The organism is Clostridium hydrogeniformans DSM 21757, from assembly GCF_000686705.1.
GTDB lineage: Bacteria > Bacillota > Clostridia > Clostridiales > Clostridiaceae > Clostridium_Z > Clostridium_Z hydrogeniformans.
This window is the reverse complement of the sequence record NZ_JMLJ01000015.1, coordinates 57,672-115,342: the sequence shown is the minus strand read 5'-3', so window position 1 is coordinate 115,342 and position 57,671 is coordinate 57,672. Positions and strand designations below refer to the sequence as shown.

The 57,671-nt window shown below is 29.7% G+C and carries 69 protein-coding genes, 1 tRNA gene and 1 CRISPR repeat array (2 of these 71 cut by a window edge); of the genes, 52 read left to right on the top strand and 18 right to left on the bottom strand.

The annotated features are described in order from the left end of the window. Together BR69_RS0110170 and pepT are read left to right on the top strand one after the other, a co-directional pair. Window positions 1-148, top strand: partial view of a DUF1189 family protein gene (locus BR69_RS0110170; RefSeq protein WP_027633098.1) — the 3' portion only. 644 nt of this gene lie to the left of the window's left edge; 148 of the gene's 792 nt are visible here — the last part of the coding sequence; its start codon lies beyond the left edge, outside the window; its stop codon occupies window positions 146-148. Between the two features lie 13 nt (window positions 149-161). Then, entirely contained in the window at window positions 162-1,388 is a 1,227-nt protein-coding gene (gene pepT, locus BR69_RS0110165; RefSeq protein ID WP_027633097.1) for a peptidase T, read from the top strand. 305 nt (window positions 1,389-1,693) lie between these two features. Here pepT and BR69_RS0110160 read toward each other — a convergent pair whose 3' ends face one another. Genes BR69_RS0110160 through BR69_RS0110150 form a run of 3 tightly spaced genes read right to left on the bottom strand, consistent with a single transcriptional unit; the run spans window position 1,694 to window position 4,147 of the window. Beyond that, window positions 1,694-2,674 (bottom strand): hypothetical protein, encoded by a 981-nt coding sequence (locus BR69_RS0110160; protein WP_027633096.1) that lies wholly within the window; start codon window positions 2,672-2,674, stop codon window positions 1,694-1,696. An 11-nt stretch (window positions 2,675-2,685) separates the two neighbouring features. Further along, window positions 2,686-3,552, bottom strand: coding sequence for an ABC transporter ATP-binding protein (locus tag BR69_RS0110155; protein WP_027633095.1), 867 nt, complete (start codon window positions 3,550-3,552; stop codon window positions 2,686-2,688). A 19-nt stretch (window positions 3,553-3,571) separates the two neighbouring features. After that, on the bottom strand, window positions 3,572-4,147 hold the full coding sequence (locus BR69_RS0110150; RefSeq protein WP_027633094.1) for a hypothetical protein: 576 nt from the start codon (window positions 4,145-4,147) through the stop codon (window positions 3,572-3,574). A gap of 582 nt (window positions 4,148-4,729) precedes the next feature. Between BR69_RS0110150 and BR69_RS0110145 the strand changes: the two genes are divergently transcribed. Beyond that, a complete protein-coding gene (locus BR69_RS0110145; protein WP_027633093.1) occupies window positions 4,730-5,908 on the top strand; it encodes an exonuclease SbcCD subunit D in 1,179 nt (392 codons plus the stop codon). Window positions 5,909-5,911: 3 nt separating this feature from the next. After that, window positions 5,912-9,043 (top strand): AAA family ATPase, encoded by a 3,132-nt coding sequence (locus tag BR69_RS0110140; RefSeq protein ID WP_027633092.1) that lies wholly within the window; start codon window positions 5,912-5,914, stop codon window positions 9,041-9,043. A 332-nt stretch (window positions 9,044-9,375) separates the two neighbouring features. Here the strand turns inward: BR69_RS0110140 and rbr are convergent, their stop codons facing one another. From rbr to BR69_RS0110125, 3 genes are all read right to left on the bottom strand, one after another. Further along, window positions 9,376-9,966 (bottom strand): rubrerythrin, encoded by a 591-nt coding sequence (gene rbr, locus BR69_RS0110135; protein ID WP_027633091.1) that lies wholly within the window; start codon window positions 9,964-9,966, stop codon window positions 9,376-9,378. A 123-nt stretch (window positions 9,967-10,089) separates the two neighbouring features. Then, a complete protein-coding gene (locus tag BR69_RS0110130) occupies window positions 10,090-10,962 on the bottom strand; it encodes a DegV family protein (RefSeq protein ID WP_027633090.1) in 873 nt (290 codons plus the stop codon). A 21-nt stretch (window positions 10,963-10,983) separates the two neighbouring features. Next, window positions 10,984-11,523: a TDE2712 family protein gene (locus tag BR69_RS0110125; RefSeq protein WP_027633089.1), complete on the bottom strand. Its 540-nt coding sequence runs from the start codon at window positions 11,521-11,523 to the stop codon at window positions 10,984-10,986. Between the two features lie 359 nt (window positions 11,524-11,882). Between BR69_RS0110125 and BR69_RS0110120 the strand changes: the two genes are divergently transcribed. Further along, window positions 11,883-12,782: a sensor histidine kinase gene (locus tag BR69_RS0110120; protein WP_051623570.1), complete on the top strand. Its 900-nt coding sequence runs from the start codon at window positions 11,883-11,885 to the stop codon at window positions 12,780-12,782. Window positions 12,783-13,031: 249 nt separating this feature from the next. After that, a tRNA-Arg gene (locus BR69_RS0110115) sits at window positions 13,032-13,108 on the top strand. 103 nt (window positions 13,109-13,211) lie between these two features. Here the strand turns inward: BR69_RS0110115 and BR69_RS0110110 are convergent. From BR69_RS0110110 to BR69_RS21825, 3 genes are read right to left on the bottom strand one after another with little or no spacing between them, the layout of a single operon-like run. Then, the gene (locus BR69_RS0110110; RefSeq protein WP_027633087.1) at window positions 13,212-14,381 is read right to left on the bottom strand and encodes a tyrosine-type recombinase/integrase; all 1,170 of its coding nucleotides are present in this window, start codon (window positions 14,379-14,381) and stop codon (window positions 13,212-13,214) included. Between the two features lie 18 nt (window positions 14,382-14,399). Continuing rightward, window positions 14,400-14,864, bottom strand: a complete 465-nt coding sequence (locus BR69_RS0110105) for an ImmA/IrrE family metallo-endopeptidase (protein ID WP_150112260.1) — start codon at window positions 14,862-14,864, stop codon at window positions 14,400-14,402. 27 nt (window positions 14,865-14,891) lie between these two features. Further along, window positions 14,892-15,305 (bottom strand): helix-turn-helix domain-containing protein, encoded by a 414-nt coding sequence (locus BR69_RS21825; RefSeq protein ID WP_051623569.1) that lies wholly within the window; start codon window positions 15,303-15,305, stop codon window positions 14,892-14,894. 246 nt (window positions 15,306-15,551) lie between these two features. Between BR69_RS21825 and BR69_RS0110095 the strand changes: the two genes are divergently transcribed. From BR69_RS0110095 to BR69_RS0109870, 43 genes are all read left to right on the top strand, one after another. Next, entirely contained in the window at window positions 15,552-15,764 is a 213-nt protein-coding gene (locus tag BR69_RS0110095) for a helix-turn-helix domain-containing protein (RefSeq protein WP_027633085.1), read from the top strand. A gap of 11 nt (window positions 15,765-15,775) precedes the next feature. Beyond that, window positions 15,776-16,027 (top strand): excisionase family DNA-binding protein, encoded by a 252-nt coding sequence (locus BR69_RS0110090; RefSeq protein ID WP_034849681.1) that lies wholly within the window; start codon window positions 15,776-15,778, stop codon window positions 16,025-16,027. Window positions 16,028-16,051: 24 nt separating this feature from the next. Further along, window positions 16,052-17,032, top strand: coding sequence for a ParB N-terminal domain-containing protein (locus tag BR69_RS0110085; RefSeq protein WP_027633083.1), 981 nt, complete (start codon window positions 16,052-16,054; stop codon window positions 17,030-17,032). Continuing rightward, window positions 17,033-17,440 carry a hypothetical protein gene (locus BR69_RS0110080; protein WP_027633082.1) on the top strand — a complete coding sequence of 136 codons (408 nt, stop codon included), beginning with the start codon at window positions 17,033-17,035 and terminating at the stop codon, window positions 17,438-17,440. A gap of 182 nt (window positions 17,441-17,622) precedes the next feature. Beyond that, a complete protein-coding gene (locus BR69_RS21820) occupies window positions 17,623-17,790 on the top strand; it encodes a hypothetical protein (RefSeq protein WP_160169947.1) in 168 nt (55 codons plus the stop codon). Window positions 17,791-17,802: 12 nt separating this feature from the next. Continuing rightward, window positions 17,803-17,937, top strand: coding sequence for a hypothetical protein (locus BR69_RS22300; RefSeq protein WP_278246092.1), 135 nt, complete (start codon window positions 17,803-17,805; stop codon window positions 17,935-17,937). A gap of 11 nt (window positions 17,938-17,948) precedes the next feature. Next, window positions 17,949-18,101: a DUF6906 family protein gene (locus tag BR69_RS21970; RefSeq protein WP_162832173.1), complete on the top strand. Its 153-nt coding sequence runs from the start codon at window positions 17,949-17,951 to the stop codon at window positions 18,099-18,101. Window positions 18,102-18,103: 2 nt separating this feature from the next. Beyond that, window positions 18,104-18,337 carry a hypothetical protein gene (locus tag BR69_RS0110055; RefSeq protein ID WP_027633081.1) on the top strand — a complete coding sequence of 78 codons (234 nt, stop codon included), beginning with the start codon at window positions 18,104-18,106 and terminating at the stop codon, window positions 18,335-18,337. Window positions 18,338-18,349: 12 nt separating this feature from the next. Then, complete coding sequence (locus tag BR69_RS20350) at window positions 18,350-18,916, top strand: ERF family protein (RefSeq protein WP_051623568.1); 567 nt, start codon at window positions 18,350-18,352, stop codon at window positions 18,914-18,916. 10 nt (window positions 18,917-18,926) lie between these two features. Continuing rightward, entirely contained in the window at window positions 18,927-19,139 is a 213-nt protein-coding gene (locus BR69_RS0110045) for a hypothetical protein (protein ID WP_027633080.1), read from the top strand. A gap of 12 nt (window positions 19,140-19,151) precedes the next feature. Beyond that, on the top strand, window positions 19,152-20,018 hold the full coding sequence (locus tag BR69_RS0110040; RefSeq protein ID WP_027633079.1) for a hypothetical protein: 867 nt from the start codon (window positions 19,152-19,154) through the stop codon (window positions 20,016-20,018). 2 nt (window positions 20,019-20,020) lie between these two features. Beyond that, the gene (locus tag BR69_RS0110035) at window positions 20,021-20,215 is read left to right on the top strand and encodes a hypothetical protein (RefSeq protein ID WP_027633078.1); all 195 of its coding nucleotides are present in this window, start codon (window positions 20,021-20,023) and stop codon (window positions 20,213-20,215) included. A 25-nt stretch (window positions 20,216-20,240) separates the two neighbouring features. Continuing rightward, complete coding sequence (locus BR69_RS0110030; protein WP_027633077.1) at window positions 20,241-20,486, top strand: sporulation transcriptional regulator SpoIIID; 246 nt, start codon at window positions 20,241-20,243, stop codon at window positions 20,484-20,486. 77 nt (window positions 20,487-20,563) lie between these two features. Beyond that, complete coding sequence (locus BR69_RS21815) at window positions 20,564-20,713, top strand: hypothetical protein (protein ID WP_160169946.1); 150 nt, start codon at window positions 20,564-20,566, stop codon at window positions 20,711-20,713. Between the two features lie 110 nt (window positions 20,714-20,823). Beyond that, complete coding sequence (locus BR69_RS0110015; RefSeq protein WP_027633076.1) at window positions 20,824-21,237, top strand: DUF1064 domain-containing protein; 414 nt, start codon at window positions 20,824-20,826, stop codon at window positions 21,235-21,237. Then, entirely contained in the window at window positions 21,228-21,857 is a 630-nt protein-coding gene (locus BR69_RS0110010; RefSeq protein WP_027633075.1) for a putative metallopeptidase, read from the top strand. Before BR69_RS0110015 ends, BR69_RS0110010 begins: the two co-directional genes overlap by 10 nt. Window positions 21,858-21,916: 59 nt before the next feature. After that, window positions 21,917-22,186 carry a hypothetical protein gene (locus tag BR69_RS20345; protein ID WP_034849678.1) on the top strand — a complete coding sequence of 90 codons (270 nt, stop codon included), beginning with the start codon at window positions 21,917-21,919 and terminating at the stop codon, window positions 22,184-22,186. Next, window positions 22,186-22,587, top strand: coding sequence for a single-stranded DNA-binding protein (locus BR69_RS0110000; protein WP_027633074.1), 402 nt, complete (start codon window positions 22,186-22,188; stop codon window positions 22,585-22,587). Before BR69_RS20345 ends, BR69_RS0110000 begins: the two co-directional genes overlap by 1 nt. 754 nt (window positions 22,588-23,341) lie before the next feature. After that, window positions 23,342-23,806, top strand: coding sequence for a DUF722 domain-containing protein (locus BR69_RS0109990; RefSeq protein WP_027633073.1), 465 nt, complete (start codon window positions 23,342-23,344; stop codon window positions 23,804-23,806). Between the two features lie 179 nt (window positions 23,807-23,985). Continuing rightward, window positions 23,986-24,579 carry a ParB/Srx family N-terminal domain-containing protein gene (locus BR69_RS0109985; protein WP_027633072.1) on the top strand — a complete coding sequence of 198 codons (594 nt, stop codon included), beginning with the start codon at window positions 23,986-23,988 and terminating at the stop codon, window positions 24,577-24,579. Further along, the gene (locus BR69_RS20340) at window positions 24,572-25,585 is read left to right on the top strand and encodes a radical SAM protein (RefSeq protein WP_242840682.1); all 1,014 of its coding nucleotides are present in this window, start codon (window positions 24,572-24,574) and stop codon (window positions 25,583-25,585) included. Before BR69_RS0109985 ends, BR69_RS20340 begins: the two co-directional genes overlap by 8 nt. Before the next feature lie 6 nt (window positions 25,586-25,591). Beyond that, window positions 25,592-26,068 (top strand): helix-turn-helix domain-containing protein, encoded by a 477-nt coding sequence (locus BR69_RS0109975; RefSeq protein ID WP_051623567.1) that lies wholly within the window; start codon window positions 25,592-25,594, stop codon window positions 26,066-26,068. Beyond that, entirely contained in the window at window positions 26,058-27,293 is a 1,236-nt protein-coding gene (locus tag BR69_RS0109970) for a PBSX family phage terminase large subunit (protein ID WP_027633070.1), read from the top strand. The genes BR69_RS0109975 and BR69_RS0109970 overlap by 11 nt, the downstream gene beginning before the upstream one ends. A gap of 3 nt (window positions 27,294-27,296) precedes the next feature. Continuing rightward, a complete protein-coding gene (locus tag BR69_RS0109965) occupies window positions 27,297-28,766 on the top strand; it encodes a phage portal protein (protein ID WP_242840681.1) in 1,470 nt (489 codons plus the stop codon). After that, window positions 28,759-29,679 carry a phage minor head protein gene (locus BR69_RS0109960; protein ID WP_027633068.1) on the top strand — a complete coding sequence of 307 codons (921 nt, stop codon included), beginning with the start codon at window positions 28,759-28,761 and terminating at the stop codon, window positions 29,677-29,679. The genes BR69_RS0109965 and BR69_RS0109960 overlap by 8 nt, the downstream gene beginning before the upstream one ends. A gap of 48 nt (window positions 29,680-29,727) precedes the next feature. Continuing rightward, entirely contained in the window at window positions 29,728-30,012 is a 285-nt protein-coding gene (locus BR69_RS20335) for a hypothetical protein (RefSeq protein WP_051623566.1), read from the top strand. Window positions 30,013-30,056: 44 nt separating this feature from the next. Further along, window positions 30,057-30,260 (top strand): hypothetical protein, encoded by a 204-nt coding sequence (locus BR69_RS0109950; protein WP_027633067.1) that lies wholly within the window; start codon window positions 30,057-30,059, stop codon window positions 30,258-30,260. Between the two features lie 131 nt (window positions 30,261-30,391). Next, on the top strand, window positions 30,392-31,009 hold the full coding sequence (locus BR69_RS0109945; RefSeq protein ID WP_027633066.1) for a phage scaffolding protein: 618 nt from the start codon (window positions 30,392-30,394) through the stop codon (window positions 31,007-31,009). Window positions 31,010-31,025: 16 nt separating this feature from the next. Continuing rightward, window positions 31,026-31,868 (top strand): phage major capsid protein, encoded by an 843-nt coding sequence (locus tag BR69_RS0109940; RefSeq protein ID WP_027633065.1) that lies wholly within the window; start codon window positions 31,026-31,028, stop codon window positions 31,866-31,868. A 45-nt stretch (window positions 31,869-31,913) separates the two neighbouring features. Next, window positions 31,914-32,468 (top strand): hypothetical protein, encoded by a 555-nt coding sequence (locus BR69_RS0109935; protein ID WP_027633064.1) that lies wholly within the window; start codon window positions 31,914-31,916, stop codon window positions 32,466-32,468. Next, window positions 32,468-32,797 carry a phage head completion protein gene (locus tag BR69_RS0109930; RefSeq protein WP_027633063.1) on the top strand — a complete coding sequence of 110 codons (330 nt, stop codon included), beginning with the start codon at window positions 32,468-32,470 and terminating at the stop codon, window positions 32,795-32,797. Before BR69_RS0109935 ends, BR69_RS0109930 begins: the two co-directional genes overlap by 1 nt. Beyond that, window positions 32,790-33,197: an HK97-gp10 family putative phage morphogenesis protein gene (locus tag BR69_RS0109925; RefSeq protein WP_034849674.1), complete on the top strand. Its 408-nt coding sequence runs from the start codon at window positions 32,790-32,792 to the stop codon at window positions 33,195-33,197. The genes BR69_RS0109930 and BR69_RS0109925 overlap by 8 nt, the downstream gene beginning before the upstream one ends. A gap of 4 nt (window positions 33,198-33,201) precedes the next feature. Beyond that, complete coding sequence (locus tag BR69_RS0109920) at window positions 33,202-33,567, top strand: hypothetical protein (RefSeq protein ID WP_027633061.1); 366 nt, start codon at window positions 33,202-33,204, stop codon at window positions 33,565-33,567. A 4-nt stretch (window positions 33,568-33,571) separates the two neighbouring features. After that, window positions 33,572-34,201: a hypothetical protein gene (locus tag BR69_RS0109915; RefSeq protein ID WP_027633060.1), complete on the top strand. Its 630-nt coding sequence runs from the start codon at window positions 33,572-33,574 to the stop codon at window positions 34,199-34,201. 57 nt (window positions 34,202-34,258) lie between these two features. Next, window positions 34,259-34,633 carry a hypothetical protein gene (locus BR69_RS0109910; protein WP_027633059.1) on the top strand — a complete coding sequence of 125 codons (375 nt, stop codon included), beginning with the start codon at window positions 34,259-34,261 and terminating at the stop codon, window positions 34,631-34,633. Between the two features lie 65 nt (window positions 34,634-34,698). Beyond that, window positions 34,699-34,926 (top strand): hypothetical protein, encoded by a 228-nt coding sequence (locus BR69_RS0109905; protein WP_027633058.1) that lies wholly within the window; start codon window positions 34,699-34,701, stop codon window positions 34,924-34,926. 12 nt (window positions 34,927-34,938) lie between these two features. Continuing rightward, complete coding sequence (locus tag BR69_RS0109900) at window positions 34,939-37,608, top strand: phage tail tape measure protein (protein ID WP_027633057.1); 2,670 nt, start codon at window positions 34,939-34,941, stop codon at window positions 37,606-37,608. Window positions 37,609-37,615: 7 nt separating this feature from the next. Continuing rightward, window positions 37,616-38,320, top strand: coding sequence for a phage distal tail protein (locus BR69_RS0109895; RefSeq protein WP_027633056.1), 705 nt, complete (start codon window positions 37,616-37,618; stop codon window positions 38,318-38,320). Window positions 38,321-38,331: 11 nt separating this feature from the next. Continuing rightward, window positions 38,332-43,515, top strand: a complete 5,184-nt coding sequence (locus tag BR69_RS21165) for a phage tail spike protein (protein ID WP_051623565.1) — start codon at window positions 38,332-38,334, stop codon at window positions 43,513-43,515. Window positions 43,516-43,578: 63 nt separating this feature from the next. Then, window positions 43,579-43,827 (top strand): hypothetical protein, encoded by a 249-nt coding sequence (locus BR69_RS0109885; protein ID WP_027633055.1) that lies wholly within the window; start codon window positions 43,579-43,581, stop codon window positions 43,825-43,827. Window positions 43,828-43,838: 11 nt separating this feature from the next. Continuing rightward, complete coding sequence (locus tag BR69_RS0109880) at window positions 43,839-44,039, top strand: BhlA/UviB family holin-like peptide (protein ID WP_027633054.1); 201 nt, start codon at window positions 43,839-43,841, stop codon at window positions 44,037-44,039. A gap of 9 nt (window positions 44,040-44,048) precedes the next feature. Beyond that, on the top strand, window positions 44,049-44,243 hold the full coding sequence (locus BR69_RS0109875) for a hypothetical protein (RefSeq protein ID WP_034849671.1): 195 nt from the start codon (window positions 44,049-44,051) through the stop codon (window positions 44,241-44,243). Between the two features lie 5 nt (window positions 44,244-44,248). Beyond that, window positions 44,249-45,019, top strand: a complete 771-nt coding sequence (locus BR69_RS0109870) for a peptidoglycan recognition protein family protein (RefSeq protein WP_027633052.1) — start codon at window positions 44,249-44,251, stop codon at window positions 45,017-45,019. 508 nt (window positions 45,020-45,527) lie between these two features. Continuing rightward, a CRISPR array of direct repeats spans window positions 45,528-46,214; the repeat unit is 30 nt; unit sequence GTTGAACATTAACATGAGATGTATTTAAAT. Between the two features lie 284 nt (window positions 46,215-46,498). Here BR69_RS0109870 and BR69_RS0109865 read toward each other — a convergent pair. Beyond that, window positions 46,499-46,909: a type II toxin-antitoxin system HicB family antitoxin gene (locus tag BR69_RS0109865; RefSeq protein ID WP_341349679.1), complete on the bottom strand. Its 411-nt coding sequence runs from the start codon at window positions 46,907-46,909 to the stop codon at window positions 46,499-46,501. Window positions 46,910-46,951: 42 nt separating this feature from the next. Beyond that, entirely contained in the window at window positions 46,952-47,134 is a 183-nt protein-coding gene (locus BR69_RS0109860) for a type II toxin-antitoxin system HicA family toxin (RefSeq protein WP_027633050.1), read from the bottom strand. Window positions 47,135-47,947: 813 nt separating this feature from the next. Here BR69_RS0109860 and BR69_RS0109855 point away from each other — a divergent pair. Then, entirely contained in the window at window positions 47,948-49,468 is a 1,521-nt protein-coding gene (locus BR69_RS0109855) for an NlpC/P60 family protein (protein WP_027633049.1), read from the top strand. 540 nt (window positions 49,469-50,008) lie between these two features. On the opposite strand, the gene BR69_RS0109850 is transcribed toward BR69_RS0109855, so the two are convergent. The 5 genes from BR69_RS0109850 to BR69_RS0109830 form a co-directional block, all read right to left on the bottom strand. Next, window positions 50,009-50,794 (bottom strand): ABC transporter permease, encoded by a 786-nt coding sequence (locus BR69_RS0109850; protein WP_027633048.1) that lies wholly within the window; start codon window positions 50,792-50,794, stop codon window positions 50,009-50,011. 10 nt (window positions 50,795-50,804) lie between these two features. After that, entirely contained in the window at window positions 50,805-51,599 is a 795-nt protein-coding gene (locus BR69_RS0109845) for an ABC transporter permease (protein ID WP_027633047.1), read from the bottom strand. Continuing rightward, window positions 51,583-52,503: an ATP-binding cassette domain-containing protein gene (locus BR69_RS20325; RefSeq protein WP_051623564.1), complete on the bottom strand. Its 921-nt coding sequence runs from the start codon at window positions 52,501-52,503 to the stop codon at window positions 51,583-51,585. Before BR69_RS20325 ends, BR69_RS0109845 begins: the two co-directional genes overlap by 17 nt. A gap of 223 nt (window positions 52,504-52,726) precedes the next feature. Continuing rightward, window positions 52,727-52,987 carry a spore coat protein gene (locus BR69_RS0109835; protein ID WP_027633046.1) on the bottom strand — a complete coding sequence of 87 codons (261 nt, stop codon included), beginning with the start codon at window positions 52,985-52,987 and terminating at the stop codon, window positions 52,727-52,729. A gap of 11 nt (window positions 52,988-52,998) precedes the next feature. After that, a complete protein-coding gene (locus BR69_RS0109830) occupies window positions 52,999-53,184 on the bottom strand; it encodes a hypothetical protein (RefSeq protein WP_027633045.1) in 186 nt (61 codons plus the stop codon). 302 nt (window positions 53,185-53,486) lie between these two features. On the opposite strand from BR69_RS0109830, the gene BR69_RS0109825 reads away from it, so the two are divergent. Together BR69_RS0109825 and BR69_RS0109820 are read left to right on the top strand one after the other, a co-directional pair. Further along, a complete protein-coding gene (locus tag BR69_RS0109825) occupies window positions 53,487-54,158 on the top strand; it encodes a manganese catalase family protein (RefSeq protein ID WP_027633044.1) in 672 nt (223 codons plus the stop codon). A gap of 114 nt (window positions 54,159-54,272) precedes the next feature. Then, window positions 54,273-54,554 (top strand): hypothetical protein, encoded by a 282-nt coding sequence (locus BR69_RS0109820; RefSeq protein ID WP_027633043.1) that lies wholly within the window; start codon window positions 54,273-54,275, stop codon window positions 54,552-54,554. 77 nt (window positions 54,555-54,631) lie between these two features. Here the strand turns inward: BR69_RS0109820 and BR69_RS0109815 are convergent, their stop codons facing one another. Further along, entirely contained in the window at window positions 54,632-56,188 is a 1,557-nt protein-coding gene (locus BR69_RS0109815; protein ID WP_027633042.1) for a response regulator transcription factor, read from the bottom strand. Window positions 56,189-56,213: 25 nt separating this feature from the next. Next, on the bottom strand, window positions 56,214-57,671 hold the 3' portion of the coding sequence (locus tag BR69_RS0109810; RefSeq protein WP_027633041.1) for a sensor histidine kinase. The gene runs 240 nt beyond the window's last position; only the last 1,458 of its 1,698 coding nucleotides appear in the window; its start codon lies beyond the right edge, outside the window; it ends in the stop codon at window positions 56,214-56,216.

Here is a 57,671-nt window from a genome sequence, read left to right as displayed (position 1 = left end):
AATGACTACTATAATATTAGCAAAGTCATTATTAGCACTAGTAGGAATTGGAGTACCTTTTGTGGTATCATTTTTAGTAGTAAGTATTTATTTATTTATGGCTATAAAAGCTATAAAGGAAGAAGAAATACAAGATTTAATTTCCTAAGGGGGGATTTTATATGTCAAAAGTAGTAGAAAAGTTTTTAAAGTATGTAAAGTACAACACTCAATCCAGTACAGAAACAGGAACAACTCCAAGCACTAAGGGACAATTAATCCTTGGAGAGGAGTTAGTTAAGGAACTAAAAGAAATGGGAATGAAGGATGTATCCTTAGATGATAATGGATATGTTATGGCTACCCTACCAAGCAACAGTGATAATAAGGTTCAAACCATAGGATTTATATCTCATATGGATACGGCACCAGACTACTCTGGAGCTAATGTAAATCCTAAATTTGTAGAAAATTATGATGGAGGAGATATAGTATTAAATAAGGAAAAAAACATAGTTCTATCTCCAAAGTATTTCCCAGATCTTAATCATTATGTGGGAAAAACCTTAATAACTACAGATGGAAACAGTCTTTTAGGGGCTGATGATAAGGCTGGAGTAGCTGAAATAATGACAGCTATGGAGTACTTAATAAATAACCCAGAAATAAAGCATGGAGAGATAAAAATATGCTTTACTCCAGATGAGGAAATAGGAGAAGGAGCAGATCACTTTGACGTTAAAAAGTTTGGAGCAGAAGTTGCTTATACCATGGATGGAGGAATGATTGGAGAACTTGAATATGAGAACTTTAATGCAGCTGGGGTAGAAGTTATATTCAATGGTACTAATGTTCATCCAGGAAGTGCTAAGAATAAAATGGTAAACTCAATGCTTATAGCATCAGAATTTATAGGAAAAGCTCCTAAGAATGAAACTCCAGAAATGACAGAAGGGTATGAAGGATTCTACTTATTATGTGATATTAAGGGAGCTGTTGAAAAATCAGAACTTTCATATATAATCAGAGACTTTGATAAGGATAGCTTTGAAAATAGAAAAGCTAATATGAAAAAGTGGGCAGATGAAATAAACAAGGCTTATGGAGAAGGAGCTTGTGAGATTTCAATAAAGGATCAATATTACAACATGAAGGAAAAAGTTGAGCCAGTAAAGTATGTTGTTGATATAGCCTTTGAAGCTATGAAGGAAGTAGGAATAGAACCAATAGTAAGACCTATAAGAGGTGGTACTGATGGAGCAAGACTTTCTTACATGGGATTACCTTGCCCTAATATATTCACTGGTGGAGAGAACTTCCATGGTAAGTATGAGTATGTGCCAGTAGAGTCTATGGAAAAGGCAGTAGAAGTTATAGTTAAGATAGCTGAGATTTACGAAGGCAGATAACATATAGAATAGTTAATAATTCCAATATCATTAATGACAAAGGTTTAGTATTATAAATTAATGAGGAAGAGTATTTTACACTTAAGTATAATACTCTTCCTCATATTACTTAAGTGTTGATTTACAACACTAGTATAGAACTCCTATGTTAAAAATTAAGTTATCCATAGATTTAAGATAGGATATAACAAAGTAAAAGTTATAAGTATAAGTTAAGAGTTCAGTTAGTGCTCCTATAGATAAAAATTATATAAAACATAAAAGCACATCTAAATATTTAATATGTTGGATGTGCTTTTTTATACTTAAATTAAGGAATACTTTTTCTCTAAGAAATTAAGTCCTACATAAGAAGAGAAAAAGAAAAATATTAAAGATATTATATCAGTATAAATGGATAACCTATTAATTAAGGTTAAGTTAAGACCTAGGGCTATTGAAAAACTTAAAATTAAATTGAGAAATATTAAAAACTCCTTAGAATAAAAGTATCCATTAAGCTTTTCAATTTTTAGCCTGCTGTAGAGCTTTTTTACACATAAAAAAATTATAGTTAATCCTAGAATAAGAGATATAAGCATAAGCTGCCATGTAGTACGACCGGTGGCTAAGTCTATTATACTAAAATTATTTTTTAAATATGAATATGTATTAAGTACTTTTTCGTTATTGTAACTAAATATTTTACTAGAAACCATAGAGCAACATATTACAAATACTGCGATAAGACCGAGTTCTAATATTATAGCCATTATCCCATTATTAACATAAAAGTTTATAACTAGGCAAAAAGCCAGTATTAATAAGGAGATTGTGAAATCATAGCAAAATGTTCTAATTGTTATATATATAAGATTTATATTTATATAATCAAAGATATATTTATATTTAATGTAACACAAAATATAAGTGTAGTTTAATATAAGAACATTGATTAATAAGATAATAAACAATATTAAAACCTTAGTAAATATAATAGAAGTTTTACTAAAGGGCTGGTGACCTAAAAATAAATATTCTTTATTTTTATTAATACCTAAAAGTATAAAGGAAAAAAGAAGTAATGAAATAAACATAACCCATAAGTGATTAGAAACCATTTCATTTTTTAATCCATAAAATTGGCCATCAGAATAGCCATCAGTTATTCCAGTAAGCTTATAAATAAAAAATTTATTATAAGTATTAAAACCAAGATATGAAACTACCAACATATCTAAACAAATAAGAAAAAATATCTCTTTGATTTTACTTATAAAAAGAGCTTTATTAAATAAATTTTTCATGATTTTCTCCTTTAACTATACAAAGAATATATAAATATTTCCTCTAGGTTAAGATCTAGTTCTTCTATAAATAAAGGCTTTAGTATTAGGAGTTTTTCTTTTAATAATTCATAATCCTTACAAATAAACGTAGCAACGCGTCCTTCTTTTTCTACATGTAGAATACTATCGTAATTAAAATTATCTATTACAGATACATCATCAAAGGCTACTTGGAGCTTTTTATATTTATTTTTAAGAAGATCTAAGGAATACACACCTTTAATTTTCCCTTTATCCATTATTATTACATCATCACAGATTCTCTCTAAATCTTGAAGATGATGAGAGGATATTAAAATTGAGGAATTCTTATTATTTTTATATTCTAAAAGTAGGTTTAAAAAATCTCGTTTTGATATGGGATCAAGTCCTGATGTAGGCTCGTCCAGGATTAAGTAATCAGCATTAATACTTAGGGATATCATTATTGATAACTTCATTTTCATACCTTTAGAAAGATCATTAAATTTTTTGGTTAAGTCTATTTTAAATATATTATTATAATAATTAAATCTATCCATATGAAAGTTTTTATAGATCATTTTATAATAGGATAATATGTCTTTAATAGAGGTCATAAAGGGATAATAGCTCTCATCACAAACAAAGCCTATGTTTTCTTTTATCTTATAATCATCATTTAAGTTTTTACCATCATAACATATAGAGCCACACTCGCTATGATATATGCCAGTTAAGCACCTTATTAAGGTGGTCTTACCAGCACCATTAGGCCCCACTAAGGCTGTAATTTTATTTTTTTTAATATCAAAAGATATATTATTTAATACTAAATTATTGTCTATAAATTTAGATAATCTAGTTACTTTTATCATCTAATACCTTCCTTTTATTTTATAAGTCTAGGGAAAGAGAGTCAGTTAAAACAATGTTATCTATAACCCAAGAGTCATTTTCTTGTATTAAAAAAACAGTAGATATTAACCTTCTTTTTTCCACCTTTTCATAAGACGGTTCTTTATACATAGGTTCACCTATATATTCTACCTTAATAGCTTTTATATCATCAATGTTTACACCTATTCCCATATTATTTAAGCGATATTTATGGCTAATTGCAGTTTCCTTAAATTCATCTTTTATAATTAAATTTTCTACTTTTACAGAAAAATCATCAATACGATAAAAACCTTGTGCTTCATGATCTATAAAGAATTTACCCTGACGTCTTTTAGAAAATGCCATAAGTAGTTCCTTGCTTGGTTTCTCACAAGTAAACAAATAAGAAGGATAGGTTTTATTTTCTTTAACAGTATAATGCCAATTATTAAACAAATATTTTATAGTATCCTCAGGAGTATCAAATGAAATATCCCTAGTAGGTAAAGTTGTTCTATTATTAAGAGCAAAGTAAAATGCACAGGAAGCTGATAGTAAAATCACGCTTAAAAAAACAATAAATTTTTTCATATAATCCTCCTAATTTCCAATGGAATATTTAACTTCCATTTAAAGTTATAACACAACCAAATATTTACTGTCAATTCATTTACACATATGTAAGAATATCTTAATTAATAAGGGAAATGATTCTAATAGGTCCTTATATGACAAGAAATTTATTCAAGATAAACACTTTATTAAAAGTTTTAACATTATAACTTCATGGGTTGATTAATGATAGATATTAGGAAGTGGATAAATTCTATTTTTGTAGAAATTAATTTAAGGGAATCCATATATTAATTAGTTTTTATATTAGATGTAGATTAACTTATAGATGGGTAAAATTTAATTATCTGATAGATATGCATTAATATAATTAATCTGTAAGATTATATGGATAAAACAAAACTTTTCTTAGGATTAAATAATACTTATAATGTTATAATTAATATATAGAAGGAATCTTCCTTCAGATGGTGCTCTTTCTACCATTTGAAGGTTAGATAATTTAATCTAGGGTTGTATCAACTGTTATCCCAAACCTTTAGAGGATGGGGTGTTAAAGTTTATAGCCATGAGATAAATAATTATTGAGAGGTGAAATCATTGAAGTTTATTCATACAAGTGATTGGCACATAGGAAAAATAGTTAATGAGTTCCACATGACAGAAGACCAGGAAATTGCTTTAAATGAGCTTTTTAATATTATAGAAGAAGAAAAACCCAATGCTCTTGTTATAGCTGGAGACCTATATGATAGATCAGTGGCACCAGTAGAAGCTATAGAGCTTTTAAACAAGGTTTTAAATAAAATAATAATAGATTTAAATACTCCTGTAATTGCTATTGCAGGTAATCATGATAGTGGAGAAAGACTTGAATTTGCAAAAGCTTTAGTGAGAAATAAGGGACTTTATATAGAAGGGATATTTAATGGGGAGATAAATAAAGTTACATTAGAGGATGAATATGGTCCAGTAAACTTTTATTTAATTCCTTATGTAGATCCACCTGTAGTTAGGGAGATTTATGGATATGAGACTATAAAGGATCATGATAAGGCTATGAAGGCTATGATAGAAAGAATAAAAGAAAAGATGAATAAAAGTGAAAGAAATGTAGTTATAGCTCATGGATATGTTACTTATATGACCGATAAGGTAGAAGAAAAGGGAGGACTTAGTACTAGTGATTCTGAAAGACCATTATCAATAGGAGGATCTGAACTTATAAATGCAGGGTACTTTGAGGATTTTAATTATACAGCTTTAGGGCATCTTCATGGTCCACAAAGGGTTGGAAGTGAGAAGATAAGATATGCAGGCTCTTTACTTAAGTATTCTTTTTCAGAGGTGAAACAAAGAAAGGGAGTAACCATAGTTAATATGGATAAGTATGGAGATATTGATATAGAACTTAGGAATATACCTATGAGAAGAGACTTTAGAATAATAAAAGGAGAACTTAATAGTCTAATAGATCCATCGGTATATAGGGAAGGTAATAGAGAAGATTATATAAAGGTGATCCTAACAGATGAAGGGGAAGTACTAGAGCCTATGGCAAAACTTAGAGCTATATATCCTAATATAATGGAACTTTCTAGAGAAGTAACAAAAGGTAATGAAGAAACTAAGGTTTCAAAAGAAAGAAACTATAAGAACAAATCAAAGATGGATTTATTTAAAGACTTTTATATGGATATTACAGGTAGAGAATGTGATGATAAAAGACAACAGGTTATGGAAAAAATTATTGAAGAAGTAGAAAAGGGTGGTGAGTAACCTATGAAACCATTAAAGCTAACTGTTAGTGCTTTTGGTCCTTATGCTGGTAAGGAAACTATAGACTTTTCAAAACTTCAGAATAAAAATATATTCCTAATAACAGGACCCACAGGAGCTGGAAAGACTACTATATTTGATGCTATAACTTTCGCATTATATGGAGAAGCTAGTGGAAGTGAAAGAGAAGGGACATCCTTAAGAAGTGATTTTGCCAAAGCTGATATTTTAACAGAAATAGAATTTTGGTTTACTTTAAGGGGGAAGGAATATTACATAAAAAGAGTTCCACTTCAATTAAAGAAGAAGGTTAGAGGTGAAGGTTTTACAGAACAAAAATCCGATGCAGAACTTAAACTTCCAGAGGGGAAAGTCATAACTGGAGTTAAGGATGTTAATGAAAAAATAGATAGTATATTAGGGATAAACAAGGCACAGTTTAAGCAGATTGTAATGATCCCCCAAGGAGAGTTTAGAAAGCTTTTAACATCAGATAGTCTTGAGAGGGAAAAGATATTTAGAAAAATATTTGGAACCTATATATTTGACACTATTCAAAGAAAAATAGGGGAAGATGCATCTGTTTTAAGAAATGATATAAAGCTTGTTCAAGAAAGAAGGGACACAAAGCTTAAAAGCTTAAACTGCAAAGAAGAATATGAAGGCTTATATAACATGATAAATGAGGATCATCTTAATGTAGCAGAGATAATAGAGGCAGCAGAGAATATTATAAAGAGTGATAAGGAAATTCAAACGGGGCTAAGAGACGAAATAACTAAAATTAGATCAGCTATAGAGGAAGATAAGATAGCCATAATAAATGGGGAAGCCATAAATAAAAAGCTAGAGGATTTAAATAAATTAAAACTTGAAAAAGATAATTATGAAAGTCAAAAGAAGGATTATATAGATAAGGAAGAGGTTTTAAAAAGTGGAAGGAAGGCCTTAGAAATAAAGCCTTTGGAGGAGTATTATAAGGAAAGAAACTTAAGTTTTAATAGGGTACAGGAAGAATTAAAGGTTTCTATAGAAAAAGAGAATACTTTAAAGGAAAGATTTTTAAAGGCAGAAGAAGAATTTAAAAAAGAGAAAATTAGAGAAGAAGAGAAGAAAAATTTAGAGCTTAGTATAAATAATATGGAGAAGCTTCATAAGAGGCTACAAGGTCATGAAGAGACTAAAGGTAATATTACTAGAATAACTAAGGAACTTGAGGAGTCTACTAATAAAATAACTAATTATAAGAGTAGTTTAAGGATAAGTAAAGATGAGATAAAAAATCTTCAAAGTAAAATTGAGGATATATCTAAAAAGGAAAAAGAAAAAATTATATTAGAGTTAAAATGTGAAGAGGCAAAGAAAAAAAGAGATAGGCTACTTAAGCTTTATAAAGAAGTAGAGAAGTCATTAAAAAACCATAAAGAATTTACACTTATTAAAGAAAAGTTTAATCATAAAGAAAAAGAGTATAAAGAAATTAAGGCTAACTATGAGGCATTAGAAGAATCCTTTAGAAAGAGTCAGGCTGGAATATTAGCATCGAAACTAATTCAAGGTGAACCTTGTTCTGTATGTGGATCTACTAATCATCCAAATCCTGCAAAGCTTATAGAAGGAAATGTAACAGAGAATAGATTAGAAGAAGAAAGAAAAAGATTTGATGAGAGTAAGGAAGAATATGATAGTATTTTAAACAACCTTACGGAGAGAAATGCCTTTATGTCATCCTCATTAGAGGAAGTTATAATTCCTATGGCAGAAGAAGTGTTTAAGGATTTTAATTATGTAGATTTAACAAGCCTTAAGGACAAAATAGTAGCCTCGGGAGGAGAGGAAAGAGAGAATATAGATAGGTTAACCAAGGATATAGATAATCTCCTAGAGGAAATAAATAAATTAGATTCAATAAAAGAACTTAAAAATAATAAAGAAAAGTATATAGAAGATACTGAGAAGGAAGTAGAAGTAGAGGAAGTATTAAATAAAGAAAAATTAATAGAGCTTCAAGGATTAAAGGAGAATCTAAGAGTTTTAGAAGAAGAATTTAATGGAGAAATAAAGTCATTAAATGATATAGAAGAAGAACTTTTAATAATAAAGTCAAAAATAGAAAGGTTAAAGGAAGATTATTTAAAAGCAGAGAATGACTTTAACACTTCAAGTAATAATTATTTTGGAGCTAAGGGAGATAGAGAGGCTAAAGAGAAAAATTTAGAATTGGTTAAAGAAGAAAGAGAAGCAGCATTAGGTAGATTTAAAGAGAGAACAATTTCTATAGGATTTAAATCTTATGAAGAATATAAAAGCTGCATATTAGGAGAAGATGAGATAAGTAGATTAGATAAAGAGATACAAACCTTTTATAATAACCTTAAAATTTCCGAGGAAATGTATAAAAATATTCTAGAGGAAACTAAGGATTTATCAGCAGTTGATCTTACATCTACAAGAGAAAATCTTAAGGAAAATGAGAGTATAGAAAAAGATTTATTAAATAAGGATAAAGTTATTTATTCAAGAATAGAGAATAATAAATCCCTATTAAAAGATGCAAAAGACTTAAATGAAAAGATAAAATCAAAGGAAGAACAATATAATATAATCGGAGATCTTGCAAATATATCTAAGGGAAATAATAGTGAAAGAATAAGCTTTGAGAGATATGTTTTAGCATCATATTTTGATGACATAATAGAAGCTTCTAACATAAGACTTAGAAAAATGACCAATGGAAGGTTTGAACTCCTTAGAAAGAAGGATAGGGGAAAAGGAAATAGCCAACAAGGTCTTGAACTAGAAGTATTTGATAACTATACAGGAAAGGCAAGGCATGTAAAAACCCTATCAGGAGGAGAGAGCTTTAAGGCATCCTTATCAATGGCACTAGGCCTTGCAGATGTGGTTCAGAGTTATGCTGGTGGAATACAGATTGACACCATGTTTGTAGATGAGGGATTTGGAACCTTAGATCCAGAATCTTTAGATAATGCTATACAGTGTTTAATAGGACTTCAAAGTGGAGGAAGGCTTGTAGGTATAATATCTCACGTTCCAGAACTTAAAGAGAGGATAGAGGCAAAACTTGAGATAATACCGGCTAAGGAAGGTAGTAGTACCAAGTTTAATATATAGAATAAATCTTCCTTCTGATGGGGTTCTTTCCACCATCTGAAGTTTAGATGAGTTAATCTAGGGGCGTAGCACAACTGGTATCCACATTTTTTAGAGGCTGGGAGTGTTACAGTCTGCAGTCATCAGATAAAAACATCATATAGTAAAAGCACTATGATTTTAAACTAATTCATAGTGCTTTTGCATGGTTACAAAAAATATTAAGTATTTTTCTAAGTTATATCATAAAGTATATACCTTTAATTATATAACTTAAGGTTCATTGAACCATAAATTCTGCTGAAGTTTTTAGTATAGATAAATTTATAGTTCAATGTATATTAACATAAAGATTATGATTTGGTGTCATACATGATTTCAAAATAACCTTGAGGATATTTACAAGCAGGGCAAATTCTTGGAGCTGATTTTCCTTCATGAATATATCCGCAATTTCTACATTTCCAATATTGGTCAGTATCCATTTCGTATAGTCTGTTAGTTTGCATTCTATTATGCAAATCTAAATATCTTTGTTCATGATGTTTTTCAACCTCTATAATCTTCTTGAAGGCAACTTCAACTTCAGGGAAGCCTTCTTCTTTTGCTGTTTTAGCAAAGTCAGGATAAGCAGTTCCCCATTCTTCTTTTTCTCCTTCTGCTGCATATTTTAGGTTATCAGCAGTAGAGGATAAACCTACAGGATAATCAGCATCAACATCAATTTGAGCTTTTTTTCCTAATCCTTCAATTAATAAATTAAAAAATACCTCTGCGTGAGCTCTTTCATTATCAGCAGTTTCTGCAAATACATGGGCAATATGATGATGTCCTTCTTTCTTTGCTAAATCACTATAAAAAGAATATCTGTTTCTAGCCTGAGATTCCCCTGCAAAGGCTTTAGCTAAATTTCCAGCGGTTTTAGTACCAACTAAGCTTTTCAAACCAATCACTCCGTTCTGATTTATTTTTACTTAGTTAGCTTTCCACTAAAATCTAAAGTTATACAATTATTTACTTGTTAAAGTTATAATTCATATATATTTATATTTTAATATAAGTTAGAGTTATAGAGTTCTTTCTTTACCTAAGAAAAACAAAGTGAGGATATCAGGACCACCATGAGATCCAATGCAAGGACCTACTGAGCTAATTATAACGTCTTTAATCTTAAACTCATCACATAAAAGTTTCTTAAGATGCTCTGCATCATTTAAACAGTCACCATGACTTATAAATACGACTTGTTCCTCAGGATTTATAACATTAGTTCTAAAGTAATCAACTAAGGTCTTTATTGATTTCTTTCTGCCTTTTACTTTGTTTATAGATATAAGCTTTCCTTCAGAGTTAACATAAAGAATAGGCTTTATATCAAGAATAGTTCCAATTATAGCAGATGTAGAGGAGACCCTACCCCCTCTTTTTAGGTGGTTTAGATCATTTACTGTAAAGTAATGATTTGTTTTAATTAAGTTATCATTAACCCATGAAATTATCTCTTCCTTGGAAGCTCCATTTCTTCTCATTTCATTAGCATAATAAACTAAAAGTCCAACACCAGATGAGGCACATTTTGAGTCTATTATTGTTATATCAGCCTTAGGATATTTTTCAAGAACAGCTTCTTTAGCTATTAAAGAACTATTATAAGTTCCACTTAAAGCAGAGGAGAATGCTATATAGATTATTGCTTTGTCTTCTTTTACATGTTTTGTAAACTCTTCTTCAAACCTAAAAGCATTTACTTGAGATGTAGTTGGAAGCTCTCCATTTCTTACAGCATCATAAAAATCTTTATAATTTATGGTTTGACCAAAGTCGTCTACATAGTCTTTACCCTTAAAATGATACACAAGACCTAAGGCTGGTATATTATTTTCATTTAAGTACTCTATTGGCAAATCACAACTAGAGTCAGTTAATATTACTAAATTCATAGTTCACTCTCCTTACATAAATTAGTTATTTAAAAGTTCAATTAATTTCTCTTTAATATACTCTTCTAGTATATTATCTCCTATAAATGTGTTATGGTCAAAGTCACTTGGTTTTACCCTGAAAAAGTTTATTATAAGACAGTTATCTTTTATCATATAATCATTAACATGTAAAGGCGCAAATATAACCTCTATTTCCTCATACCTTGAATTTGGTACGATTTCATTTAACTCTTTTACTAAATAATTTAGGTTTAAAGTTTTTATTGGAGTAACCATGGACATAGTGTATTCAAAGTCCTCCATAACCCACATATTATAATTCCAAAATCTTTTTTCCTTTAAAGTAGCATTTGATAAAAGCTCTCTATTCTTTATAGCGCTTAAGACCAAACGTACAGATTCTGATGTAAATTCATCATCATAGCATAGCTTTAACCCCTTCATATCAGCTAAGTCATAGAAGAATGATTCAGGAACATTATCTTTTTCAGCTACAGCCTGCCAGAAGTAAAGCATAGCTTCTATAGTTTCTAAGTTGATTTTTAAATTAGTTATCATATAAATTCTCCCCCTAAATTAACATAAACTTACATAATAATAATATTCAACATATAAAAAATAAAAACCTTTAATTTAAGGATTAGATTTAAAATAAAAATAATTTTATTAAAAGGGAGTCTTTATTTTAGATAACTTTAGGTAAGTTATACTATGGGATTTATTATTATATCATTAAACTTAATGCATATAGAAGACTAAAGAAAATATAAAAAGTTTTGTAATATTTTAAAATATAAAATCATAGTTATTAGTATAGTGAAAAATGTTGTATTAAACCAAGAGAGAATATGGTAGATTTTTGTAGAAATATAATATTAGGATTCACTAAATAAGTCATTTATATTAAGGAGAATACTATGAGTTTTTTAGATTTTAATGATGAATTACAAACTATAGAGATATTAGAAAAGGAAAATAAAAAATTAAATAATAAAATATTTAAGTTAAGCTCTGAATTAGAAAGGTTATCTATAGATAATAAGATAAAGGATGAGTTTATCTCTAATATATATCATGAAATAAGAACTCCTCTTAATATAATCTTGTCAGCAGTACAGCTCTATGAGAGTAAAATAAGTGATGAAAACTTTATAAGTGAAGATAATAGCTATAAATATTTAAAAACTATTAAAAATAGCTGTTACCATATGTTGAAAATTGCTAATAATATAATAGATACAAATAAATTAGAAAGCGGATACTTTGGATTAAAGATAAAAAATTATAATATAGTATCAATAATTGAGGATGTAACCCTACTTACTAGGGAGTATGCTAAAGCTAAGGGGATAGAGGTTATATTTGATACAGAGGATGAAGAAATAATATTAGCTTGTGATATAGATAAAATTGAGAGAATAATTATGAATTTACTTTCTAATGCCATTAAGTTTACTCATGAAGGCGGTATTATTAAAGTAACCATATATAAAGAGAAGGATAGTATAGTAGTATCAGTAAAGGATAGTGGAGTAGGAATAGATAAAGAAAAACAAAAGTTTTTATTTAATAGATATTATAAGGCTCATGATAAAAATAAAATTATAGCCAAAGGTAGCGGAATAGGACTATCATTAGTAAAGTTATTAGTAGAACAGCATAGTGGAAAGATAAAAGTAGATAGTGAAGAAGGTAAAGGAACTGAGTTTAAAATATACTTCCCTAATGCTAACTTAGAAGAAAAAACTAATTATAATATAATTAGAGAAGATAAAATAAGGGAAGAGTTACAGGTGGAGCTATCGGATATAATGTAGTAATAAGGTACATTAATAAATGTTTATTAAAAAAGGCATGAAAATAATATAACTATATTAAGAATAAAATATGTAACAGCATATTAGTAAGATAGGGTAGATAACTACGAGCCAGTAGGTCGGGGGTTCAGATATTCTATAGAGTAATATGAACTTAAAAATATAAGTTAAGTGTAAGTTTTATTACAATAATAAACATTGATTTTAAAAAGGAACTATGATAATATAATTATGTTAAAAATAAAATATGCGGCAGTAGCTCAGTTGGATAGAGTAGCTGGCTACGAACCAGTTGGTCGGGGGTTCGAATCCTCTCTGCCGTACCATGAAACCTTGCAATGTTAATAGTTGCAGGGTTTTTATTTTTAGTTTTGGATGAAATAGAAATGCTTTTTCCCACACTTTTCCCACATAGATAAAGAATAGAATCTACATAAAAAGGTCATTTAATTTATCAACAGCATTAGATTTTTCTTTTGGTATAACATGAGTATATATATTAGCAGTTAAATTTATATCACTATGACCTAGTAAAACTTGAACAGTTTTTAATGGAACATTTCTCTGAAAAAGTTTAGTAGCATATGTGTGCCTTAAATTATGAAATTTTCTATATTTAACATCTGCCTTTTCAAGTATTCTTTTATAAGACCTAGTTAAGTTTCTTTCATCTATGTGGTTACCAATTTCAGTAGTAAACACATAATCATTAGATATGTAACTATCTCCACTTTTTAGTTTATCTAATTTTTGTATCCTTTGTTGCTCTTTTAATATTGGGATTAAGTTAGATGGGATAGGCACACTTCTATATGAATGTTTTGTTTTAGGAGCGTGGGTTAATGTTTCAACAGTTCTTGATCCATCCTCGTTTATTATAGTGACTCTCTTTAAGGTTTCTTTTACAACCAATTCACAATTATTTATATCTACATTTCTCCATTTTAAAGCTAATAGTTCACCACGTCGTAAACCAGTTCCTAAGTCTAATAATATAAGAGCTTTCAATCTATTTTTTTCTAATGCCTTTTTTATAGATTTTATTTCATCATCAGTAAAAGGTATTATTTCTTCTTTTATAACTGTAGATTCACCAGGAATCACTATATTTTTTCCAGCACATAGATTTTTAATCATATACCCTTCATTTACTGCATAATTAAAAAATGTTTTTAGAAGTTTATTTAAGTTTTTTATTACGTTACTGCTTTTACCAATAGAGTATAAGTTGTTATAATATCTTTGAAGATTTATAGATTTTAAGTTATTTAGTTTTAAAGAATAAATTTCACTATCTTTTATATAGTTTCTATATATACCTTCATATCGTTCAAATGTTGATGGTTTTATGTTGCTAGAAACTCTAACAACTTCAAACAACCATGTATATATAAGCTTTCCTAAAGTAACATCTTTAAAATTTGAATTAAGTCCATTTTTTATACCATCTATATACTCATCTCGTTTAAGTTCAGCCTCCTTCTTACTTTTACCATAAAACTCTTTTCTTATAAGTTTCCCAGAGGAATCCCTTCCAATGGAAGCTGTTACCCTATAATATTTTTGACCATTTTTTTCGTAATTAGTTTTCGTAGCCATAAGTACCTCCTTAATGTTTTAAAAATTTTTTAGTATACCAAAATGAGGTTCAAAAAATATTACGTAATTGTCTATTTGATAGTGTGTGCCATATTTTTCACGATAGTGATTTATAGCTTCTTCAAGAAATGATTCTGTTACATTTAAATATTCAGCTAGATTATGCTTACCAACTACACCGTGATTATAAGCATTTATTAAGTCAATAACTCCGACAAGTTTTTCATATCCCCAATTACGAGCTAATTTTTCTTGTTTAATATTATTTATACAATCAGTATCTAATATATTTCCATAGGTTGTATGATGATGTCCAAGTTCTTCAGCTAAAACACATTTTTTTTCAGTTGAAGAACTTATTTTTTTATCTATAAAAATAGTATTTTCTAAATAAAAGCCATGACTTCCCCCCTTAAAGCTAGTTTCGCAAATGTCTATATCACATTCGCTAACTTCATTTAATAAAATTTCGTAACTTATCATAAGGACCCCCAAACTAAAAGAAATTGATTAATTTCTATTTTTTCTCTTTTGTACTACGTATTTTATAAAATTCTCTATATCTTCAAGGTCATCCTCTGAAAATTCCTCGCCTTCAAAGTGTGCAGCTATAGTTTCTATTCCATTATCTTTGATTAGATTATTAATTTTTTCCTTTGTATTTACCTTTTCATTTTCTTTATTGCATTTAGAAACATTATTTTCGCTGAAGAATGACAAGGGAACTTCACAAGACTCAGCAATTCTTGTTAATAATTCGTATTTAGGATAAATCCTACCACTTTCAATATCACCAAGATAGCTTCTAGATATCTTTAAATCATCTGCTAAATTTTGGCCAGTATATTTACTTTTAATTTTTTCACTCTTTAATTTTCTAGCTTCCTTAATGAGATGACCTAAGCATTTTTTATCCAGAACCATTTTATTATCTCCTTTCATTTAAAGTTAAAGTATAAGCATATTATACGTAATTTACGGTAAATAGTCAAGAATACTACGTAAATAAAAGCATATGTGATTATACGTAATATAAATTTATTACGTAAAGAAATTTGACGTAATTTACGTAAAAATAGCATGTTTTTACGTTTGTAAAAGTAAAATTTATAACGTAAAATATAACCATAAACTAAATTTACGATAAAAAACGTAAAAAAGGAGAGTATTATGTCGGATTTATTTAACTCATTAGAATGGAATAAGAAAATTGAAGTTTTAAGAACGATGAAAGGATGGACACAAGAAAAAGCATCAGAAGAGTGCTTCACAGGACAAAAGAATTATTGGCAGTGGGAAGCAGGAAAAGTATACCCTAGAAAAAATAGCAGAATAGCAATTGCTAAAGCTTTTGGAGTTAAAGAGAATGAAATATTTTCTTAGGAGAGGTAATTATGAAAACAGATGAATTTAAAAGCATACTAAAAGAATGTTTAGATGAGTTAGGATATGAAAGTAGTAAAGCTACATTAACCATTCAAGAATGTGCGAAGTTTACAGGTATAGGAAAAGACAAACTTTTTCAATTGGCACATAATCAACGAAGTGGGTTCCCAGTTTTTAAGGTAGGAGCTAAGTTTTTAGTCAATAAGACTATGTTAATTGAATGGTTAAATAGGATAACTCTTGAAGGAGAAGTATTATAAGAAATATTTTGAGGAGGTAAAAGTATGTTAGGAAAGTTAGTTGAAGCTCAGACTTGTGGATTAAAAATAAGAGAAGAGTTTAAGAATTTAATTCCACCATTAATGGAAGAAGAAAAAACAGAACTTGAAAAAAGCATATTAATGTTTGGATGTAGAGACAAGGTTATAACTTGGAATGGAATTATAATAGATGGACATAACCGTTATGAAATTTGTACAAGAAATAAAATAAAGTTTGAGATATTAAATATGGATTATGACTTTGAAAATGAAGAAGAAGTAGAGCAGTGGATTATAAAAAATCAATTTGCTAGAAGAAATATATCAAGCTACCAAAGGTCAATTCTTGCATTACAACTTAAAGAAAGTATAGCTAAGAAGGCTAAAGAAAATCAAGGGATAAGAAGTGATTTAACATCTAGCAGAAATCTGCCATATGTTGACGATCTAAGCAATGAATTAGCAGAGTTTCAAAATAACAATGAATTAGTCAATGATAAGTCAGTTTTAATAAAGCAAAAAAATGATGAAAAAAGGTTAATAGAAAAACCTATAAACACCAGAGAAGAGATAGCAAAAATAGCAGGGGTAAGTCATGACACAATACACAAAGTAGAAACAATAGAAAAGGAAGCTCCAAAGGTAATTAAAGAAGCAGCAAAAGAAAATATTATAAGTGTAAATAAAGCATATAAAATAACCAAGGAAGTTAAGGCTTTAAAAGAAGAAGAAAAGGAAAACAAAGCAGAGGAATTATTAAATCAACAATACACAGAAAAAGCAAGGAAAGTAGATAAAGAAAAAAAGATAGCAGACAAAATAGCAGATATTATCTATGGAGTTTTGACAATAGAAATAGATGAGAAAAGGATAGGATATTATTTAGAATATTCGCCTGCAGAGCCCTTAGAAAAACATATTCAAAGATGTGATGAATCAATAAAAAAGCTAGAGAATATGAAAAGTATTTTTGAGAATATGAAAAAAATTAAGGTGGTGAAATAAATGGCAATGGATAAGAGGATAAAGGGAAAAATCAACTCAATAATGGAGGATAAACCTAATATTACAGTTGATGAACTTATAGAAATAGTAAAAAAATATATAGCAAAGCCAGATACAAATAAACTTATACAACAAGAATATAGAAGGATAACTCAACGTCTTATGGCTTCATATAGGGACGAGCAGGGTGTAAGAGAATGTTTTTCAGTAAAGACGGATACAGGGAGTTTATATGTGAATATATCTAGTACAAAAGATAAAGGGGATTTACAGAAGATAAGACAACAGTTATCTAAAAAATATAGGGGATTGAATAAATCTCTAAAAAAGATTGACATAAGAGAACAAATCTTAAATGGGCAAATAGAAATGAATGAAAATAATTGGAGAGAGGAAGAAGTAAATTGATAAGGTTGGCTGTAGTATTAACCCCTATTTATTGTAGCTTACTAGTTACCGCATTGTTAATAAAAAATATTATAAAAATCAAGAGAAGTAAAAAAATAAATTCTATGCTTGTAGCTACATTAGAGATCAATTTTTTAGTTATAGCTTTAATAATGTTAATAAACATAATTTAGGAGGAAACGATGAGGGAGTTAGAATCACTAAAACAAAAATTAAAAGCAACGGACAATGAGCTTGTAGAAGCATTAGGAGTTGTTATAGAAGATGTAAAAGGAAATCTATATAAGGTTACACATGAGGACCTTGTAGATAAGTTAGAACAAAATATAAAAACATTGAGAAGGTGTTAGGAGGAGAAGTGAATGAAAACAGAGGACAAGACTAAAGAAATAGCAAGGGAATTACTAGATTTAACCTCAGAACTTTGGAATGCTCTTGAGAATAAACATGATGAAGAAATATATCAAATTAGAAAGCTGATAAAACAGTTACTTTAGGAGGGGATATAGTGAAAAATGGTAAGAGATTAACTAGGGAAGAAAAAAAGTTTTTAGAAAGCAATGGAGTAAATCCTAATGGATATTTAAGAGTTAAGAAATTAGCAGATAGTTATATATTTCTTAATAAAGAAACTGGTAAGACACTAGATATAAGGAGGTAATTATGAAAGAACATATATTTGATAGTTATGAGAATAAAAACATAGATGATTTTAGAAAAGAACTAAAAAACAAGGGTTATAAAATGGAGAGTTACAACCAATTAGGGGACAGGTTAATTCAAATTTTTAAGGATAGTAATGGGAATATGATTGAGGTAGAAACTAAGTTCTATAATTGGGATAATGCAGACGGAACAAAAGCTATAATGTTTCAAGATGCTTATAAGATAAATTAGGAGGTATTTAATATGAAAACAAGTGAAGATATAAAGGCTTTAGCCACTGCCATGACTAAAGCACAGGAAAATATAAAAGGTATCAAGCCAGATGCTGATAATCCTTTCTTTAAAAGTAATTATATAACATTAGATAATATTTTGGAAGTAGTAAGACCTATTTTAACAAAAGAAGATATTTGGCTAACACAAAATATTTCTAGTAATGGAGAGTATGTAGAGGTTACTACTAGATTAACCCATACAACAGGTGAATGGCTAGAAACGGACATTTTAAGAATGAAACCAACGAAAATGGACCCACAACAATTAGGAAGTTGTATAACATATGCTAAAAGATATCAACTATCTGGTTTATTAGGTATAAGTTCAGATGTAGATGATGATGGAAATAAAGCTACATTTGGTACTGACAAGCCTAAGACTATAACATTAGATCAAGCTAACAAGCTGAGAACATTAACCAAAGAGAAGAAGATTAGTGAAGAGTATATTTGTAAATTTAGAAAAGTATCTAGGTTTGAGGAATTAAAAGAAAATGATTACCAACAAGTGATGGAATGGTTAATGAAAAGGTAGGAGGTATTGCATGAAATTAGATATAGAACTTGATGGATGGGATTCAATTAGTGTAACAGGTCAAAATATAGAGTTTATTCATAATCAAAATGACATTATTAATATAGAGTTAGGAAGCAAACATATAATGCAACTTTTAGAAGGTTTATATAAAGAGGGAATATTGGATGTGAAATTTCTAAATGAGATTATAGAAGTGCGTAAAGAGTATATATCAAACTAAGGAGGAAGGGAGATGGCAGGAGAAGGTAATAAAGGTTGGGTTAGTTTATATAGAAGTATACAGGACCATTGGTTATGGCAAGAAGAAGAAAAATATACTAAGTTACAAGCATGGTTATACCTTCTCTTGTCAGCTAACCATAAAGAAGGTAAAGCTCTTATCGGAAATGAGTTGGTTACAGTAGAGGTTGGATGCCGTATAACTTCTATAAAGAAACTAATGAAAAAATGGGGATGGGGAAATACAAAGGTAAGGAATTTTCTTAAGTTATTAGAGGAAGAAAACATGATAGAGTATTCTGGAGAAAAGTATACCTTAATAAGAATTTTAAATTATGAAAAGTATCAAAAACAAACCGATAAAACACCAGATATACCAATGGATTCAGTGATTAAGCAAATCGACAGTAAATCGACAACAAATCGAGAACAAATCGATAGCAAATCGCAAACAAATACAAACAATAATGATAATAATGAAAACAATGATAATAATGATAATAACTATACGTCAGATTCTAACGAATGCAGACTAGCAGAATATTTATTTAATCATATTAAGTCTAATAATCCTAAGACAAGGAAACCTAATTTTCAAACATGGTCAAAGGAATTTGATAAGATTCTTAGGATAGATAATAGGGATTTAGAAGAGGTTAAGGAGCTAATAGTATTTAGCCAGAAGCATGAGTTTTGGCATAGGAATATATTAAGTCCTAGTAGCCTAAGAAAGCAGTATGACAGGCTTCTATTGGAAAAGATTAAGCCTATTAAACAGACATATCAAAAGAAAGAGAGCAACTTTAATAACTTTGACCAGAGGACCTATGATTTTGAGTCTCTTGAAAGAAAGTTATTAGGTTGGGACAAGGAGGAATAAAGATGAAGGAATTTTATACTACTAGGGAACTTGAACAGAAATATGATTTAACAGCACCCTTTTTAAGGGAAGTTATAAACATGGGGTATATAGAAACAAGTAAGTTAGGGTCCTATCATTTAATAGAGCCAAGTAAGTTTAGAAGTGGAGTAGAAGCATTAATAAAAGATTTAAACGTGATTCTAGAATCTGAATAGCTTTAAATGTAGGGGAGTAAATAATATGAAAGATTATATAAGAAGTAGAATATATGAATCAGCAGAATATGTTTTAGAGAATAAAGCAACCATTAGGGAAACAGCTAGAAAGATGATGATATCTAAGAGTACGGTACACAAGGATTTAAGAGAAAGGCTAGCCTTACTAGATGGACAGTTATTTAATGAAGTTAAAGAAGTTTTAGAGGAGAATTTAGAACAAAGGCATATTAGAGGAGGAGCTTCTACAAAGGCTAAATATTTTTCATAGATAAAATAACACTATATGAAGATGTAGGTTTATGCTTAAATTCTCATATGGTAATCAAATAATAATGAGGTGTTAATGTGACTAATAAAGAAAAAGCAAGAATGACATACAATGCTTTAAAGTATAGAAAGAGAAAAAGAGATTTAGAAGCTACAAGCTTTTCTATAGAAAGAATGGATAGGGTACTTAAAAGAAATTATAAAGGTAGAAAAAGGATAGGGGCTTAGTATGGAGATAGCATTAATATTAAGTCTACTAGGGATTGTAATAGCTTTAATAATGATAAATAAAAGAGTTGATAAGATATTTAAAATTATAGATACGAAGGGTGATTTAATTGAGTAAGTATAAAGCTGAAAAGGTAGTACTAGATGGTATTAGATTTGATAGTAAGGACGAAGCGAGATATTACTTATATTTAAAGAAGCTTAAAAGTGAAAGTAAAATTGAGAACTTTGAACTTCAACCTAAATATGAGCTTCAGCCTAAGTTTAAAAAGAATGCAAAGAGTTTTCTACCAGTTTTCTATATAGCTGATTTCCTAATATATCACTTAGATGGGAGTTTAGAAGTTATAGATATAAAAGGAATGGCTACAGAAACAGCAAAGCTTAAGAGAAAACTATTTGAATATAGATACCCAGACTTAAATCTATCATGGCTCATTAGGTCATTAAAATATAGTGAGACTGGTTGGATAGATTGTGATGAATTAAAGAAGATTAGAAGGGAGAATAAGAAATGCAAATAAAAGTTATTGATGATAAAACTGGAAGACTAATTGATGATATAAATTGTGTGGGGTTCAATTTACAGTTTGTAACCTCAGATGGAAATGGACAAATACAAAAGATAACTAATCTTAATAATGGTAAATATGGTGCTAAGCATTGGATTAAGAATGATATATACCAACCTATTGCAAAGAAGATTAAAGAAAAATTAAAGAAAGAGATAGCATCATTCAGTGTTTTAAATATAAATAAGATACTATTTATTGAGGATATTGACTATATAGGGGATGAGGTAGACAGGAATACGGATTGGGTTATGAAAATAAAGAAAGCTCCTGTGCAATTAACAGAGTATACAGGATATAAGTTCATAATAGAGAGCCGAGAATTTTGGATGGAGAGAATATCAGAGGAACAAATCGTAGCACATATTTATAGCTGCTTAAAACAAATAGACGGAGACAAATTAATAGAGCCAGATATTAAAGGTTGGAAAGAGGTTATAGGTAATTTAGGTTATGGGTGGGAAACAACATTATCTCCTATACACAATTTATTAGATGGATTTGATAAAGAAGATTTTATGATGCTTAAGAAAGCAGATAAACAGTTGATGTTTAATTTAAAGAATGCTTAATGTGTTATATTCCCACAGAGTTGTTAACAGCTCTGTGGGAGTTATAGGAGGATTAGTCTATGTATTTTGAAAATTTACTTGCACTACATATAGCGATACAACATAAAACAACTCAAGAGAGAGCTTTTGCTATGTTAGATAATCTTATAGATACAGGAAAGTTAAGAAAAAAGTATGTAAAGCTTAAAGGAGAAGATACAAAAGATATGATTGAGCTTAGAAAACAAGGATTATTAATAAAAGAAATAGCTGAAATTTATGGAGTTTGTGATTCTAATATATGTAGAAGAATCAAGGAATATAAAGTAGAAATTAAGGAGGAACAATAATGAATAAAGTAATATTAATAGGAAGAATAACAAAGGATCCAGAATTAAAATATACACCAGGAACAGGAATGGCTGTAACAAATATAAATTTAGCTGTAGATAAATACAATCCATCTACTAGGCAGAAAGAAGCTGACTTCATACCTGTTGTTATATGGGGTAAACAGGCTGAAAGTATAGCTACATATTGCAGTAAAGGAAGTATGGTAGCTATAGGTGGGAAGGTTCAAAATAGGTCGTATGATGCCAAGGATGGAACTAAGAGATATGTAACTGAAGTTGTAGCACAGGAAGTTAAATTCTTAGATAATAAGAAGCAGGACCAAGGTATGAGCAATCCATTTAGCAATCCTTATGATGATATGACGCAAGTTGAGTATTCTGGAGATATTCCATTCTAATGTGTAATAAATTATAATACTATATAATAAATTATATTAATGTATAGTACATTATAATACTATATAATAAATTATATTAATATATAGTACATTATATTAAATTATATTAAATTATATTAAATTATATTAATTTAGGGTAGAATAAAAAATAGTTTAGTGATAGAATGTATTATAAGTTAAACGAAAAATTACCACACTTACTGATAATAAGTGTGGTAAATATTTAGAGATTACTTAAATAAGAAGGTTAATAGTGATAATAGAGTAGTGATTATAGTACAAACTACTATTACTAAAGGGTGAAAGTTCTCAAATCTTTTTAATGTATTTCTCATGTAAATCACCTCCTTTATGGTGATAAGCTCCTAAGTGCGAATTAGGAGCTTTTTTATTATGTAATTGATTATACACGCTAAAGAAAAAAATGGCGATTTTAATTTTGAGTTTCTTTTTGTATATACGCATAATAAACAACTATTCCTTATATTTTTAACGTTTTTTAACTGTTTCCTTATGTTGACAAAACAAATTCTTTAATTTGTAAAATTATTTTTATATAACGTTATCCACTGTATATTGTGTATAATTTTAAGTATCATACTATATTTTGATTTTTATAAAATATTAATATGTAGAAAAATGTCGTTTATATATTTATAAATAGTACCATATATGTTATAATATAGTTATAAGTTTAATGGACATCCCTTTAGAAAAGTGGTGTCCTAATTCTCTTTTTTGGGAGGGGTAATTGATGTTAAGCCAAGTAAGATTATTGCTAAATGAAGTTAAGAGTTGGAAAACTGAAATAGGTATTTTAGATTTAGAAATAGAAGATATAAAGAATGATTATATACATGCTATTGCATATGGAGAGAGAACAGGAGCTACAAATAAGATAAATAGGCAAAATGAAAATATAGTTATTAGTAATGAGGATAAGATAAGGGAATTAAATCAAAAGAAAAGAAGTTTAGAAATATCTATTAATGTTATAGAGAAAAGTTTAGGAATATTAACGGATATTGAAAGAGAAGTAATAGAGTATAAGTATTTAAGTGATGAGAATAATACATGGAGAGATGTTACTTATAAGCTTCATAGTAGAGATGTGACAGTTAAAAGGGCAGAGAAAAGAGCATTAAGAAAAATGCTTCCTATGTTAACTAAGCATAGTAGGTTAAGAATGTATATAGAAGGTACACAAAAAGTACACTAAAAATATACTAAAAAGGAGCTTCAAGTGTAACTTTTTTAATGTTAATATAGTATCATAGAAAAAACAAGGGGAGGTGAGAACCTTCCTATGTACTATACGGTTATTCATACGCAAAGCATTCTAGCTAAAAGTTAGGGTGCTTTTTAATTTTACTTAAGATAAAAACAGAGGTGTTAGAATTGAAAATTGAAAAACTAAATATTGATTTGATTATTCCATATGAGAATAATTCCAAAGAACATACTGAGGAACAGATAGAACAGATAAAAACTTCTATAAAGGAATTTGGATTTAATGATCCATTAGCCATAGATGAAAATAATATTATTATAGAAGGGCATGGAAGGTATGAATCCTTAAAAGAGCTAGGATATGAAGAGGTAGAAGTAATAAGATTAAGTCATTTAACAGAGTTACAGAAGAAGCAATATATAATAGCTCATAATAAGCTATGTCTTAATACAGAGTTTGACCTAGATAGGTTAGAAGGAGAATTGAAGTCTATAAAAATTCTAGAAGGAGATTTAAATATATTAGGTTTTGGTGAAGAAGAATTAAAGGATATATTAGATCCAAGAGAAAATATACTAGACCTATTAGAAGATGATGGGTTTGTAAATCTTAGAGATGAAGTCACAAATAAATCTGATATATTCTCAGTAACATTTAATTTTGATAAAAAGAATGAGGATATATTAAAAAATTATATATCATTAAATGGTAAAGAGAAAATTACATCTCTTATATTGCAGGAGGTGAAAGCCTGTGCCTAATTGTGGAAGTCAAATAACGATATGCGATCTACCTATAAGGTTTGATACTTATAAAGGTTGTGAACATGATTGTAAATATTGTTTTGTCCAAAGAAAAACAGATATAAGCAATGTTGAGAAGAGAGAAACAACAGAAGCTTTAATAAAGTTTATAAAAGGTCATAGGACAAAGGAAACAAACTGGTGTGATTGGGATATACCTTTACATTGGGGAGGTATGTCAGACCCATTTCAACCTGCAGAAAAGAATCATAGATTAAGTTATGAATGCTTAAAGATATTTGCTAAGACTAAATATCCAGTTGTAATATCTACAAAAGGTAAGCTTATAGCTGATAGGGAGTATTTAGATTTAGTTAAGCAATGTAATATAGTTGTTCAAGTTTCTTTAGTTAGTCAACTATATGACAGGATAGAGAAAGGAGCTCCTACATTTGAAGAAAGGTTAGAAGTGGTAAGAAAATTAGTACCTAATTGTAAAAAGGTTATAGTTAGAATACAGCCATATATAAGAGAAGCTAAGAAGGATATATTAACACTATTATTGCCTAAACTACATGATTATGGAGTATACGGAATAACATTGGAAGGCATGAAACATATTAAAAAAGTAAAAGGCTTTGATGAAAGAGTTGGAGCTGACTTCTGTTATCCTAAGGAGATATTAAAGAAAGATTTTTTAGAGATAAAGAAGAAAGCGAATGTATTAGGAATCAAATGTTTCATGGCAGAGAATAGATTAAGAAAGTATGGAGATGGTCTTTGTTGTTGTGGTGTAGGAGATTTAGATGGATTTAAAGTAAATAGGTACAACTTAAACCATATTTATTTTGATAAAGAGAAGCCAGTTCCCAATAAAGTTATGCTAGAAAAGGGAAGATGTGAGTGTTTTGCAACTACAATGCAGATAACTGCTGCGCATTCAGCTTTAAGAAAAATGAGTTTTAAAGAATGTATGGATTTATCGGTTAAAGATATAAATAATATAAAAGCATTAGGAGTGTAGTATAAAGTGGAGAATAATAAGGACCCAACAGAAAGAGAAATTAAGTTTTATAAGGATAAAATAGAGCCGTATTTAGAAGAGATACCGAAATGGCGTAGAAATGGCTATACAACTAAGCAAGTGGCTGAAAGGCTGGGTATAAGTCAACGTACATTAGAAAGGCATCAGAAGAAGTTTGAGTCGCTTATGACGGCTCTTAAAAAAGGGAAGGAAGAATTAGTCCTTGAACTAGAAGAAACCTTATATAAGAAAGCATTAGGCTATGAATATTGGGAAGAAAAAGAGTATATATCTTCTGATGGAAAGAAAAAGAAAGTTAAGAAGGAAAGAATTAAGAAGCTTTATCAATCTGATACAGCTTTAATATTTGCTCTTAAGAACTTAGCTCCACATAAATGGAGAGATAAGCAGAATATTGAACATAGTGGGAATGTATTTAATGAGGTTAATATAACAATAGATGGTGAAGAATATGGCGATTAATCTTAATATTAATTCAAATGTATTTAACCCAATATACCTGAAACATCAATTAAATAATAATAATCGTTATCAGATTTACTACGGAGGGTCATCCAGTGGTAAATCTTTTTCTTTGGCTCAAAGAACTGTTTTGGATGTACTTAAGGGGAATAGGAATTACTTAATAGTGAGAAATGTCCAAAGTACAATTAAAAGATCATGCTTAAATGAAATAACAAAAGCTATTAGTAATTTGAAAATGAGTGGGTATTTTGATGTTAATAAAACAGACATGATAATCACTTGTAAATTAAATAAAAAGCAAATATTATTTTGTGGTCTAGATGATCCAGAAAAAATTAAGTCTATAACTCCTATAGATGGTGTAATAACTGATATATGGGTGGAAGAAGCTACCGAAACAGATTACAAAGCAGTAAAGCAATTAGATAAAAGACTTAGAGGAATGAGTAAGGTAACTAAAAGATTAACTTTAAGCTTTAACCCTATATTAAAAGACCATTGGTTATATAAAGAGTATTTTAGTATTTGGGAAGATGATAAGCAGTATGTGGAAAAAGATAATATAAGCATACTTAAGACCACATATAAAGATAATAAATTCTTAACTAAAGACGATATATTAGCGTTAGAGAATGAGACAGACAAATATTATTATGAAGTTTATACATTAGGCAATTGGGGAGTTCTTGGAGCTGTTATATTTAAGAATTGGAAAGTTAAAGATTTTAGTGATATAGAAAAAACTTTTGATAATCATAGACATGGGGTTGACTGGGGATTTGCTGATGATCCTTTTGCTTATGTAAAATCACATTATGATAAGACAAGAAAGAAGCTTTATATATGTGATGAAATAGAAGCTGTTGGACTGCTTAATGAAGAGTCAGCACCAAAGGTTAAAGAAAAGTCTGGAACTAGTAGAGTTATTTGTGATAGCGCTGAGCCTAAGTCAATTGCAGAATATAAAAAATTAAAGGTAAATGCTAAATCAGCTAATAAAGGACCAGGAAGTATTGAATATGGAATTAAGTTTTTACAAGGATTAGAAATTATAATACATTCAAGATGCCAGAACTTTAAAAATGAGATAAGTAAATATAAATACAAAGAGGATAAGAATGGGAATATACTACCTATACCAATAGATAAGGATAACCATTTAATAGATGCCCTTAGATATTCATTAGAAGATGATATGAAGAATAGCAAATGGCTAGTGTAGGGGGTGATAAGGTTGAATCTATCAGAGATTAAGAAGTTAATAGATAAAGATAGAATATCACAGAGTAAAGCAAAGGCTAGAGAAGGACTTAAGTATTATAAGGGAGAGCATGAAATATTAAATTATAGGCTTTTCTATTATGACAGTAATGGTATTCTTAAAGAGGATAAATATAGGTCTAACATAAAGATACCACACCAGTTTCACACGGAATTGGTAGACCAAAAGGTTCAATATTTATTAAGTAACCCAGTAAAGGTTTTAGTGGAAGATGAAAACTTACAAGAACATTTAAAAGAGTATATAAACGAAGACTTTCAGGAGCTTCTACAAAATGCAATAGAGGGAGCTTCAAACAAAGGATATGAGTATGTATATGCTTATGTAGATGAAGATAATAAAATTAACTTCCAGATAGCTGATTCACTCAGCGTTGTTCCAATATATGATAAAAAGAACCATTATAAGTTAAAGTCAATAGTGAGGTATTATGATACTAAAATACAGGACCAAGATGAAGAAGTAACTATAACTAAAGCAGAGGTATGGACAGATAAAGACGTAACTTATTATATACAGGATAAGAACAGTAAGGAGCTTAAGTTGGATGGTGGTATAAATCCTAACCCAAGACCACATATAATCCTTGAAGATGATAAGGCTTATTATGATGGAGGAAGCTTAGGATATATACCATTTTTTAAACTTCAAAATAATAAGTATGAAAAAACAGATTTAGAGTCTGTAAAAGCCTTAATAGATGATTATGACCTAATGGCTTGTAGTTTATCTAATAACTTACAGGACTTTCAGGAGGCAATATATGTAGTAAGGGGATATCCTGGAGATAATCTTGACGAGCTTACTACTAATCTTAAAACAAAGAAAACTATAGGTGTAGATGAATCGGGTGGAATAGATATAAAAACAATAGATATCCCGATAGCAGCAAGGGAATCTAAATTAAGATTAGATAAGGAAAGTATATATAAATTTGGTATGGGTTTTGATAGTAGCCAAATAGGTGATGGGAATATAACCAATGTAGTTATTAAATCTCGTTATGCCTTATTAGACCTTAAATGCAATAAAACAGAGATAAGGATTAGAAAGCTAATAAGACAGCTCTTAAAAGTCATAGTAGATGATATTAATAAAAGGAATAATACAACTTACAATTACATGGATATTGAAATTAATATAGTAAGAGAAACAATGGTCAATGAGAATGATGTTTATAGTAATGAGAAGATAGAGGCAGAAACAAAGGGGCAATTGATAGATAATATTCTTACTTCTGCATCAAGACTTGATGATGATACAGTGCTTAAGTTACTATGTGAAATATTAGAGTTAGATTATGAAGAAGTCAAGGAAAAGCTAGATAAACAGGAAATTGAAAGTGTAGATTTCAATTCATTATCAGAGCAATTAATAAATAAAACACCAGAAGAGGTTCAAGAAGATGAATAAGTATTATAAAGAGCTTTTTAACATGATGAGTAAGAATGAAAATGAAGTCGAAAGGCTACTTATTCTAAACTATACAAATGCTTTAGGAGAAATAAAATCTTCTATAAAGGATTATATGACTAGATATTCTGATTTAACTTATGCTGAATGGTTGCAATATAATAGGGTTAAGTCTTTGGAAATGCAAGTAAATAAAACTCTTAGTAATCTGTATAAAGCAAATAATAAATACATAAATACTCATGCTTTCAAAATGTATGAAGAAAATTACTTTGGACTATTTTATGAGTTAGAAAGTAGTTATAATTTAAATCTAAGTTTTTCTATGCTGAATGAGGATTATATAAGAAAGTCTATAGAATACCCGATAGAAGGGTTGAAATTATCAGAAAGACTATATGCCAAACACTTACATGACTTAAAACTAAGAGTAAAAGCGTGTTTACATGACACTATGATAAATGATAAAGGATATAGGGTTATGGCCAAAAAGTTAAGTGAAATATCAGGTGCTGATTACAAACAGAGTTTAAGAATAGCCATAACGGAGGGAAATAGACTCAGAAGTTTAGCAAGAGAAGACAGTTACCAAGAAGCAAATAACCTGGGCATAGATTTAAAAAAGAAATGGGTATCAACTTTAAGTAAAAAAACTAGACCTTCACATCAAAGGTTAGATGGGCAAACAGTACTTATTGACGAGGAGTTTGAGATTGATGGGAATAAAGCACCCCAACCAAGACTATTCGGAGTGGCAAGTGAAGATATACATTGCAAATGTGATACCGTAGTTGTAGTTGATGGAATATCACCAGAACTTAGAAGAGATAATGAGAATAAAAAAACAATTTCATATACGAATTATGATGAATGGTCTAATAATAGAGTTAAAGGAACGCAAGTTATATCCTAACTTGAATATCTAACCTTCTATGTAATATAATACATAAGAGGTGATGATATGGGGTTTTTTAGAAAAATGATAGAGAAACAAAAGGAAATTGATAGAAAAAAGATTGAAGAAGCAAGGAAAGAAAGATCAGAATTTGAAAATAAAAAATCAGAATTAGATGAGCAGGGGGAAGTATATTGCCCTAAATGTTTATCAATAAAACTCTCAGCTAATAAAAAAGGATATGATATAAAGAAGGGGATTTTATTAGGTGGTGTTGGAGGTTTTATAGGAAAAGATAAAATAGAAATAACTTGTTTAAAATGTGGAAATAAGTTTAAACCAGGAGAATAGCACTCTAGATATAGGGTGTTTTCACTATATGCTAGGAGAAGAGTATGAAGGTTAAAGAGCTAAGAGGTGTTTTAAAAGAAAGTATATATATATTAAATCTATATGAGGAGAAAGAATTATTCATTCCAACTAAAACTGGTGAAATTTATGTTAATGAACATGATGAAATTTTATGGGAAAAATATGGCGAATATACAGTTGAAGAAATTTTCAATGAGTATGAATCAATGATAATAAAGATAAAGTAACATTCTATTTTTAGGAATAGGATGTTTTTATTTTGCCTTTTTATAATAACTACTTATAGGCGTAAAAGAATAAAGGATATAACTAATATGTGAAGCAACCACGTAAAAAGCGTATTTAGGAGGTAAGGAATATGGGATTTAATGAATTTTTAAAATCACAAGGATTAAGTGATGGACAAATAAACAAAATGCTTTCAGATATGAGAGAAAATAAAATATATACAACATCAGAAGAAAATATAGAGGAGCGATACAATAAGCTTAAGGGTCAAAAAGAGGACTTAGAAGGACAGATTAATACTGCCAATTCAACTATTAAGGATTTAAAAAAGAATAATATAGATAATGAAGAGTTGCAAAATAAGGTATCTAATTATGAAAAAGAAATAGCAACGCTTAAAGAGACATCAACTAAAAGAGAAAAAGAGTTTACTATAAAAAGTAAGTTAAAAGATATAGGATGTACTGATGTTGAGTATATGCTTTACAAACTAGGAAATATTGAAGAGGTTGATATTGAAAAAGATCTAGATAATAAGATTAAAGAGCTTTCGGAAAATAATAATTCATTTTTCAAGGTTGAGGATAAAAAAGAACCAGAAAAACAAGACCCAAAGGTGATAGCTAATAAGTTACCAGGAACAGATAATCCACCACAAAGCTTTACTATGGAGCAACTTAAGAATATGACACCAGATGAAATAAATAAGAGCTGGGATACAATTAAAGACTTAAAATTTGATGAATAAGGAAGGAAGATGTTAAATGTCAGTTAAAAATTTTATACCACAAATATGGAGTGCTAGGTTACTTGCTAATTTAGATAAGAAATTAGTTTATGCTAACGCAGTTAATAGAGATTATGAAGGGGAAATTAAATCTTTTGGAGATACTGTTAAGATTAATAAGATGGGTAATGTAACAGTTAAGGATTATAAAGATGGAAAAATTGATGATCCGGAGGAATTAAGTTCTGAACAAACTATACTTACTATAGACCAGGCTAAATATTTTAACTTTAAGGTGGATGATGTAGATAGAGCCCAAGCTAACGTAAAATTAGTAGATAAAGGAATGGAGAGAGCTTCTTATGCTATACAAGATGTAATAGATCAATATATAGCTGGATTAGTTAAAGATGCTAATATAAAAATGGGTAATAATACTACACCTATAGAAGTAACAGTTTCTAATGCTTATGATATTTTAGTTGATTTAGGGGTTAAACTTGATGAAAAGAATGTTCCTAGGACAGGAAGATTTGTTATATTACCACCTTTCTATTTAGGGTTAATCGCAAAAGATCCAAGGTTTACAAAAGAATATAAGGTACTTGAAAATGGTTTAGTAGAAGGGGCTTCTGTATCTGGATTTAGTATAAGGATGTCTAATAATGTACCAGTTAATGCAGGGAAATATAATATTATGGCCGGCACTGACATGGCTATTTCATTTGCAGGACAAGTAACTGAAATAGAGGCATATAGACCAGAGAAGTCCTTTTCTGATGCAATGAAAGGATTATATGTATATGGAACTAAAGTAGTTCAACCAGATTGTTTAGCAAATCTTACAGTGAAATTAAAAGAGGGTACTTCTACAGTATAAGACTAGTGTAGTAAGTCACTAGTCTTTTTATTAGGTGGTGATTAAATGATTATACCTTTAGAAGAAGCTAAGAAGCTCTTAAAAGTAAAAGATGATAGCCAAAATTATGAGTTACAAATGAAGCTCGAAGCATTAGAAATCATGATAAGAAATAAAACTAATAATAAATTTTTAGATATTAGGGTAAGGGTAAATACTAATCTAGTCTTTAATATTGGAAATACAATAACAGGAGCTAATTTTAAAACTTTAGGATTTAGAGAAGGCAATACCATAGATATAGATGATAGTATTCAAAATAATGGAGTTCATGAAGTCATAGAGGTATCTGAAACTTATATAAAAGTTAAGGGTGAGATACAAGAGGAAGGAAGTAATTGTCTTATAACTAAAGTAATATATCCTTCTGATATAAAGCTAGGAGTAATTAAATTACTTCAATATGATAATAAAATGACTGATAAGATAGGTATTAAACAAGAAACTATAGCTAGAGTATCTACTACCTATTTTGATATGGGAAATAATGAAAGTGTAGAGGGTTATCCATCAGCATTATTAAAATTCCTAGATAAATATAAAAAATTGAGGTGGTCATAATAGATACATCAAGAGCACTTTATTTTTCTGTTAAAGGGATTATTAAAAAAGATAATGGAATAGGCGGAAATATCGAAAAAGAAGCTGAACTATTTAAGATACAAGGGTTTTTAGATTTATTAACTGGAGATGAAACAAGTACAAATAATTCTTTTATTCAGGAATCTACTCATATTCTTATTACAGATTATAGAGAGGATATAAGCAACAAACAGTGGATGATAGATAATAAAAATAATAGATATGATATCACTTTAGTTGATGATCCTTTATCTATGAATCACCATTTAGAAATATATCTTAAGTTTATAGGTGAATATAATGCCTAGTAATTTTAAAGATAACTCAAAAGCTTGTAAAAAAGCTATAAAGACAGCTAATATAAAATGGCTTAAGGCTGTTGCTTTGGTAATACAAGGTCAAGCGAAAGCCTTGGTACCAGTTGACACATCTAATTTGAAAACATCAATAAACCATAAAATTGTAGTTGATAAATTAGAAGCATATATAGGAACTAACGCTGATTATGCTATTTATGTTGAATTTGGTACAGGAGAATTTGCAGAGAATGGCCAGGGAAGAAAAGGTGGATGGGTTTACATTAATACTGAAGGTAAAGCAGTCTTTACCAAAGGGATGAAGCCTAAACCTTATTTAAGACCAGCTTATAGGCAAAATAAGCAGGAATTAATTAAACTATTAAATAAATATTTAAGTGAGATAAGGTGATAGAATGTTACCTTTTTTAAAGGAAATAACAAAAGAGTTTAAAAAGATATGTAAAGAAAGCTACTTAGAAATAAACACATCTGATAAAGTAATATATCCATACTTGACCTTCTCTTATTCTAGTGAAATGCTAGAAAATACAAGAGAAGGTTTTTATGTTGATGTAGATGTATTTGATCATTGTGGTGGAGATACTACGAGATTAGAACAGCTTACAGAAGACATTAGAAAACATTTTATAAAAAATAGAATATTATCAGAGGCGGTATTATTGCAACTTAAAGTGTCAAATAGAAAAATAATACCTACTACTAACCCACAAATAAAGAGAAGATGGATACAAATATATTGTAAAGTAGATTGGAGGTAATAATATGGGTTTGCAAAGAACAGGATACACTAAATCTACCCCTCAGCATTATTGGGTAGATTCTGGAGCTGTATATAAAAATCTTAAATATAATAAAGAAAATAAGGAATGGGAAGGGACTTTATTAGGTGCTACTAGTGATGGTAATAAGTTAACCATAGAGAATGAATATAGACAAATAGAGGTTGATGGAGTATTTACTAAGGCTGTAGGTCAAGAAGTTCTTAAAAGCTCTAATGCTACATTAGAGATTAATATAAAAGAGATTACAGCAGAGAATATAAGGCTTGCTATTAATGGAGAAATAAGAGATATAAAAGAAGGTGAAGCTCCAGAAGGTTATAAAGTAATTGAAGGAAAGTCTAAGTTAGAAGAAAGTGACTATTTTGAGAATCTGGCTTTAGTTGGAACGATAACAGGAAGTGAGCAACCTATTATTGTAATTTTAGATAACGCTTTATGCACTTCAGGGTTGGATGTTGAAACTAAAGATGATGAAGAAGCAGTATTAAAAATGACATTTGAGGCACATGCAGGAGCCGAACAGGTAGCGAATAGAAAGTTACCAGCTAGAATATACTTTCCACCAATAAATAAGGAAGTAAAGCAAGAATCCAAGGCTGATGAAATATAAGAATAATAAAGAACTCACTATGTGGGTTCTTTTCTATTTTAAGGAGGAATTTTAATTATGGAAAATTTAGAAATGAGAAAATTAGGCGGTCAAGATACATTTTTAATGCTTAAAATAATGTCTAAAACAGGAGCAAAGGAAGCTATAAAAGAGTTTTTAAAGAAACAAGGTAATTTTAGCAAGGAAAAGAAAACAGAAAAGGATTATCAAACTATAGGTGTTGAAATAATGTTAGATATAGCTGATATAGTTATGATGAATTTATCTAATGCACAGAAAGAAATAAACCAGTTGCTATCAAATTTGTGTGACTTGAAAACTGAGGAAGTAGAAGAATTAGATTTCCTACAATATAACACTCTAATTATGGATTTCTTTAAGAAGGAGGAATTAAAGAGTTTTTTCAAGCTTATATTCTCATCTTTTCAATAGGAGAGAATAAATTTAAAGATTTACTATATAGAAGATATAATAATCCGTTAGGATTGCTTTCCGCTATGGATATGCAAGAACTGGCGGATTTTATTTCTTATTTAATAAATGAACAAAGAGAAGAGGACTTATGGCAAATATGGCTACATAAATGGATTGATAAAGATTTTGAAGTGTGGAAAGATGAAATACAGTCTAAGCAACAAACAAGCAATAAAAAGATGGATAAAACACAGGAAAAACAAAGCATTGAAAAAGCAGAAAAAATATTAGGAAGGATAAAAAATAAGTAAGGGGGTGAATTAATGGAACTATTCACCTTGTTTGGTAAGATTGCTGTAAATGATAAAGATGCCAATAAGAGTATAGATAGTGTAACAGGTAAGGCTAAACAATCAGAAGGTGTTATAGGAAAAGCATTTTCTGGTATAGGCAAAACAATTGCAAAGGCTTTTGCAGTAGGGGCTGTAGTAGCTTTTGAAAAGAAGATAGTAAGCACTTATTCTACATATGATGATCAAATGAGAAAGGTGCAAGCAGTAAGTGGTGCTACAGGAAAGGCATATGAAGCCTTAAGAGGAAAAGCAGAGGAATTAGGGGCAAAGACTAGATTTTCTGCAACAGAAGCAGGGCAAGGAATGGAGAATCTTGCTAGAGCAGGTTGGAAAACAGGCGAAATAATGGAAGGTATAGGTCCAGTTCTTTCTTTTGCAACTGCTAATGCCATAGACTTAGGGAGTGCGGCAGGAATAGTAGCAGATGGATTAAGTCAATTTGGTTTGACAGCAAAAGACACAACAATGTTTACAGATATTTTAAGTGCTACTGCGTCAGCGGCTAATACAGATATAGGATTATTAGGAGAAACATTTAAGTATGTAGGGCCAGTGGCTGGTTCGTTAGGGTATAAGCTTCAAGATGTATCTGTTGCTATAGGATTAATGGCTAATAAAGGTATAAAAGGATCACAGGCAGGTACTTCGCTTAGAAGTGCTTTAACAAGACTTGCTAACCCTACTGGAGATAGTGCTAAATTAATGAGGGAGTTAGGAATTAGCATTACAGACAGTACGGGTAAAGTTAAGCCATTCAATACTCTTATGCAAGAATTAAGAGGGAAATTTAGCAAGTTAAATGATGCTCAGAAAGCTCAATATGCTTCAACTATATTCGGTCAAGAAGCTATGTCAGGAATGTTAGCAGTTGTAAATGCTACCCCAGAAGAATTTGAGAAAATGACTAAGGCTGTAGCTGAAAGTGAAGGTCAAACACAGAAAATGGCAGACACTATGGATGGTGGACTTGGTGGAGCTATAGCAGGAGTAAAAAGTGCTTGGGAAGGCTTATTAATAAAACTTGGAGAAATGCAGAATGGAATTTTAGTAGATGCTTTTAATAAGCTTGCACAAGTATTACAATCACTTCCAAATGAAATAGAATATGTGAGCAATAAATTTAAAGAGTTTACAAATTTTCTAAAAGAGCATGAAACAGCTATAAAAGCCATAGGCATAATTTTTGGAGCAGTTATAACAAGTTTTGTTCTTAATTCTGCAAAGTTAAAGATTGCAGATGTAGGAATTAAAAGTTTTATTAAAGGCTTTAAAGCCTTTAAAGCTATAACTCCTATAATAAAAGGGGCTGGGACTGCGTTTAGTTTTTTAACTAGTCCAGTGGGTTTAGCAGGTATAGCAATAGGATTATTTGCAGCCGCAGCTTATTTAATTTATAAAAATTGGGATAAGATAGGCCCATGGCTTAGCGATTTATGGAATGGAATTAAAGAAACTGTAGTATCTGTATGGAATAGTATTAAGGAATTTTTTATAAACTTATGGAATGGTATTAAGGAGATTTTCACAACATCAGTAAATGCCATAGGAGAGTTTTTTAGTACTGCATGGCAAGATATATGCGATTTTTTTGTTACTGCATGGGAAGTCATAACAATACCATTTAAATTTATTTGGGAACTAATAAAATCTATTGTAAAGACTGGAATGGCTTTAATAGAAGCTGTAATCGGAACTGCAATGCAAATAATTAGTCAATTGTGGGAATATGTATGGAATTTCTTATGGCAGTTTTTAGAGCCAATATGGGAAGGTATAAAATCCGTAGTTCAAGCGGGTATAGGATTTATATCTAATATAATAAGTGCTGTAGGAAATTTTATATCAAATATATGGAATACAATATGGTCAACGATTGTAGGAATAGTAACTAGTATATGGAATGAAATATCATATATATGGAATAGCATATATACGTTTATACAAAGTATATTAAATTCTATAAGTAATGTAATAAGTTCAATTTGGAATTCAATTAAAGGCTTTATAAGTAGTGCAATAACTTCTATTAAAAATATAATAAGCAGTGTATGGAATACTATATCAAGTATTACATCAAGTATTTGGAATGGTATTAAAGGTGTAATAAGTGGAATTTGGAATGGGATTAAGAGTGTTGTAAGTGGAGCCGTAAATGGGGTTAAGAGTTCTGTAACAGGGGCATGGAATAGTATTAAGTCTGTTACAACAACGGTATGGAATGGTATAAAGACAGCCATATGGACACCTATAGAGAAAGCACAGAGTCTGCTTAGTGGATTTGTAGATAAAGTTAAAGGCTGGTTTTCTAACTTATTTCCAAAAGTTAAATTACCGCATTTTAAGATAAATGGAGAATTTAGCTTAATGCCTCCTAGAGTGCCAAGTATAGGAATAGATTGGTACGCAGAAGGTGGAATATTAACTAAGCCAACCATGTTTGGAATGATGAATGGAAGGGCACAAGTAGGAGGAGAAGCAGGTCCAGAAGCTGTAATTCCTATCGAGAAATTGGAAGAGTTCATATATAACAGTTTTGTTAGAGCTATAAATGATACTGGTTTAGGGGATGTAAGCATGGATGGGTATTTAGTAGCAAAGAGATTAAGTCCACATTTAGCTAGTATGTCTAGAAGGAGGTAATTAGTATATGTTAATAAATGATATTGATTTAAAAGATTGTAATGCTATTTTATCTAATAAAGTAATTTCAACTTCTTCTATAGATATAGGAGTAGAGTGGTATAAGAAAGCTTTAATTCCAACATATTTATATAAGGATATTAAGTTTTTAAATATAGCTTGTAAATTTACTTTTACTATTAAAAGTGGAGTATATGATGACTTTGAAAAAGTTATATCTAAATTTACTGTTAAGATAGATCAATGTAAGTTAAACTTTGATGACATTCCAACATTCACTTATAAGTGTTACTTAATTAGTTTAGGGGAACCACAAAGAATAACTCCATGGGATTGGGAGATTGATGTTAAATGGAAAGGGTATAAATGTACCAAAGAAGAATCGAAACAATTTGCTAAGTCTACAAATGGAATCATTAATAATTCTGGGAACTTAGATACTCCATGTAGAATTAAGGTTATTTCACAAGTAGATATAATAGAGGTAACTTTAAGTGGTTTTAGTAAAAGACCTATAAAAGTTAAGAATATTAAAGCTAATATTCCAGTTATTATAGATGGAGAGCATTGTAGTGTCATAGAGGGGGACTCCAATAAGTTTAATGATGTAGACTTATTGGAGTTTCCTAAATTAAGACCAGGGGAAAATAATTTAAGTTGGAATAATAAGAATATAACGGTAGAAGTTAATTTTAAGCCAAGATGGCTATAAGGAGGGATAGAGTGCTAATCTTATTTGACCAAAATCACAATAAAATTTATGGACTGAATTCTTATGAGAACTTAGAAATAACATATGAAATTAGTGGGGATAGTAAATTGGATTTCTCTATCCCTTTATATTTACATGAAAGTAGTTTAATAAAGGAAGAAGGATACTTACAAACAGAAGAACATGAATATGTAATTAAGAGTATAAAAAAATCGACTGATGTTATGCAGATACAAGCGGAATTAAACTTAGAGGATATAGAGGGTAAAGCTATAGAACAGTTTAGTTCTAAGGAACAGACTGCTGACTCGTGTGCAAGGTTAGCTATAGCAGGAACAGGATGGACTATAGGAAAGTGTACAGTAAGTAAGAAGAGAACTATAAGAAAAGAGAAGACAACAGCTTTAGAAGTGCTTAGACAAATAAGTAAGACTTATAGATGTTATGTAGTATACAACTCCTTAGACAAGATAATAGATATCTTAGATGACATTGGAGAAGATAGAGGATGTTATTTTACAACAGAATTAAATCTAAGAAGATTAGAGATAGATAGTGATAGTAATAATTTTTATACTAGAATAATTCCAATAGGAAAAGATAAACTTAAAATATCTTCCGTAAATAATGGAAAAGAGTATTTAGAGAATTACCAATATAGTAATAAGACTAAAACTTTAATATGGGAAGACCAAAGATATACTGATATAAATTCTCTTAAAGAAGATGCCTTAAAAAAGTTAAATGAACTTTCAGTACCATATAGGGCTTATAAGGTGGAGATAATAGATGTATCAAATTTAAGTAATGAATATAACTTTTTAGATTATCATATAGGGGATATAGTATATATATTAGATCCAGAAAAAGAAATTGGAGAAAAACAGAGAATTGTTAAGATAGTTAAATATCCAGATGAACCAGATAGAAACACCTGTGAAATTGCTAATTCAGTATTGAAGTTTGAAGATATACAGAAAGAGTTACAAGAAACTACTGAAGTAGTTGAGAACATAACTACTGATAGTGGTCTTGTAGATGGTAATAAAATAGAAAACTTGAATATTGATGTAGATACAATACAAACAAATGTTATTAAGGCAGTAAAAGGTGAATTTGGGGAGATTATTGCTAATAAAGCAAACATAGATGACTTAAATGTAACTAATGCAAAAATAGAAAAGTTATCTACAACATTTGCTACAATAGAGCAATTGGAGGCTTCAAATGCTAAGGTAAAAGTTTTGGAAGCTAATACAGCATCCATAGAATATGTTTTAGCTGGAAATATAACAGCAAAGAATATAGCAACTGGAGCTATAACTGCTGGAAGTGGGATAATAGCACAAGGGGCTATAGGAGATGGACAAATTAGCTCTTTAAGTGCTAATAAAATACAAAGTGGTACAGTAGATACTAGTCTAGTAACAATATCAGGACCTAATGGAAGGTTTAGAATAACAGGCAATAAGCTTCAGATTTTAGATAGTGATAAAGATGAAAAATTATATGAAAGAATTATGTTAGGAGTAGATGAGGATAATAACTCTAGTTTAATTTTAAGAGGAAAAGATGGTAAAGCTACATTAATTAATCAAGAGGGTTTAACTGATGAAGGTTTTACCGAGGGGTATGGTAAAGTAAGAGATAATTCTTTGGATGCTAAAAAATTTGATAAGAATTCTATAGTGAGAGAAGTTAATGGAGCTACTGAAAATATTAAAGGTACAAAAGTACAAATAGGTGATAGGACATTAGATGTTGAATTATCTACACAACAAAATACTATTACAGCACAAGGGAACGAACTAGTAACTCAAAAGTCTCAGATACAAGCTATGGACAATAGGATAAATCTAAAGATTGATATGCAGAAATATAACAAAGATATGGAGGGAGTAAACACTTCTCTAAATAAGAATACAACGGAGTTAGGGTTACTAAAAGATCAAATTAATCTTAAAGTATCCGGTACAGAAGTTGATAAAAAGATTAGTGAAATACAAATAGGTGGTAGAAACCTTGTTAAGAATTCTAGTGGAAACTTAGGAAGTAATTCTTTTTGGAGTGATAACACTAAATATTCTAGTGGGGGCTATAACGGTAATGCCGCTATATTTTTTCAAAGAATTGGAGCAGAAGAAGGGGCACCAAGGTTTATAGTAACTAATGCATTAGAGCCTCTACCTAAGGTATCAAAAGATGAAGAATATTCACTAGGAGCAATGATATTTGTGTCAAGTGAAATAAAAATGGATGTAGAAAGTGAGCTATTTCTAAGATGTAGTAATGATACAAAGTTCATAGATTTTTGTAAAATAACAATACCAGTTGATGTTCCTAGGGATAGATGGATTTATATGACATCACAAAGTAAAATTAATGCAGATTATAACAAGAGTGTTTTATTACATGGAGCCTTAGGTCTTAATGGTAAAGTTTATATATCACAAGTAATGCTAGTACGAGGTAATAATGTGCCATCTTGGGCTCCAGCACCAGAGGATTTAGAGTATGCTGTAAATCAATATACAGAGGGTAAAATAACTACTGTAAATCAAAGAATAAATAGTACTCAATCAGAGGTCAATATTTTAAAAAATCAAGTAAACTTAAAGGTTTCATCAGAAGAAGTTGATACTAAAATTAACGATCTTCAAATTGGAGGTATGAACTATTACATAGATACTGATAAGTGCTTAGTTAAAACTAATCATAATGGCGATCATGCTTATATGACATTAGGGACTATGTCTTTAGACAGTGCTAATTCTTTGAGGGGTAAAAAAGTAACCGTAAGTGTAGATATAGAAATAAGAAATGGTAAGAGGGTTACTGGGAAATATAATAGAATTGGGCAAGAAACAGAAATCACTTGGAAAGATGGGACTAAAAGCTATTATGGTGCTTGGTGGAGCGTTTCTGATGGAGAGAATGTTAAGAAAAGAATAAAAAGTACTTTTGTTTTTGCAGATAAAGAAATAATAAAGGTTAGGGACAATAGTATCTACATTCAATGTGCTGGAGATTACTTAGCAGTGGGTAGACCTAAGTTGGAAATAGGTGACAAGTTTACAGACTGGAGCCCAGCACCAGAAGATATTTACGGAGAGATAAATAAGGTAGAGACTAACACCAATAACAGTCTATCTGAAATTAAGCTTGAACAAGGGAAAATTTTTTCAACAGTTAGCCAATTACAAACCAGTAAAGCTGATAAAGATCAATTAAAGTCCTATGCAACTAAATCTGAATTAACACAGACTGAGGATTCAATTACAGCCAAGTTTAATTCTATAGGTGGATATAATCTACTAAAAAACACAGCCCTAAAGAATGATAAAGCCTTTCATAATCCAGCTGTTGGGGTTACTGTAGACACATCTAAAAAGAATGGAGAATGTTTCTCTTGGAAGAATGAGCAGAAAGGACATACTGCTGACCAGTGGAGGGGGGAGAACCCTGTTCCAGTAGAAGTGGTCGCTGGTAAAACCTATACTGCAAGTGTAGAAGTATTTATTCCTAGCAATCATGGATTAGACCAAAATATATACTTAGAAATACAATGGTGGGACAGTACTAATAAGAGAATAAAGACTGCTGGGGCTGTAGCAGATAAGTCAAGGCTTAATATGTGGCAAACACTTACTGTAAACATGGAAGCACCAGCAAATTCAGTGAAGGGAAATGCTAGAACATGGGTGCAAAGAAATGGGCTTGTTTGGACTAGTAAGTTAATGTTTCAAGAAGGAGCTGTGAGTACAGGATGGACACCTCATCCAAGTGAATCATATGAGGGAGTAACCTCTATAGATTCTGAAGGTATTACAGTTACTCATACAAAAGTAGGTACATACTCAACTTTAAATGCTGATGGCTTCAGGATATACAATAGTCAAAATGAGGTCATTGGTTCTTTAGCTGAAAAAAGTGGACTTACTGAACTTACTGTTGATACTGTTACAGCCAATAACATTTACACTATACAAAAAGGAGATGTTACCTGGTACATTAATGGCTCAGCTGGTGATGACTTCAATGCTGGTACTAAAGAAAAACCTTTAAAATCAGTTAGTGAAGCCCTTAGAAGAACCCCTAAAATACTTGAGGGTCATGTTTACTTATATTGCTATGGAGAAATAAAGGAAGATGTCAAAATTGAAAATTATTTTGGCAGACATGCAATATTTGTGGACCTTGATAGGAGTACTGTTCTTAAAGGGCATATAAAAGTATATGGCTGTACTTGTGTTGTAAGCCTAGATGGACACAGAACCAACTGGGCTGACACTGGTGGAGCATTAATCCAAAATGGAGTTAAGGATACTTCAGCTGTAGAAGTTGCTGGAAGTCCTGATGTAAGAGTTAAGAACTTAAGAATATTGAATAATGGGGGAAATGGTGTTTATGCAATCAATGGTTCTTGTGTAACTGTAGATTTGTGTGACATAAATGGTTGCACAACTTATCCTTGGGCTTTTGCTATAACTGCCACTGATAGGTCAAGGGTAGTTATCCAAAATTGCAGAGGTTCAAACAATAGAGCATCCATGTCAGCACTGGATGGTGGAATCATACAGATAAGTTCATCAGATTCTAATTATACTGTTGGAGTACCATCACCACACCCGAGGGATGGAAAGGTTTGGGTAGATGGTGGAGGGATTTTCCTTCATGGTGGTGGTCATTATGAAGGTTATGAGAGTAACTTTGTTACTACTCCAAAACCACCTGTGAGTATACATGAAAACTATTGGAAAGCTACTTCAACCAAGTCATGGAGAGATAACTGGGGTTGGAGAAGTGACAACAACTATATCTACCAAGGTTCATGGGGACAAGGAAATCACAGAGGATTCATGTATTTCAATTCAGCAGACATCAGAAGTAAACTTTCAGGGGCTAATATTCAAGCTGTTCAATTAAGGCTTAGAAGAAGGAACGCTGGAGGTTCTAGTGCAGGAGAGAATATACATTTATATGGTCATGGTTATACTTCTCAAGGAGGTTCAGACCTTGGAAAAGATTATGGTTATATAGGTTCTTTAGCATGGGGAGAACAAAAATGGTTGTCCCTACCTATGCAGGTTGCTAATGATTTAAAGAGTGGAGCAATTCAAGGTTTAGTTATTGCAAATGGAAGTTACGTTATTTGCGAAGCAGAAGCTGAATTGTGGGTTAGATATGAGAAATAAAATGAGGTGTAGTCATTTGACTATGCTTTTTTAGTATATAAAAATTAAGGAGGAATTTTATTTATGTTAGATTCAAAGAACAACTTTTATACAACTTTTGAGAATGAGGTTACTGGAAAGGATGTAACTGGCAATGACTATGTTATTTTAAGGATGTTATGTACTGTTACTATAAATGGTATTCAATATACTTTTGATATAGTTAATCAAGAGTTGTATAAACTTAATAAAACTTTCTGTAAGAAGAAGGTATCTGAATTTAAGGAATACTGTGAAGAAAAAGCAGAAGCAATGGGCGTAGATATATTATAAAGAGGTGTAGAATGGATGAATTAATAACTAGAGCTCTTAGCCAAGGATTGGGCTATGGGCTTTTTGTATTTTTACTGTTATATGTACTTAAAACAACTGGGGAAAGAGAAAAGAATTATCAAACTACTATAAATAAACTAGCTGATAAGTTTGGGGTAGTAGAAGATATAAAAAAAGATGTAGAAGAAATTAAAAACAAGATATTCAAATAGGAGGTAATTATGAAACTAACAATTAAAGATAGAGTGGCCAACTTATTAAGAGTTAAAAGTATTATCGCATTACTTTTAACTCTTACTTTTTGTGCATTAACTTTATATAGTGGGTCCATAACAGAATCATTTACTAACATCTTATTAATAGTAATAGGATTCTATTTCGGACAAAGTTCTAAAAATATAAATGTAAGGGAGTAGATAGTATGAATATAATAGAAAGCAATCTATCGTTTGGGAGCTTAAGTAAAAGAGGGATAACTAATAAAATAATTTTACACCATCCAGAATGCAATGGGTGGACTATAGAAAGATTACATGACCTACACAAGAACCAATTTAAATGGAGTGGTATAGGCTATCATTTCTATGTAAGAAAAGGCGGTTCAATTTACAGAGGAAGACCAGAGTGGTCAATAGGAGCTCATTGTCCAGGACAAAATGCAGTTAGTATAAGCGTGTGTTTAGAGGGTAATTATATGGTTGATAATATGCCTGAAGAACAATTCAATGCTGCTATGGAACTCGTAATCTATCTTAAAAACAAATATGGAATTACAGAGATAGGAGGGCATGGGGATTACTATAGTACAGATTGCCCAGGAGTCAACTTTCCTTTAGAGAAATTTAAGGGTAATTTAAAAAATAATAAATTGGTTTTTAATTACAGAGAATGGATAAAAAAAGTGCAAAGAGAACTTAATATACAATTTGGATCAGGATTAAATGAGGATGGCTATTATGGACCAAATACACAAAAGGCAACTGTTTTAGTAAAGAAAGGAGCAAGGGGAAATTTAACGAAACTTATACAAGAGAAGCTTATAAATATTGGATACAGCGTAGGAAAATGGGGAGCTGACGGAGCTTTTGGACAAGGTACTTATGATGCAGTTCTTAGGTTACAAACAGATAAATATATAGGAGCTGATGGAATCGTGGGTCCTAACACATGGAGAATATTATTTACATCATAATAAAAGTTGACTTATAAACAACTTAGTGTTAGCATCAAAATAAATATATTATAAAATAAAAATTAAATAAACATAGGAGTGTAATATGAAAATCTTAAAGAAAATCCTATTATTCCTTATCTTTCTTATAGTATTTTTAATGTTAAATACGAAAATAGCTAGATAAGGAATTCCTATGGTTTGAGGTTTCTCAAGATCCTTAAACTATGGGAGCACTCCTTATAATAATTTATAAAATAAAAGTGGTCTAGGGAAAAATCCTTAGACCACCTTTTTTTATTTTAATAAAATTGGAGAATTACTACGCCTAATCATAGTTAAAATTAAAATATTTATCCCAACCTCATATTAAAGTAAATTAGCCTAGATCTCTTATAAATCAAGAGTTCAAAGAGATTTTCATAAAGGAAATTTAAAAATCAAGGCTGCCTGGTAAATTTTCAGTAAGTGCTTGATTTATAATATTTTAAGGTATATCATAAAATATAAGAATGTTGTTTTTACAGTAGTTGAACATTAACATGAGATGTATTTAAATATTACCCCAACCCAACTTTTATTAAATATTCTTTCAGTTGAACATTAACATGAGATGTATTTAAATGCACTAGTGTATATAGGTTATAAAGTATATGAAAACGTTGAACATTAACATGAGATGTATTTAAATACCCTATACTTAGGGTTTTCTTGATTCTTTATCTTAGTTGAACATTAACATGAGATGTATTTAAATTCCTCTAGCATGTCTTTTAGTAACTTAGGTAAGGATGTTGAACATTAACATGAGATGTATTTAAATTTACTATTAGATACATAAACAACCATATACTTAGAAGTTGAACATTAACATGAGATGTATTTAAATGAAAATACCCTTTTGGTTATATCTCTCATATTAGGCGTTGAACATTAACATGAGATGTATTTAAATCCAATCGTATTCTATTTTGAATTTATTTGGTACAGTTGAACATTAACATGAGATGTATTTAAATAGTGGATGAAGCAACTAAGAGTGCTACTGAAAAATTGTTGAACATTAACATGAGATGTATTTAAATGGTAGTGACAGAATAATAGAAGTAAAATTTTATAAGTTGAACATTAACATGAGATGTATTTAAATGCAGATCATAAATTAATTGCTGATAAAAGTACCAGTGTTGAACATTAACATGAGATGTATTTAAATTTAAAGAAATACAGGTTGCTTGTTTGTTTCTTACTGTTGAACATTAATATGAGACGTAAAAGTAAAAAAAGCAGTCTAAGGATTTCCATCCCTAGACTGCTTTTTTATTTAATAATAAATATTGAGGTTAGATATAAACAACATATATATATTTGTAATTATAACCAAAAATGAGCATGTTATACCATATTTATAGAAAGTTATGTTAAAATTATTAAGATATTTTTTCTATTATAGAGGAAAACAAGAGAGTATAAAAAAGATAGACTAGATATTACTCTAGCCTATCTTTCCTTTATTCCTAATTTTTCTTTTAGAGCAAATTGAAGTACTTGTGAAAAGTTAATTGATTGTCTTTTAGCTTCTTCATCTAACCAATAAGGAATAGTTAGAGTTTTCTTGACTGCTTTATTTCTCATTTCATCCCTTACAGGTGGCATATAAACCTCGATAGGGACTATAAATTCACCTTTTTCAACCTCAATATTTTGAGGAAGACTTGGGTTGGGAATTTCTTCATTATCATCTTCCATACCCCATAGGTGCAATTCTAATGCTTCTTTAGACATTTTTAAAGAGTTCTCTAATGTATCTCCCCAACTTATACATCCAGGAAGGTCTGGAAAGTCTATAGAATATCCATTATCTACAGTTACAAAACGAGCAGGAAATATATATTTATCTATTGTAAACACTCCTTTCTTTAAGGTATAATTTTTGATGAAGGCACAGGAGGACTATTCAAGTCCAGCCTGTTTATAAATGCTTTTCAATGTGGTGGGGGCGACATCCCCACCGTGGCGAGGTACTGTTACCTTGCCTTTTTTTATTGGGTGTTTAAATTGCATGTGAGAACCTTTTTGAGCTACCTCCTTCCAACCATCTTCATTTAAAATTTTAAGTATTTCTCTTACCTTCATCAAGTAACCCCCTTACACTTATTATTATATACGTATTATTAACACGTGTCAATAGTCTTTGGGATAATTATTGAAAAAAATATAAATAATAGAAAAAGGCTAAACCAATTAAGGTTCAACCTTATATAAAAACTAATTCTTATTTATGTGGGAATTCCCACACCTTTCCCACACAAGTTCTATATATGTTTAGAAACATATAGATAAATATGACACTTAAAGCCTTGATATATATACGTTTTAGAATATATTAGAAACTTTCAAAGTGAATTTTTTCGAACCAGTTGGTCGGGGGTTCGAATCCTCTCTGCCGTACCATGAAACCTTGCAATAACAATAGTTGCAAGGTTTTTTTATTTTAATAATAAATATCGTTCTCGTGGAACTTTAGATATGAGATTACAAAGGGTTTTAAATATGATCTAATTTTAATTGACAAGCTATCAACACTCCAATATTTGCCATGTATTAATGAATATGAAGTTAAAGGATATGCTGAAAGTGGTGAATGTACCATATATGTAAGTGATAGAGTTTATTTTTATGATAAATTTTATATTTCAGCTGTAGCAGAATCATATTAGTATAATACATAAGTTAGGTATTATGAAGTGCAGGGGTAAGAAGATATATGATTTTATTGGGTAAAGTAAATAAGGAAAGATGGAGAAATTGTGTATAGTATTAAATTCAAAGATGGCACTTGGGAGTAATATCCTAGGTGCTATGTTTTTTATATCCGTTAAGGATAATGTTTACTTATATTCACATAATGTGGTAATATGTAAATATAAGTAAAAGGAGGATGATATAATGATTAAGAAAAAAATAACAAAACTTTTTTCGGTAGCAGTTCTTACATCTGCTTTTTTTATTGGCTTCTCACAAATGGAAGAAGCTAAGGCTTATAACCCAGGTGGAGATGGTACGGTTACTATTAACTCGTGGGATATTAATAATTTTAACAACTCATCAGACTTATGGACCCAGACTAGAGCTAACTATGATCCGAAAATGATAAAAGACAGAGTCGTATATGGAGATTTTGATGGAAATGGCAAAGATGAAATTGCTGCTTTTTATGATTATGGAAATGCTAAGACAGAAATCCATCGTTTGCATGAGTCAGGTGGTAAGATTTATAATGCTTCATCATGGGATTCTGGTGTAGGGAAATTTAATGCAAGTAATATTACAGGTAAAGTAGTAGCAGGAGATTTTAATGGAGATGGAAAAGATGAAATTGCAACATTATATGATTATTTAGATAATACAGTGACAATGTTTCAATTTTCATTAAATAATAATGGACAAACCTTCTCTACTAAAACAATGTGGGGATCAACGAACTTTAATGGAAGTAAAGTTACTGCAATGGTTGCAGGAGATTTTGATGGAGATAAAAAAGATGAGATTCTAATTTTTTATGATTATGGAAATAATAAAACAGGGATGTTCGAATTGAAATTAAATTCAAACGGAACATTTACTCACAAGTATGCATGGGAAAGTTTAACATATGATTCAAATCGTATAAAAGGAAAAACAGTAGCAGGGGATTTTAATGGAGATGGAAAAGATGAAGTAGCAATGTTCTACGATTATGGTAATGAAAAAACTAAAATATGGTCATTATATAATAACAATGGTACTTATTCAGCTGAAGAGACTTGGGATGTAACAACTTTCGATGCTTCTAAAATATCAAGTAAGGTTGTAGCAACTCATAATAAGAATGGATCTAAGGATAAAATAATAGCTCTATATGATTATAGCTATCTAAATAATGTTACAGGTGTATTTACATGGGATTTGCAATCCAATAATAAATTTTCTTGTAAGAAGGAAAAAGAATTAACAAGTTATGAGCCAGCTAGAATAGAAGGAAGAATAGCGGTAGGAAAATTTGACGGAAAAACTACAAGATTAACATCAATGCATGATGGAACTGTAGTTAAGTCTCAAACGCAAGGAGAAAAAGTAGTGGCTGAAGCCAAGAAATATCTTGGAGTTCCTTATGTTTGGGATGGTGAGAGTCCAGCTGGATTTGATTGCTCTGGATTTACAACATATGTATATAGACAATTTGGAATCAATATTCCAAGTTATACTGTTAGTCAAGTTCAATATGGAAGTTACGTTTCATATAGTAATTTACAACCTGGAGATTTATTATTTTTTGATAATACCTACAATGGAGCAAATCCGACTCATGTTGGAATTTATATGGGAAATAATCAGATGATTCATGCTAGTGATGATGGAATTGCAATAACAAATATCACATCAAGTTATTGGCAACAACATTATTCAACTGCTAGAAGATTATTATAAAGATTATTAAGAGAGTACTTAGAGTAAAATCTAGGTGCTTTTTTCTTTATAAAGGAATATTGTTGCCACCATCTGAATGCATATATAACATAGGGAACCAAAATGATGTAAAAGTATAACAGGTTGGTAATTATATGCAAGGGTTAAGAATAATAATAGATCTTAATAAAAATATTAGAGGATGAAATTAGAAGATAATAAATAAAAAGTAAAAAACTATATAACATAGCGGAAAACTTTTACTGGCATTCAAGTTGCTCAAGGATTGAATTCTATCTGCCACACCACAAGCCTTGTAACCTAAATACTTTCAATGTATTTAGATTACATTGAATTTAGATTTATGTCATTTTTGCGCGACTTAGAAAAGAATAGAGTATAAAATATATTTCTTTATATTAAATAAATGATATGAGTAATATACTGAAAGCTTATTAGGTATCATAAAAACCTAAAAGTTATAAATTACCTTTAGGTTTTTTTATTATATAAGACGATTAATAAAACATTTATAAGTACATAAAATTATATAAAAATTTTTTAACCACCTTGTACATTAATACGAACTAATCCCTTTTTCCAAACTATTTTAATAACAACAATAAAAATTAATATCCAAAAGGAATAATTGGTTAAAATCATTAATAATTCTGTATATGAGTAAACACCAGAAAAAATCTTACATGGTGCATAATATATATATTTAATTGGTAAGAAGGAACTAAGTTTTTGTATAGTAGTAGGCATAATACTTAAGGGTAATAATTGACCACCAAACAAGTATGTGATATTCATTATGTTATCCCTAAGAGATAACACATTTTTTACCCAAAAGGTTACTATACCTATTAAAAAGTGAACCTGAAAGACAATTATAAATCCAAGTATGGAAAATAATAAAGATAAAACTAAGTCCATAATGGATACATTAAGATTTAATACTAATGATATAACGGTCAATCCAATGGAGGATATAAGTACTTTTATAATAAATTCAGTGAATGTTTGTATAAAAATATAAAAAGGATAGGATATAGGTTTTAATATCCATATACTTATATTTCCAGTGTTTATTTCGTTAAATATGTCATATGTAACTTTGATAGCACCAAAGTAGGAAATTTGTAAAAAATTTAAGTATAAATAATATTTACTTATATTATAAATATTAAAATCACCAATAGAATTATTAATAAAAGAGTTTTTCCAAAAAAGATATATTACAATAACTTGTAAAGGAATAGATAGGAAGCTTAGAAAAAAGTCTGTTTTAAAATATTTAAAATCATAAATTTTTAGTAATGCAGTTCTAAAATATTTATTCATATAATATCTCCTATGATCCCGTTGATTGATATTTGGACAATGCTTTTTTCCAAATAAAGTACAAAATTAATGACCATAATAAACATAATAAAGCTGAAATTATTATGAATCTAAAGCTATTTGATTCTTTGTTTAATAAGATTTTTGTTGGTAAGGTCACTATTAAATTGATTGGTATTACATAAGTCAAAAGGTCTACTACTTTTGATGGGAAAGAATCCAATGGATATTTTTTTGCCACATCAACAGAGAAAATTAAAGATCTTACATTATCGATTCTTCCAATCCAAAAGGCTAATAATGAAACTGATGCATATATAAGATTAAAGGCTATAGTTGATAATATTAATATAGTAAAGGAACTAAAAGCATTGTATAATTGTATTTCACCATAGAAAGAAGGAATTAATATAAGACCTAAACCACTTATAACTTGAGATATAACCCAAAATATAAAAAGATTTTCGTTTAGTATGGAGAATATTGGGTTAATAGGACGTATTAAGTACTTATCAAAATTTCCATTTATAATGTGATAGTCAATATCTCTAAAGCCAAAAGCAAGCTGAGATATTGAATTTGACAATATTCCCATTCCAGACAAAATTATTAGTTCATAATTGGACCATCCTTTTAATCCAAGGTTCAAATTAAAAATGGAATACCAAAAAACAATTATAAAGACTATATTAAAAGTTAAAGAAATAATTTTCATAAAAAGCTCAAAGGGATATTGCATTAAATTAATAATTGATAATCTTACGTATCTAATAAAAAGTTTATTGTACTTAATTATAGTATGCATATAGAATATCCTCCAAGTTAGGATCTACCTTTCTAAAAATTATATCTTCGCCAAACTTATTAATGATAGTATTAATAAAAAGCTTAGTATCCTCTTGCTTTATACAAAATCTCATATGACTACTGGTTTCTTCTCTGTAAAATTGCTTAAACTCATTTTTAAATGAATCTATCCCATTTATCTTTTCTATTTCAATCACAGAATACTTTTTTAATATTTCTTTCAATTCGCTCATAGTTAAATCTATTTGTTTTTCTCCTTTGTTTATAAAAACTACTCTTGAGCATAGTTTTTCTACATCTTGAATATCATGGGTAGTTAATATTACTGTGGAGTTATTTTCTTTTGAGAAATCTAAAATAATATCTCTTAAAGAGTTTTTAACCACAATATCTAGTCCTATTGTTGGTTCATCTAATATAAGAAGCTTTGGATTATGTAAAATTGTGGCTAGGATTTCGCAACGTATCTTTTGACCAAAAGATAAATTCCTTACAGGAGTTGATAAGAGGTTTTCTATATTTAGTTTTTCAGCATATGTTTTTAATCTTTTATAGAATATATCATTAGGTACTTCGTATATATCTTTCATTAAAAGTAAAGATTCCTTAACTGGTATGTTGAACCATAATGATGAGCGTTGACCAAACATTATCCCTAAGTCCTTAGAAAGAGTAGTTCTATTTTTACTAGGGGATAGACCGAGGACCTCTATATCTCCATCTGTTGGGGTAAGTATCCCACAGAGAAGTTTTACGAGAGTACTTTTACCTGCTCCATTTGGACCTACTAAACCAATAATTTCTCCTCTATTAGCAGTCAATGAAAAATTATTTACTGCTTTTACTATATTTTTAGATGATTTATAATTCTTGTTTAGTGATTTAATATAAATTGATGTCATATTAACCCTTCAATTAATTAGAGCTTAAATGATTTATTAGAAGAATAAACTATTGTAAGATCTAATTGATGCAATTAGATTATAATTCCATATTTATTAAATTATACAACATATTAGGATGGTGTCCAATATTTTAATTTTAAGAAAAGTAGGTTATAAAGATAAAAAAGTAGCTTAGGAATTAATTCCTAAACTACTTTTTATAATAATAGAATATATTTTATTACTTTGAGGCATTTTGCATAGTAAACTCAGATTTTACTGTACCTATTTCAGATTGAGTTGCTTGCTGAGCTGGCTTGTAGTAACCCTTTTGTTTAGCAGTTTGATATAGCTTATACTGACGTAATTCATCTTGATTTCTCATTTGTTGAATAGTTTGACGTAATTCCTCATTATCTGTTTGGCTTATAATACCGCCATATCCAGCTAAGCTGCTGTTAATCATACTTAGGTAATCATTAACCATATCTTTTTCTTGCATTTCGTTCCCTCCTATTTTAAGAAATTCATTAATTTCTCTTTATTGGTCTTTGCATCCTGAGCATCACACTTAAGCATTTCTTTTATATTTGGGTCTGTACATTGATTTGCAAAATCATTAAGTTTATTTGAAACTGTTTCGTGAGCACCAATAAGATGACGAAGATTTTGTAATTCTAACTGATTTAAGTTTGACATAAAATCACCTCCAAATTATGTTTCAATAGTATTATTGGGCTTAATATTTGAATTTATTCTATGTAAGTTTTGTATATAGAACGAATCTTTCTTCAGATGGCGTTCTTTCCACCATCTGAAGGTTAGAATAGTTAATCTAGGGGCGTAGCAAATGTTATATCTCACCCTTTAGAAGATGGATGTTAAAGCTTATAGCCATCAGATAAACTAGTATTAAAAGTTAATAGTTTTTTTAACAATAAGAATAAATAATATCTTATAAGAGAAGATATTAAGGATATAAAATATGGAGGTGCTTAAATTTGTTTAAACATGATAAAAAGTTATTAAGAGAAGTAAGAGTAGAAAAACCTAATCCTCAGTATGCGGTTTTGATGCAAGAGCAACTAGGTGGTGGAAATGGGGAATTAAAAGCTGCTATGCAGTATTTATCTCAAAGTTTTAGAATAAAAGATCCAGCAATAAAAGATTTATTTCTTGATATTGCAGCAGAAGAACTTAGCCATATGGAAATGGTTGCACAAACTATAAATTTATTAAATGGTCATGATGTGGATTATAAAAGTGTTGATGCAGGGGTGATACAAACTCATGTATTAGGAGGGTTATCCCCAGTATTAACTAATTCATCTGGTGCTCCATGGACTGCTGACTATGTAACAGTTACAGGGGATTTAGTTGCAGATTTACTTTCTAATATAGCATCTGAGCAAAGAGCAAAGGTAGTTTACGAATATTTATATCGTCAAATCGAAGATAAATATGTGAAAGAGACAATAATGTTTTTATTAGAAAGAGAAGAAGCTCATAACGCTTTATTTAGAGAAGCTTTAAATAAGGTTAAAGATACAGGGTCTAATAAGGATTTTGGTATAACAGAAGATTCTAAGCTTTACTTTAACCTATCAACTCCAGGAGAATATTTTAAATCTCCTGATCCAACTGAAACCTCCTTTAGTAATCCAAGAAAATAAAAATATAAAATAAGTTAAAATTGTATCCTCCATATATTCTTTATATAAGGAATGTAAGATGTAAATAAAGAATATAAAAGCTTTCTATATAAGAAAGATAGTGGAGGGGTAAGAATGAATTGTCATAAGGATAGTGAAGGAAATAAAAAGCATAGTAACTTAAAACATATGTTACACATGATTATTTGTTGTGGATTACCTATAGTTATTATAGGATTTCTACCAGTCATATGGAGGTTTAGTCCAGAGGCAGGTAGAGTACTTTCTGTAATAGCACCATTTTTATGTCCAATAATGATGATTTTAATGATACCAATGATGTTTGGAAAGGGTAAAAGAAAAAGCTGCTGTGATAATAAAGAAGAGTTATCTAAGTTAAGTAAGCCTATGGATTAAGAAAAAATTTTGGTTAAATAATGACATAAAGTGAAAAGAGGAAGTCTCACAATGAAAGTGAGGCATCCTCTTTTTATCTATAATTTATTTTTAGTAAATTCCTTTGGAGAGTATCCAGTATACTTTTTAAATATATTAGAAAAATATCTATAGTCAGAATATCCAACCATAAGAGCTATTTCCGATACCCTAAGATTAGGATCCCTTAAAAGTTCTATAGATTTCTCAATCCTAAGAGAATTTACATATTCACTAAAGCCGACACCAAGGGTTTGTTTAATTTTTCTACTTAGATAGCTTTCACTTAAGTAAGCATGCTTTGCAATATTAGATAAGGACAAGTCCTTATTGTAATTATCTTTTATATAATCAATTGCTTTAGAGATACTGGTGTCTTCTGATTCTATGTACGTCTCTTTAAGTAATCTTATGGAGTCAATACATATGGAATGCATTGAGTAGAAAACTTCATCTATAGTATTCAATTTAGAATCTTCCTTAAACATTTGAGCTTCTTTTTCTATAAGAAAATCTGTATTTAAGTTATAGCTCTTAAGCATGGTTTTTATTCTGAAAATAAGATTTAGGGTTATTTGATTAATAATATGCTCCTCTATTTTATAAGTTTTAAAAATATTAAAGTATAAATCCTTAAGCCTTTTTTCTAATTTTACTTTATCTTTTGCCTTTATTAAAAGTATAATCTCTTCCTGTTTTTTTATTAAAATTTCATATCCATTATTATCTATAGAATTTATATTATGTATATCTTTAAAATAAATAATATTACCTTTTCCTAAGTATAGTTTTTCTTTTAGTGCAAGTTTGCTCTCATCATAAGATTCCTTTATATTTCTTAAAGTATTTATATTAGATACTCCCATAGTTATATGTATATTATGATTATTAAGAAGTTTTTTTTGAATATACTCTAATTTATTATTAAGAAGTGCAAAATTTGTAGAAATATCAATAATTAGAGCAAGTTTATCTTGATGACATTCTACAACAAAACATTCCATATTAAATGCTTTATAGCAAGATTCTCTTATAAATTTATTATGAGTATATATTTCTTCTTCAAGACCATTTTCTAGTATACTACCATAGTTGTCATTCTCTATACTTACAATAATTATATTTTTCATATTAATATTTTGAGAGGATAGTATGGAAATCATGGAATCCTTATTTGATATTTTACCTCTCATAGAGTCTAAAAGAATTCTTTCTTTTGCAATAGATATTTCGAACTTTAATTTATTTATAGTCTTTACTGAGTTTTTTATAGATGATATAAGCTCATCATGATTTAACGGCTTTAATAAGAAGTCCATTGCTTTAAGCTTTATTGCTTGCTTTGCATATTCAAACTCATCATAGCCAGTGATTATTATAAATTTACAATAGGGAAGACTTTCAGATATATTTTCTGCCATTTGAAGTCCGTTCATAGAAGGCATATTTATGTCTGTTATTACTAAATCAGGCTTTAGTATTTTACATTCTTCTAGGGCATCATTAGGATTATCAAAGGCTTTTAAGAATTCACAGTTTAAGCTTTTCCAATCTATAGTTTTTTTCATACCTTCCCTTGCAAAGTATTCATCATCTACAAATACAACTTTTATCATAAAATATTCCTCCAGTGGAATAAGGTTAATTAGAATTTAATATTATTTTTATACATGTCATATTATCTTTGATCTCTTTATAGAGACCAAATTCTTCTCCGTAGTGAATTTTAATCCTAGAGTTTACATTATCTAAACCAATTCCTTCACCTTTATGCTTACTATTTCCAAAGCCGACCCCGTTATCTAGGACCTCGAATATTATCTTTCCCTCATCTACATAGCCTTTTATAATTATTATTCCGTCCTTACTTTTTTGTTCCATTCCATGAACTATGGCATTTTCAACTAAAGGTTGAAGAAGAAGTCTTAAGATATTTTTATTACAAATACTTTGGTCAATATCTATATTTACTTTAAATTTATCACCATAACGTATTTTTTGGATAGTTAAGTAATTATTTATCTGGCTTATTTCCTCGGAAATTGTTACCACATCACTTTTTTTGGTAATGCTATATCTTAAAAAGTTACCAAGGCAGGTTATCATATTACAAACATTGTCATAATCCTTAAGTTTAGCCATCCAATTTATAGATTCTAAAGTATTATATAAAAAATGAGGGTTTACTTGAGCCTTAAGAGATTTAAATTCAGCTTCTTTCAATAAATATTGTTTTACATAAACCTCTTCTATAAGCTTATTTATTTCTTTAACCATCTGATTAAAACTATTTCCAAGATGGGATATTTCATCATTTCCATCTATAAGGGGAAACACCACATGCCTATTCCCTTTTTCTACTTCAGTCATAAGGTTACTTAGTTCATTTATAGGCTTTGATATACTTCTAGATAAACGATAAGAACAGTATATTCCAAGTAATATTCCTATAATAAGAAGAGAAATAAAGGATAATATAAGTATTATAATTTTATCATACATTGATGATAAGGGAACCACTTGTACTATTTTAAATCCAGTTAAAGGTGAGGTAGCAAAGTGGATTTTTGAATAAGAATTATTTAAATTTGCATACAAAGAATCTTCATCACTGCTTAAAATTTTTACAAGAGCATCTTTATTAAATTTGAATCCAGTTTCATTTTTATTTTTAAGATCAGTTATTATGTAACCACTTTTGTCTAATATGTATATGTTGTCCTCAGGATACATGGAAAAGTTTTTAATAAGATCATTTAAATAATCATCATATATATCTGTTATAACATATCCAAGGATATCTCCGGTTTCCTTTTGTCGAATTTGAGTACCCATGGCCATAACTATATCCCTTGAGTCTTTTCCATCAACCCTTCTATGTATATAGGATAGACTCTTACCCTCAGTTTCATCTAGTATATCAAAAAAGTTTCCACGAACATCCTTATATATGGGAACTAAGTAATCTGTAGTACTAAATCTACTATTTCTATTTTTATCAATAATATGTATAGGCACATCTAAAGGTTGTGTAGCTAATATACTATTAGTTATTTTATATATTTTCTGAGTATCCTTAAATTTATCGAAGTTTTTAGA

What these genes read in the sequence shown, in the direction of transcription:
- BR69_RS0109815 (WP_027633042.1), bottom strand. Translation starts at nt 56,188, where the DNA reads ATGATAAAAGTTGTATTTGTAGATGATGAATACTTTGCAAGGGAAGGT.
- BR69_RS0110085 (WP_027633083.1), top strand. Translation starts at nt 16,052, where the DNA reads ATGTTAGGAAAGTTAGTTGAAGCTCAGACTTGTGGATTAAAAATAAGA.
- BR69_RS0109920 (WP_027633061.1), top strand. Translation starts at nt 33,202, where the DNA reads ATGTTACCTTTTTTAAAGGAAATAACAAAAGAGTTTAAAAAGATATGT.
- BR69_RS0110110 (WP_027633087.1), bottom strand. Translation starts at nt 14,381, where the DNA reads ATGGCTACGAAAACTAATTACGAAAAAAATGGTCAAAAATATTATAGG.
- BR69_RS0110095 (WP_027633085.1), top strand. Translation starts at nt 15,552, where the DNA reads ATGTCGGATTTATTTAACTCATTAGAATGGAATAAGAAAATTGAAGTT.
- BR69_RS0109880 (WP_027633054.1), top strand. Translation starts at nt 43,839, where the DNA reads ATGGATGAATTAATAACTAGAGCTCTTAGCCAAGGATTGGGCTATGGG.
- BR69_RS0109830 (WP_027633045.1), bottom strand. Translation starts at nt 53,184, where the DNA reads ATGTCAAACTTAAATCAGTTAGAATTACAAAATCTTCGTCATCTTATT.
- BR69_RS0109860 (WP_027633050.1), bottom strand. Translation starts at nt 47,134, where the DNA reads ATGAAGGTAAGAGAAATACTTAAAATTTTAAATGAAGATGGTTGGAAG.
- BR69_RS0110090 (WP_034849681.1), top strand. Translation starts at nt 15,776, where the DNA reads ATGAAAACAGATGAATTTAAAAGCATACTAAAAGAATGTTTAGATGAG.
- BR69_RS0110140 (WP_027633092.1), top strand. Translation starts at nt 5,912, where the DNA reads ATGAAACCATTAAAGCTAACTGTTAGTGCTTTTGGTCCTTATGCTGGT.
- BR69_RS0109885 (WP_027633055.1), top strand. Translation starts at nt 43,579, where the DNA reads ATGTTAGATTCAAAGAACAACTTTTATACAACTTTTGAGAATGAGGTT.
- BR69_RS0109915 (WP_027633060.1), top strand. Translation starts at nt 33,572, where the DNA reads ATGGGTTTGCAAAGAACAGGATACACTAAATCTACCCCTCAGCATTAT.
- BR69_RS0110155 (WP_027633095.1), bottom strand. Translation starts at nt 3,552, where the DNA reads ATGATAAAAGTAACTAGATTATCTAAATTTATAGACAATAATTTAGTA.
- BR69_RS21825 (WP_051623569.1), bottom strand. Translation starts at nt 15,305, where the DNA reads ATGGTTCTGGATAAAAAATGCTTAGGTCATCTCATTAAGGAAGCTAGA.
- BR69_RS21820 (WP_160169947.1), top strand. Translation starts at nt 17,623, where the DNA reads ATGAGGGAGTTAGAATCACTAAAACAAAAATTAAAAGCAACGGACAAT.
- BR69_RS0109910 (WP_027633059.1), top strand. Translation starts at nt 34,259, where the DNA reads ATGGAAAATTTAGAAATGAGAAAATTAGGCGGTCAAGATACATTTTTA.
- BR69_RS0110080 (WP_027633082.1), top strand. Translation starts at nt 17,033, where the DNA reads ATGGCAATGGATAAGAGGATAAAGGGAAAAATCAACTCAATAATGGAG.
- BR69_RS0109905 (WP_027633058.1), top strand. Translation starts at nt 34,699, where the DNA reads ATGGATATGCAAGAACTGGCGGATTTTATTTCTTATTTAATAAATGAA.
- BR69_RS0109970 (WP_027633070.1), top strand. Translation starts at nt 26,058, where the DNA reads ATGGCGATTAATCTTAATATTAATTCAAATGTATTTAACCCAATATAC.
- BR69_RS0109940 (WP_027633065.1), top strand. Translation starts at nt 31,026, where the DNA reads ATGTCAGTTAAAAATTTTATACCACAAATATGGAGTGCTAGGTTACTT.
- pepT (WP_027633097.1), top strand. Translation starts at nt 162, where the DNA reads ATGTCAAAAGTAGTAGAAAAGTTTTTAAAGTATGTAAAGTACAACACT.
- BR69_RS0110040 (WP_027633079.1), top strand. Translation starts at nt 19,152, where the DNA reads ATGGCAGGAGAAGGTAATAAAGGTTGGGTTAGTTTATATAGAAGTATA.
- BR69_RS0109935 (WP_027633064.1), top strand. Translation starts at nt 31,914, where the DNA reads ATGATTATACCTTTAGAAGAAGCTAAGAAGCTCTTAAAAGTAAAAGAT.
- BR69_RS20335 (WP_051623566.1), top strand. Translation starts at nt 29,728, where the DNA reads ATGGGGTTTTTTAGAAAAATGATAGAGAAACAAAAGGAAATTGATAGA.
- BR69_RS0109850 (WP_027633048.1), bottom strand. Translation starts at nt 50,794, where the DNA reads ATGAATAAATATTTTAGAACTGCATTACTAAAAATTTATGATTTTAAA.
- BR69_RS0110035 (WP_027633078.1), top strand. Translation starts at nt 20,021, where the DNA reads ATGAAGGAATTTTATACTACTAGGGAACTTGAACAGAAATATGATTTA.
- BR69_RS0110055 (WP_027633081.1), top strand. Translation starts at nt 18,104, where the DNA reads ATGAAAGAACATATATTTGATAGTTATGAGAATAAAAACATAGATGAT.
- BR69_RS0109835 (WP_027633046.1), bottom strand. Translation starts at nt 52,987, where the DNA reads ATGCAAGAAAAAGATATGGTTAATGATTACCTAAGTATGATTAACAGC.
- BR69_RS0110125 (WP_027633089.1), bottom strand. Translation starts at nt 11,523, where the DNA reads ATGATAACTAATTTAAAAATCAACTTAGAAACTATAGAAGCTATGCTT.
- BR69_RS0110000 (WP_027633074.1), top strand. Translation starts at nt 22,186, where the DNA reads ATGAATAAAGTAATATTAATAGGAAGAATAACAAAGGATCCAGAATTA.
- BR69_RS0110010 (WP_027633075.1), top strand. Translation starts at nt 21,228, where the DNA reads ATGCAAATAAAAGTTATTGATGATAAAACTGGAAGACTAATTGATGAT.
- BR69_RS0110120 (WP_051623570.1), top strand. Translation starts at nt 11,883, where the DNA reads ATGAGTTTTTTAGATTTTAATGATGAATTACAAACTATAGAGATATTA.
- BR69_RS0109845 (WP_027633047.1), bottom strand. Translation starts at nt 51,599, where the DNA reads ATGCATACTATAATTAAGTACAATAAACTTTTTATTAGATACGTAAGA.
- BR69_RS0109950 (WP_027633067.1), top strand. Translation starts at nt 30,057, where the DNA reads ATGAAGGTTAAAGAGCTAAGAGGTGTTTTAAAAGAAAGTATATATATA.
- BR69_RS0109945 (WP_027633066.1), top strand. Translation starts at nt 30,392, where the DNA reads ATGGGATTTAATGAATTTTTAAAATCACAAGGATTAAGTGATGGACAA.
- BR69_RS0110030 (WP_027633077.1), top strand. Translation starts at nt 20,241, where the DNA reads ATGAAAGATTATATAAGAAGTAGAATATATGAATCAGCAGAATATGTT.
- BR69_RS0109960 (WP_027633068.1), top strand. Translation starts at nt 28,759, where the DNA reads ATGAATAAGTATTATAAAGAGCTTTTTAACATGATGAGTAAGAATGAA.
- BR69_RS0109875 (WP_034849671.1), top strand. Translation starts at nt 44,049, where the DNA reads ATGAAACTAACAATTAAAGATAGAGTGGCCAACTTATTAAGAGTTAAA.
- BR69_RS0110150 (WP_027633094.1), bottom strand. Translation starts at nt 4,147, where the DNA reads ATGAAAAAATTTATTGTTTTTTTAAGCGTGATTTTACTATCAGCTTCC.
- BR69_RS0109990 (WP_027633073.1), top strand. Translation starts at nt 23,342, where the DNA reads ATGTTAAGCCAAGTAAGATTATTGCTAAATGAAGTTAAGAGTTGGAAA.
- BR69_RS0109895 (WP_027633056.1), top strand. Translation starts at nt 37,616, where the DNA reads ATGTTAATAAATGATATTGATTTAAAAGATTGTAATGCTATTTTATCT.
- BR69_RS20345 (WP_034849678.1), top strand. Translation starts at nt 21,917, where the DNA reads ATGTATTTTGAAAATTTACTTGCACTACATATAGCGATACAACATAAA.
- BR69_RS0109900 (WP_027633057.1), top strand. Translation starts at nt 34,939, where the DNA reads ATGGAACTATTCACCTTGTTTGGTAAGATTGCTGTAAATGATAAAGAT.
- BR69_RS20325 (WP_051623564.1), bottom strand. Translation starts at nt 52,503, where the DNA reads ATGACATCAATTTATATTAAATCACTAAACAAGAATTATAAATCATCT.
- BR69_RS0109925 (WP_034849674.1), top strand. Translation starts at nt 32,790, where the DNA reads ATGCCTAGTAATTTTAAAGATAACTCAAAAGCTTGTAAAAAAGCTATA.
- BR69_RS20350 (WP_051623568.1), top strand. Translation starts at nt 18,350, where the DNA reads ATGAAAACAAGTGAAGATATAAAGGCTTTAGCCACTGCCATGACTAAA.
- BR69_RS0110160 (WP_027633096.1), bottom strand. Translation starts at nt 2,674, where the DNA reads ATGAAAAATTTATTTAATAAAGCTCTTTTTATAAGTAAAATCAAAGAG.
- BR69_RS0109870 (WP_027633052.1), top strand. Translation starts at nt 44,249, where the DNA reads ATGAATATAATAGAAAGCAATCTATCGTTTGGGAGCTTAAGTAAAAGA.
- BR69_RS0109820 (WP_027633043.1), top strand. Translation starts at nt 54,273, where the DNA reads ATGAATTGTCATAAGGATAGTGAAGGAAATAAAAAGCATAGTAACTTA.
- BR69_RS0110045 (WP_027633080.1), top strand. Translation starts at nt 18,927, where the DNA reads ATGAAATTAGATATAGAACTTGATGGATGGGATTCAATTAGTGTAACA.
- BR69_RS0110105 (WP_150112260.1), bottom strand. Translation starts at nt 14,864, where the DNA reads ATGATAAGTTACGAAATTTTATTAAATGAAGTTAGCGAATGTGATATA.
- BR69_RS22300 (WP_278246092.1), top strand. Translation starts at nt 17,803, where the DNA reads ATGAAAACAGAGGACAAGACTAAAGAAATAGCAAGGGAATTACTAGAT.
- BR69_RS0110130 (WP_027633090.1), bottom strand. Translation starts at nt 10,962, where the DNA reads ATGAATTTAGTAATATTAACTGACTCTAGTTGTGATTTGCCAATAGAG.
- BR69_RS0109855 (WP_027633049.1), top strand. Translation starts at nt 47,948, where the DNA reads ATGATTAAGAAAAAAATAACAAAACTTTTTTCGGTAGCAGTTCTTACA.